Origin of the sequence: Paenibacillus sp. J31TS4, from assembly GCF_018403265.1 — a bacterium.
GTDB lineage: Bacteria > Bacillota > Bacilli > Paenibacillales > NBRC-103111 > J31TS4.
The window spans coordinates 114,084-171,754 of record NZ_BOSI01000001.1; the positions used below are offsets into that span (position 1 = coordinate 114,084).

Consider the following 57,671-nt stretch of genomic DNA (forward strand, 5'->3'; position numbering starts at 1 on the left):
ACCCGCTCGTCCATCTCCTCCGCAACGCTCTCGACCACGGTGTCGAGACGCCCGACAAGCGAGCCGCCGCCGGGAAGCCGGAGACCGGTACGATCCAGCTGCGCGCCTATCATAGCGGCAATCATGTCTTCATCGAGATCGAGGATGACGGCAACGGCATTCACCGGGAAAAGGTGCTGAAGACCGCCTTGAACAAAGGCATCATTACCAAAGAGCAGGCCGACAAAATGTCGGACGCCGAAGCGGCGATGCTGCTGTTCGCCAGCGGCTTCAGCACGGCGGAGCAAATTTCGGACATTTCGGGACGCGGCGTCGGGCTGGATGTCGTCAAGACGAAGATCGAATCGCTCGGCGGTCATGTCACTGTTCAGACCAAACAGGGTGTCGGGACCATCTTTTCCGTGCAGCTTCCGCTCACAATGAGCATCATTGCGGCCATGCTGATCTCAGTAGGCGGTGAGAAATATGCCATTCCGCTGTCGTCCATCGTGGAGACGGCGATCGTGAAGCCCGAGGCGATCCGGACGGTGCACGGCAATGCGATGCTTGATTACCGGGGAAGTGTCATTCCGGTCCTGTCGCTTCGCGAGGTACTGGAGATTCCCGGTGAAGCGCCGAAGTCCAAGAACGGCATCGAGCTGCTGGTCATCCGCAAAGGGGACAAGCTGGCGGCCGTGCTGGTGGACGGGTTCATCGGACAGCAGGAGATCGTCCTCAAATCGCTCGGCGCTTACTTGACCAATTTGTTTGCCATCTCGGGCGCGACGATTTTGGGAGACGGGCAAGTGGCTTTGATCCTGGATACGAACGCCTTGTTTAAATAATGGATAACTGCGAGGAGGCATATTGCCATGGGTGAGGAATTGAAGGTCATTGTGTTTGCGCTTGGCACGGAAGAATACGGCATTCAGGTGGAGCAGGTTCGCACCATCGAACGGATGCTGCCGATGACGCGGGTTCCCAAAACCCCCGCCTTCATTAAAGGAGTCGTCAATCTGCGCGGAGTCGTGACGCCGGTTATCGACCTGCGCAGCCGGTTCGGGCTTCCGGAGTCCGAATACACCGATGCAACCCGGATTGTTGTCGTGAAGGTGAACGACATGGAAGTCGGCTTTATCGTTGATTCCGCCAACGACGTCACGAGCGTGAACGAGGATAACATTACCGATCCACCTGAGATTGTCGGTGGAATCAAGGCCAAGTATCTGCGCGGCATCGCACGGATAAGCGAGGAGAAGCTGCTCGTTCTGCTCAACTTGGAAGAGGTGCTGAACAAGAAGGAGATTATCCAGCTTGAGCAATTCGAGGGGTAAGCGGCATGAGTGAAGTCAAACAATTCGAACCCTTTCAGATGGATGTTCTGAAGGAAGTGGGGAATATAGGCGCCGGTCATGCCGCGACTGCACTGTCCAAACTCCTCGACAAGCCGATCGATATGCGGGTGCCGACCGTCCGGATCGTCTCCTTCGAGGAAATCTCGGACTGTCTCGGCGGCGCCGAAGAGATCGTTGTGGCTGTGTTTTTGCGGGCAGAGGGAGAGGCGCCGGGCAACTTGTTCCTGTTCTTCACGATAGACTCGGCCAGGCGGCTGCTTCGCCAGATGGCGGGACTTACCGCAGGAGGAGAGGAAGGCTTCACCGAGATGGAACTGTCGGCTTTGCAGGAGATCGGCAACATTCTTGCCGGTTCCTATCTAACCTCTCTGTCCGAGCTGACGCGCATGACATTGACTCCGTCCGTGCCTTCGCTGGCCATCGATATGGCAGGAGCCATTCTCGGATACGGCGTCATGGAATACGGAGCTAGCGGGGATCATGCGCTCCTGATCGACACTTCGTTCCTGAACGGAACGGAGGAGACGGCCGGCCGGTTTTTCTACATTCCGGATCCGACCTCCTTCGAAGCGATCTTTGAGGCGCTGGGAGTGCCGACTCCATGACGGTCTCTCCCCTCGTCAAAGTCGGAATGGCGGATTTGAACACGGCCGTGGGAGAAGGAGCCATCCGCACGACCGGGCTCGGCTCATGCGTCGGCGTGACGCTCTACGACCCAGTGATCAAGGTGGCCGGAATGGCGCACGTGATGCTCCCCTCCTCTTCCATCGCAAGAGAGGGGGCGCTGAATCTGGCCAAATTCGCCGATACGGCGCTTCCCGAGCTGCTGGCACGCATGGATTGTCTAGGAGCGCAGAGGACGAGGCTGGTGGCCAAGATGGCGGGAGGCGCCCAGATGTTCCAATTCGGCAAGCAAACCGAAACGATGCGGATTGGTCCTCGGAATATCGAGGCGTGCCGGGGCATTCTTGGCACTTACGGCATCCCGATCGTCGCAGAAGATACGGGAGGCAATTATGGACGTACGATTGAACTGGATTGCGCGACCGGCAAGCTGTCGGTTCGCAGTGCCCAGAACGGAAGCAGGGATCTCTAGATGATCGGAACGTGGCGGTGGAATGCCGCGATCGGCGGATTGGGCTTTCTCCTCACATTCGCTGCATCGGTCGGCAACAATGTATTCCTGACGACGCTGACGCACAGTCTTTATAGCTTTGCCGTCCTGTTCGCGGCCGCTTATTTGTTCCGGTGGGCGCTGGGCAGCTTCGTGCCCTCTCTGGGCAAGCAGGCTTCGCCCCAGGGCGGCGTGGAGTCGGCCGCTCCCAGCCACTTGGGACGGTCAATCGATCTACAGACGCCGGACGAATCGGCCCCTCATTCGGGAGCCGATACCCAATCGCTGGACGAGGCGGATGCTTCCTTCGTCGGTTCTCCACAAGACGGCGGACCACCACCCGGACAGCGCGAGCAGTTTGCCCCCTTGACCCCTCCAAGACTGCTCACCAAGCAGAAACTGGAGCCGGATGAGCTCGCAAAAGCGGTGCGCCATCTGTCAGAAGAGTAAGGATGGTGAAGGTAGAATATGGCTATTCCGAAAACCTCTCATTTAACCAATATGGAAATTTGGCGCCAGTGGAAGGAAGACGGGGTCTTCACAGCGAAGCAGCAGTTAATGGAGTGTTATCTGCCGCTTGTGGAGTTCGTCGCGAGCCGGCTGTCGATCGGCTTGCCGAAGAACGTATCCCGGGACGACCTGATGAGCTTCGGTATCATCGGTTTGATTGATGCCATCGACAAGTTTGACCATATGCGGGGGCTCCAGTTCGAGACGTATGCCTCCTGGCGCATCCGCGGCTCCATGATCGACGGCCTCCGGCAGAACGACTGGGTTCCCCGTTCGATTCGAGAGAAGGCAAAGAAGATCGAGGATGCCTATCAGAAGCTGGAGCAGGAGCATCTGCGCTCGGTTTCCGACTCGGAGATCAGCCAATATCTGAACGTGTCCGAGAAGGAGTTCCAGCATATGCTTCAGGAGGTGGCGGTCACGACCGTCTGCTCGATCGACGATCCGCTGAAGGACGAGGAAGCCGACACCCGTCTGTCGTTGCTGGTCGACGAATCGTCCCGGAATCCTGACTATAAGGTCAACGAGTTCTTCCTGAAGGAAATGCTGGCCAAAGCTATCGACCGGCTGACTGAAAAGGAGCGGACGGTGGTCTCGCTGTTCTATTTCGAGGAGCTGTCTCTCAGCGAAATCGCCGAAGTGATGTCGCTGTCGCCCTCGCGCATTTCCCAGCTGCATTCCAAGGCGATCCTTCGGCTGAGAGGGGCGCTTGACCGCTGGAAGCCTCAGCTTTTGGAGGACTAGACGGAGGGGGGAGCTCATGAATCCACAGGTATTGCCGTTAGACTATTATGTACAACTCCAAAAGTCGGAGGACGAGCTAGAGGCGCGCCTGACGTTTTCGCATGTTGAGGAAACGTTCGTCTGCTCGGCAGAGCAGCTGGAAGGCTACGTACGGCAGCAGGGCATCGTGCACGGTCTGGATACCGTTGTCCTCCAGCGGATCGCCTCGTCACCGGTCGACTACCGGGACCGGACGATCGTCGTTGCGGCCGGGACACCGCCTCGTCACGGGGCTGACGGGCGTGTCGTCTTTGCCGGCCTTGCGGAAGAGCAGCAGAAACGGCCGCTCGAGCTTGAGGACGGGACCGTGGATTACAAGGAAATCACCAGGCTGACCAACGTTCGAAAAGGGGAGCTTCTCGCTCGACTGCTTCCTCCGGAGCCTGCCGTTCCAGGAATGACCGTGACCGGCAAACCAATTCCCGGCAAGCCGGGCCGCGAGGCGAGATTCAGCATTGGCAAGAATGTCGTCACGGATGCGGAAGGCCAGCAGCTGTACGCTGTTCTTGACGGCATGCTGGTGCTGTCCGAGCGGGGCAAAGTGAACGTGTTCCCTATATTTGAAGTGAACGGAGACGTCGACTATCACGTCGGCAACATTTCCTTCAACGGCTCGGTCGTCATCCGCGGGAACGTGCTGCCGGGTTTTCGCATCAAGGCAGACGGCGACATTCGCATAACGGGAGGCGTCGAAGCGGCCGATCTCGAGGCGGGAGGGGGCATTCTCATTGCCGCCGGCATACTCGGCCAGAACAAGGGGATGGTCAAGGCCGGCAAAACCGTCAAGTGCTCCTTTATCCAGGATGCCAGAGTGGACGCAGGTGAGGACGTTATCGTCTCCCAGAGCATCATGCATTCGGTCATTCACGCGGGGCGCTCCGTTCTGTGCAGCGGGGCCAAGGGACTGATCGTGGGCGGGACTGTTCAGGCCGGCGGTCAAGTGGAGGCGCGTACGATCGGCAACCTGATGAACACGCAGACTGTCATTGAGGTCGGCGTCCTGCCCGAGCTGCGCAACGAGCTCAGCCAGCTGCGGGTGCAGGCCAGGGAATTGGCCGAGCATCTGGACAAGACGGAGAAGGCGCTGGCGATACTGGATCAGCTCGCTTCGGCCGGACAGCTGAGCGGTGATAAGCTGGCGATGCGAATCAAGCTGTCGAGCACGCGCAAGCAGACAAACGACGAGCTAGGCGAGCTGCGCGAGCGGGTACTCGAAATCGAGCTCGCCCTCGAGGACAATGAGCAGGCCCATGTCAAAGCCGTCTATGTCGTCTATCCCGGCACGAAGCTGACGATCGGGCGCTGCGTGAAATTCGTGAAGGATCCGATGAATCGAGTTGTGTTCCGGCTGGATAGCGGAGACATCGCCTGTCAGCCGCTTTAATAAGGGAAGGCAGCCGCCGTCCGGAGGGAGAGACAGACCATGAGCTGGAAAGCGATCGATCTGCAAATGGCGGTTCACCGCAACAGCGACGCCGGACTCCAGCAGTCACAGCTGCAGCAAAAGCCGGTGGAGGACCAGGCGGCGCTGGCCGAGCAGAACGGCAAGCAGGCCGCGCAGGATACCCATAAGACCGGCAAAACACCGGAGGCGGGCGAAGCGGGCATACGGGAGCGGGGCCAACGGGGCGGCGATTCACAGAAGGGGCAGAAAAAGAAAAAAGGGATGGCCGACCGGGAGGACGAGCGGGACGCTCCGCACCCGTATAAAGGAAGGTTTATTGATTTGCAGCTGTAGCAGCAAGAGAGGATTCTAGGAGAACGGCAGGTGAACCCGGGTGGGTGACAACGCATGGATCGCAATAGCAATAGCGGGTCTCCTGATCATTGGGCTGGTCCGCCTAGCGCCGCGAAAAAACGGACAGGGCGGACCCGCTTTGACGGCCAAGGAGCTCGAGGAGGCGATGGCACAGTTCGCCTACCAGACGGAGGAAGACAACAAGCAGCTGATGGCGGCCGTTGAGAAGATGCAGCAGGCGCACGTCGAGCAGCTCAAGGAATGGAAGGGACGCGTTGAGGAGCTGGAGAAGGAGACCTTCTCTCTCCGGGAACAAGTCGGCCTGCTGCGCGATTGGGCTCTATCGAGCGGAAAATCGGGTCACGCCGGAGTGCCGTCCGGTTCAGCCGTCTCGGTCTCCGCACAGTCGGAGGGCAATCCGGGAGGCGGCTCCCACGCGGGATCGGCTGCCGTGAGATATGGGCAGGGGGAACAGGCCCATAAGCTTCAGGAGGCCATCCGACAAGCGGGAAGCCTGGATGCCGGCGGGGAGACCGGAAGCAGCCTGCAGATCCGCAGCCGCTATCCCGATCTGTTCCAGCTATATGACGGAGGCAAATCGGTGGAACAGATCGCAAGGAAGACCGGGATGAACAAGGGAGAGATCGCCTTGATTCTGCAGCTGGCGAAGCGGGAGGAGCAAGAGGATGTCTGAGCGGCGCAAAGCCTACTGGACGGGCATCGGCCTCGGCATCATGCTCGGCGCCGTGCTGCTGCAGGCCGTCTATGCGGCATCCGGCAATAGCTCTCCGGCGGACGAGCAGCGGCTCCGGCAGCAGGCGGAGGCGGCCGGGTACCGGCTCGCCCCGCTCGACGAGACGCGGGGTGCCGGCGCTTCGCCGCCGCAGCAGAGCCCGTCGCCGTCCGCTGGCGCCGGAACGCCGCCGGCCTCCTCGGTGCCGCCCGTCGGGCCTTCGGCGCAGCCGCCTGCGACGCCGTCGGCACCGGCCGCGTCCGTGCCAGCGGCCGCAGCGCCGGCGTCCCCTGCGGCAACCGCCCCGGCTCCGCCTGCCGCGCCGCAGGCTTCCGCGCCTCCGGCTGCCAGCCAGGCCCCGGCGGGGCAGCCGCCCGCTGCACCGTCTGCTCCGCCCGCCGCCACGGCGCCTTCCCCCGTCCAGGTGACGATCGCGCCCGGCTCGACCGGCTGGCAGGTGGTGGACGCTTTCGTGCAGGCGGGCCTCGTCTCCGACCGCCAGGCGTTCGAAGACTTGCTGCTCGGCCGCCGGCTGCAGACCAAGATCCGGTCGGGCACCTATTCCTTCGTGCCGGGAGAGACCGCCGAAGCGATGATCGACCGCATTACGGCCATTTCCAAATAAGGACGGACCGAACGACACGGTCCGCCAGTCGGACAGACGCCCTCGCGGCGTCTTTTTTTGCTTCTTAGCCAGGCTGCAGACGGGCTCCGGCACGATGGAAAGCTCGTCCCCTTTCTTTTCCATGGAGGTTGTTGCATCGCCTTTTTGATTGTGGTATAGTAACCAATGGTGTTAAAACACACGCCGGTTAATTTCGACAAGGGTGCTTTCCCGTAGGGAGAGCCTTGCCGGAAGATGATGCGGGCGGAGGATAACAAAAAAACCATTTATGAGGAGGTGTGTGAAGATGGCAGTAATCTCCATGAAACAGCTTCTGGAAGCTGGGGTACACTTCGGTCACCAAACCCGTCGCTGGAACCCGAAAATGGATCGTTACATCTTCACCGAAAGAAACGGCATTTACATTATCGACCTGCAAAAGACGGTCAAGAAAGTAGAAGAGGCTTACAACTTTGTTAAGTCCGTCGCTGCAGAAGGCGGCACTTTCCTGTTCGTGGGCACCAAGAAACAAGCCCAGGACTCCGTCGCTGAAGAAGCTACTCGCGCTGGCATGTTCTACATCAACCAGCGTTGGCTCGGCGGTACGCTGACCAACTTCCAAACGATCCAAAAGCGGATCGATCGTCTCCACCTGCTGGAGAAGTGGGAAGAGGACGGCACGTTCGAAGTTCTTCCTAAGAAAGAAGTTATCATCCTTCGAAAAGAAAAAGACCGCCTCGAGAAATTCCTGGGCGGCATCAAGAACATGAAGGGTCTGCCGAGCGCACTGTTCATTATCGACCCGCGCAAAGAGCGCATCGCGGTTGCCGAAGCACGCAAGCTTGGTATCCCGATCGTCGGCATCGTAGACACGAACTGCGATCCGGACGAAATCGACTATGTAATCCCTGGCAACGACGACGCAATCCGCGCTGTTAAGCTTCTCACTTCCAAGATGGCTGACGCCATCATCGAAGCGAACCAAGGCGAGCAGACGACTGCTTAATCATCGTTTCCTAAACAAGTGAATGAACAAAAGGGTGGGTTGTTGGTGTAAGAACCGATCCCCGCCCTTTTTTTGAAAGCAAACGAAGTCGACTTATGGCGACTATACAGATATTATGAGGAGGAAACTATCAATGGCAGTTACAGCCGCACAAGTGAAAGAACTTCGCGAAGCGACAGGCGCTGGTATGCTGGATTGCAAAAAAGCGCTCGAAGAAGCAGGCGGTGACCTGACGAAAGCAGCAGAGTTGCTCCGCGAAAAAGGACTTGCAGCCGCAGCGAAAAAAGCGGGCCGCATCGCAACCGAAGGTGCCGTTCAATCCTACATTCACGCAGGTGGCCGCGTAGGCGTCCTCGTCGAAGTCAACTGCGAAACCGACTTCGTGGCGAAGACGGACGACTTCAAAGAGTTCGTGCGCGACATCGCGATGCAAATCGCAGCCGTCAACCCGAAATTCGTTAGAAGAGAAGAAGTTTCTACCGAAGAGCTCGAGAAGGAGAAAGAAATCCTCCGTGCCCAGGCTCTTAACGAAGGCAAGCCGGCTAACATCGTCGACAAAATGGTCGAAGGCCGCATCTCGAAGTACTACGAAGAGTACTGCCTGATGGAGCAATCGTTCATCAAAGATCCGGACAAGACGATCTCCCAGCTGCTGAACGAGAAGATCAGCAAGATCGGCGAGAACATCTCGATCCGCCGCTTCGTCCGCTACGAGCTCGGCGAAGGTCTCGAGAAGAAGCAAGAAAACTTTGCCGACGAGGTTATGGCACAAGTAAAAGGCGAATAGTCCCAATGAAAGAGGAACACCTTCCGTGTTCCTTCTTTTATAAGAGGAACAGGCGCTTTGGCTGACCGTTGTATAGATTTTCGAAATTGGAGGTATCGAATTTGAAGCAGCCTGTATTTAAACGAATCGTCTTAAAGCTGAGTGGGGAAGCACTCGCCGGCCAGCAAGGCTTTGGCATCGATTCTGCAACCATTACCTCCATTGCCGAACAGGTGAAAAGTGTCTATGAGCTGAATGTGGAAATTGCAATCGTGGTCGGCGGGGGCAACATCTGGCGCGGCATTGCCGGCAGCTCGAAGGGTATCGACCGGGCGACCGCAGACTACATGGGGATGCTGGCGACCGTGATGAACTCCCTCGCGCTTCAGGATGCGCTGGAGAACGTCGGCGTGCCGACGAGAGTACAAACCTCGATCGAGATGCAGCAGGTGGCAGAGCCGTATATCCGCCGCAGAGCGATCCGGCATCTGGAGAAGGGACGCGTCGTTATCTTTGCGGCGGGCACCGGGAACCCTTACTTCTCGACCGACACGACCGCGGCTCTGAGGGCGGCCGAGATCGAGGCGGAAGTGATTCTGATGGCCAAGAACAAGGTTGACGGCGTTTACAGCGCCGACCCGTTCGTCGATAAGGAAGCGGTCAAATTCGAAACGCTGACTTACCTCGAGGTCATCAGCCAGAACCTGGGCGTGATGGATACGACCGCATCTTCTCTCTGCATGGACAACAACATTCCGCTCATCGTATTTTCCATTACCGAGCAGGACAACATCAAACGGGTTGTGCTCGGGGATAAAATCGGAACGACTGTTAAAGGGAGTGTATCCTAATGCCGCAAGCTATTCTGAAGGACGCGGAAGATCGTATGGGAAAAGCGCTTGACGCGCTGAAAAGGGAGCTTGCCACCTTGCGTGCAGGCAGAGCGACACCCTCTCTGCTGGATCGGGTAATGGTGGAGTATTACGGAGCGATGACGCCGGTCACTCAGCTGGCGAACATCAATACGCCTGACCCTCGCACGCTCTATATCCAGCCGTGGGACAAAACGTCCATCGGGGCGATCGAAAAGGCGATCATGAAGTCGGATCTCGGCCTGACACCGTCGAACGACGGAAGCGCCATCCGCATCGTCATTCCGGCGTTGACCGCGGAGCGCCGCTCCGAGCTCGTCAAGCTGACCAAGAAATACGGCGAAGAAGCGAAGGTAGCGGTTCGCAACATCCGCCGCGACGCGAACGAGGACATCAAGAAGCTCGAGAAGAGCGAGATCACCGAGGACGAGTCGCGTCGTTATCAAGACGACATCCAGAAGCTGACGGACAAATACACGACGGAAGTCGACAAAATTTTGGCCGCAAAAGAGAAGGAAATCACCGAAGTGTAAGCCATAACGGAACCCCTTTTTCGGAAGGGGATTTTCGGTTTTTTCAGGACACGTTTGCAATCTGCTTGGAGGATAGGACAATATGTCTCAGTTCAAGACCTGGTTTGGCAAGAAAAAAGAAGCGGGAATCCCCGAACAGCTCGATGAAACGAACATTCCGAAGCACGTCGCCATTATAATGGACGGCAACGGACGGTGGGCACGCCGGCGGGGGCTTCCCCGTGCGGCCGGCCACCATGCCGGCATGAAGGCGATCAAGCGGGTTACCGTAGCCGCCGACAACATCGGGGTGGAAGTGCTGTCCCTGTATTCGTTCTCGACGGAGAACTGGAAGAGGCCGCGCGACGAAGTCGATTATCTGATGAAGCTTCCCCAGGAGTTTCTGGCGCTGGAGCTGGATGAGCTGATTGAGAAGAACGTGCGCGTCCGGATGACCGGCTGGAAAGAGGGCGTGCCTGCCCATACGCTCGGCGCCGTGGAAGAGGCCGTCGAGAAGACGAAGAACAACACGGGACTCATCTTGAACTTCGCCTTCAATTACGGCAGCCGGATGGAGATGATGGAAGCCGTCCGCGGAATCGTGAAGGCGGTTCAGTCCGGAGAGCTAACGCTGGAGCAGGTCGACGAGGCGTCTCTCGAGAGCAGACTGCAGACGGCCGGCCTTCCTGACCCGGATCTTCTGATCCGGACGAGCGGAGAACGCCGTATCAGCAATTTCATGCTGTGGCAGCTCGCTTACACGGAGCTGATCTTCTCCGATCTGTATTGGCCCGATTTTTCAGATGAGCACTTATACGAAGCTATTCTTGAGTACCAAAGCCGCAACCGCAGATTCGGCGGATTGTAGGCACGCTGCTGGAGGTAGTCCATGAAGACTCGACTTATCACCGGGATCGTTGCCGGTGCCGTATTTCTCGCTTTTCTTTATTTCGGACAATACTGGTTCTCCGCCTTGGTGCTTCTTCTCTCGGTGGTCGGGTATGACGAGTACGCAAGAATGAACAAACTGAGAAGCAAGGGCATCCTCTATCTCTTCGGACTGGTGCTTCTCGTGCTTCTGGTCCTGCCGGGGATCGCGTGGGGGCCGAACAATTTTGAAGCCTACACCTGGTTGCTCTTGTTTCTACTGCTGTTCCTGACCGTGGCCACGCAGAACAAGACGACGATCGACGACATCTCCACCATGTTCACGGGCGTGCTCTATATGGGCTTCGGCTTTCATTACATGATCGCTTCACGCATGCTGGACAACGGGCTGTTCTGGACACTCTTGACCTTCGTTTGCATCTGGGCATCCGACTCCGGCGCATACTTCGCGGGCAGACTGTTCGGTAAGCGACTCCTCTGGCCCAAGATCAGTCCCAAAAAGACTTTGGAGGGACTAGCAGGCGGTATCCTACTGTCAATAGCGGCCGCACTCGTCTTTGCTTCCCTAGAGCCTGAGCTGCTCACTTACGGGTACGCCGTCATGCTGGGAGCGACAATTGCCGTCATCGGCACGATTGGGGACCTTATTCAATCCGCATACAAGCGGGTAAAGGGGATTAAAGATACCGGAACGATTCTGCCGGGACACGGCGGGGTTCTGGACCGGGTGGATAGCTGGCTGATCGTCTTTCCCTTTGTCCATCTGATGTCGTTAATCCCGCAATAAACCGGAAGAGAGGGATGCTTCGATGAGAAAAAAAATCGCCGTTCTGGGCTCGACCGGCTCCATTGGGACCCAGTCCCTTAACGTGATCTCCCACGATATGGACCGCTATACGGTAGAGGCCCTTGCAGCCGGCTCCAATCTCGAGCTGTTCATCGAACAAATCCGCCAGTTTCAGCCCCGAAAGGTCTCGGTCGCAACCAAAGAGCTGGCGGAAGAACTGGCCTTACATATTCCGAGCTACACCGAAATCTATTACGGCGAAAAAGGAATGATCGAGGTGGCGGCCGCAACGGACGCCGATTTGCTCATCAACGCCGTCATGGGCAGCCAGGGACTCCGTCCCACAATGGCAGCCATTGAGGCGGGCAAAAGCATCGCTCTCGCAAACAAAGAGACGCTGGTCAGCGCTGGCCACCTCGTCACACAGGCGGCCGCCAAGCACGGAGTCAAGCTGCTGCCGGTCGACAGCGAGCACTCGGCCATCTTCCAGTGTTTGAATGGCGAGCCGAAGGAAGCGGTCTCCCGGATTATCCTGACGGCATCCGGCGGGTCGTTCCGTGATCGGACGAGAGAGCAGTTGGCGGACGTAACAGTGGAGGAAGCGCTGAAGCATCCGAACTGGTCGATGGGCGCCAAGATTACGATCGATTCGGCGACCATGGTCAACAAGGGTCTGGAAGTGATCGAGGCGCACTGGCTCTTCCGCCTCCCGTATGACCGGATCGAGGTGCTGCTGCATCCCGAGAGCGTTATCCACTCGATGGTGGAGTTCGCCGACAACAGCGTCATTGCGCAGCTCGGCAACCCTGACATGCGGGTGCCGATCCAGTACGCGCTTACGTATCCGGAGCGCCGCAAAACGCCGACGACCCCGCTCAATCTGGCGGAACTCGGCCGGCTCCATTTCCGCGAAATGGACTACGAGCGATTCCCTTGTCTTCGCCTCGCTTTCGAGTGCGGCAGTACCGGCGGTACGATGACGACCGTTTACAATGCGGCCAATGAAGTCGCGGTGGACCGGTTTCTTCGGGGAGACATCAAGTTCCTTCAAATCGAAGAGACGATCGAGCGGGTTTTGGAAAAGCACCAGCTCAGCCTCGTGCCGGATCTGGATGAAATTCAGCAAGCCGACGCGTGGGCGCGGCAAACGGCGTCGTCGATTGACTTCTCTTAGCGTCCGGCAGGACGGCATGCGGCTGGAAAGCCCGGGCTTGCCCGGGCTTTCCCTGTGTCCGGAGGGCTGCACACAGACGGGACCTCGCTTGTATTGCGAGGAAAAAACATGGTAATCTTAGAACAGAAACAAGAAGGCCCAAGAAGCGGAAGGCTTCCGTCCTTCTAAGGAGGAACGAAGATTGTCTTATTTACAGACCGGTGTGCAGATCGTTCTTATGTTTTTCGTTCTGGTTACCCTTCATGAATGGGGACATTTTTACTTCGCGAAGCGGGCGGGGATTTTGGTCCGGGAATTCGCAATCGGCTTCGGGCCGAAGCTGTTCTCGTTCAAAAAAGGAGAAACCCGCTATACGCTGCGTCTGCTGCCGATCGGAGGATTCGTCCGGATGGCCGGAGAGGATCCGGAAGTCGTAGGAGTGACGCCGGGGCAAACCGTTGCGGTTCATCTTAGGGACGGCAAGGTGACCCACGTCTTTCTGGATAAGCTGGATATGCGGTCGGATGTTCTGCAGGGTGAGCTGGCGAAGATCGACCTGGAACGCGAGCTGAAGCTCAGTCTGAAGCTAGATGGGGAAACGGAGGAGTTTCCGGTTGACCGGGAAGCGGTGATAGTGGCGCGCGGCAAGGAAACCCAGATCGCGCCATGGGACCGCCAGTTCGGCAGCAAGACGGTCGGCAAACGGGCGATGGCGATTTTCGCCGGGCCGATGATGAACTTCCTGCTGGCGTTCGTATTGTTCTTTGTGTTCATGTTCCTGAACGGCGTCCCGACAAGCGTCAAGCTCGGCGGCGTGGAGCCAGGCTCCCCTGCGGAGCAAGCGGGACTCGCGACAGGAGATATTATTCTGCAGGTGAACGGGCAGACCATCGGCACCGACCGCGAGAAGCTGACAAGCCTGATCAAGCAGTCGGCCGACCAGCCCATGACCTGGATCGTTAGCCGCGGCGGCGAGCAGGTCCAGAAGCAGGTGACGCCGAAAGTGAAGGGAGAGGCGCCTGTCGTCGGGATCAGCCTCACTTGGCAGACTAGATCGGTTCAACTCGGCGAGGCGGTCACCGGTGCCTGGGACAACATGGCAATGGCGACCAAGCAGATTCTGCTCGGCTTCAAGATGCTGGTCTTCGGCCAGTTTACGATGGATGACCTCGGCGGCCCCGTCCGGATCGTAGAGGTATCGAACCAATATGCGCAGGCGGGTGCAGGACCGATGGTATTCTGGACCGCACTTCTCAGCTTGTATCTCGGCATCTTCAACCTTCTGCCGATTCCGGCGCTGGACGGCAGCCGCCTTGTTTTCCTCGGTCTGGAGGCGGTGCGCGGCAAGCCGGTCGACCCGAACCGGGAGAGCTTGGTTCACTTCATCGGCTTCGCCATGATGATGCTGCTGATGATCGCCGTTACTTACAACGATATATTGAGATTGTTCAAGATCAAGGGATAAGAGGAACCACCGTTTCCCGGGGAAACCAATTTGGAGGTCACAATGTCGAACGAGAAGCAATTTGTCAAAGAAATTACGCCGCAGAGCGAAGATTTTTCGAGATGGTATCTGGATGTAATCAAGAAAGCCGATCTGATGAGCTATTCGCCAGTCCGCGGCTGCATCGTGTTCAAGCCGGACAGCTATGAAATTTGGGAGCTGTGCCAGCGGGAGCTGGATGCCCGGTTCAAGGAAACCGGCCACCGCAACGCCTACTTCCCGCTTTTCATTCCGGAGAGCTTCTTCCAAAAAGAGAAAGAGCACGTTGAAGGATTCAATCCCGAGCTGCCTTGGGTAACCGAGGCGGGAGGCGAGAAGCTGGAGGAGCGCCTCGCCATCCGGCCGACCTCCGAGACGATGATCGGCCATATGTACGCCGAGTGGATCAATTCCTACCGCGACCTGCCGCTCTTGATCAACCAGTGGGCGAACGTGGTCCGCTGGGAAAAGCGGACGCAGCCGTTTCTGCGGACGAGCGAGTTCCTTTGGCAGGAAGGCCATACCGCTCACGAGGACGAGGAGGATGCGCGCCGCGAGACGATGCAGATGCTGGAGATCTACCGCGACTTCGTTGAGAACTTCCTGGCCATTCCGGTCATCATGGGCAAGAAGACGCCTTCGGAGAAGTTCGCGGGTGCGGTCGACACCTATTCGATCGAGGCGATGATGAAGGACGGCAAGGCGGTGCAAGCCGGAACGTCCCATTACCTCGGTACGAATTTCGCGGTTGCGTTCGATATCAAATTCCTTGATCGCGAGAATACGCATCAATTCTGCCACACGACGTCCTGGGGCGTCAGCACGCGGCTCATCGGAGCGATGATCATGGTGCACGGCGACGACCGCGGCCTGATGCTGCCGCCTAAGGTAGCCCCGACGCAGGTCGTCCTTATTCCGATCGGACCGGCCAAAACGAGAGAACAGGTGACGGCCCGAACGAACGAGCTGTACGCCGAGCTTAAGAAGGCCGGCATCCGTGCCAAGGTCGACGACCGCGACCAGAGCCCGGGCTGGAAATTCAACGAGTACGAAATGAGAGGGATCCCGGTCCGCCTTGAACTCGGTCCGCGCGATATGGAGAACAACCAGGTCGTGCTCGTCTCCCGGGTAACCGGAGAGAAGCGGATGGTAAGCCAGGACCATCTCGTAGATGAGGTGGCCAAGCTGCTCGAAGAGACGCATCAAGAGATGTTCAACCGGGCGAAGGCGTTCCTCGATGAGCATATGGCGGTCGTCGATACGCTGGACGAGATGAAGGCGTTCTTCGAAACCAACCGCGGGTTCCTGACGACCGGCTGGTGCGGATCGGAAGCGTGCGAGGCAGCCGTCAAGGAAGAAACCGGCGCGACAAGCCGGAATATTCCGTTCTCGCCGATCGCGGAGAAGGAAACGTGTCTCGTCTGCGGGGAAAAAGCCAAACATACGGTTGTCTTCGGACGGGCTTATTAAGTACAATAGAAGAGCAAACGGAAGGCTTGCCTTCCCTTTGCTCTTTCTTTTTTTTGCCTAAGTTAACCGAAATGGGAGTCTACAGCAAGACAGCGCGTTAGGGGAGAGGATCGATCATGAGCGCTCAAGAGGAGAAGAGATTGCGGTTCGAGCTGCTGATGAAGCAGGCGGGTCTGCCTCCGGAATTCGTGAACGGGCATTTTGCCGAAGGCTATATCGAACGTGTGGAAGTCAGCCGAAAAAATTCCGAATGGACGTTTTATATACATAAGCAATCCCTGGTTGCTTGCGATGTCTATAAAGAATTCTGCACAAAAATACATGAGGCGTTCCGTCATATATCGCGGATCCGGTTCGTCTTTGAATACCGGGATCCCGAAACACACGGACGGGCAGCGCAGGAATACTGGCCTCATCTGACGGAATGGATCCAGGACAAGGTTTTTGCCGTGAACGGCTGGCTGACCAAAGCGAGGCTGGAGGTCCAGGAACGCAAGCTGGGCCTCGTGCTGCTGGACCAGATCGGGCTCGATCTGGCCAAGAAAAAAGGGGTGGACCGCTGGGTCCGCCAATATTATCTGGAGCATTTTTCGCTTGATTATCAAGTGGTGCTAAGCTGCAGCGACAGCGGCCAAGCCGAGGAAGAGTATCTCAAATTCGCTCAGCTGATCGAAGAAGAGGAGCGGATGGTCACCCAGGAGATGATGATGGCCGTTCCGCAAGAGACCGTAGTGGCCAAACCGGAAGAAGGCCGGCAGGTGCTGATGATCGGCTTCGAGATCAAGGATGCGGCAGTTCCGATCCAGTCGATCAAGGAAGAAGAGAAGAAGGTAACGCTGCAGGGCACCGTCTTCGGACTCGAGACGAAGGAGCTGAAGAGCGGCAGCACGCTCATTACGTTCAACCTGACGGATTTCACCGACTCGATCGCGGTCAAGGCGTTCGCCAAGACCAAGGAGGACGTCAAGCTGTACAGCCTGCTGGAGAACGGCAAGTGGATCAAGGCGAGCGGCAAGATCGAATTCGACCGGTTCATGAACCCGCCCGAGCTCATGTTCATGCCGCGTGACATCAATGAGATCGTTCCGCCGGAGGACCGCAAGGATACCGCGGAGGATAAGAGGGTCGAATTCCATCTGCACACGACGATGAGCACGATGGATGCGATCACGCCGGTCGACCAATACATCAAGACGGCGGCCAAATGGGGCCACAAGGCGATCGCCATCACCGACCATAGCGGGGTGCAGGCGTTCCCGGACGCCGGCAAGGCGGCCAAGAAGCACGGGATCAAGGTCATCTACGGCCTGGAGGCGAACGTCGTCAACGACAACGTGCCGATCGTCCTGAATCCCGAGCCGCGCCTGCTGAAGGATACTACGTACGTCGTTTTCGATATAGAGACGACGGGCTTGTCCGTCACCGACAACAAGATCATCGAGCTTGCGGGCATCAAGATGAAGGACAACCAGGTGATCGACAAGTTCTCCTACTTCGTTAACCCGCACGAAACGATTCCGTACAACATTACGCAGCTGACCAATATTACCGACGAGATGGTGCGTGACGCGCCGGAGCTTGAGGAGGTGCTGCCCAAGTTCGTCGAGTTCTGCGAGGACTGCGTGCTAGTTGCGCACAACGCACGCTTCGATATCGGGTTCATTCAGCATTATTGTCAGCAGCTCGGCCTCGAGACGATGAATAATCCGGTGCTCGATACGCTGGAGATGGCGCGACTCTTGTTCCCGACGATGAAGAATCACCGGCTGAACACTCTGGCGGACAAGTTTAAGGTCAGCTTGGAGAACCACCACCGCGCGATCGACGACTCGGAGGCGCTCGGAGGCGTTCTGTTCGCAATGATCAAGGAAGCGGCAGAGCGGGGACTGGAGACGCTGGACGGCTTGAACCAGTTCGTGGGCAAGGATCTCAGCAACACGAGACCGTTCCACTGCTGCATCTATGCGCTGAATCAGACCGGCAAGAAGAATTTGTACAAGCTGGTGTCGCTGTCCCATACGGAACATTACAACCGGGTGGCCTGTATTCCGAGGAGCAAGCTGATCGAGCTGCGGGAAGGGCTGCTCGTCATCTCCGGCTGCGAGAAAGGCGAGCTGTTCGAGACCGTGCTCAACAAGACGATGGAAGAAGCCGAGGAAGTAGCGAAGTTTTACGATATCCTTGAGATTCAACCGATCGACTTTTATATGCACCTGCTAGAGAAAGGACTCGTCGGCAGCAGGGAGCAGCTGGAGAACGCCGTTCGCAAAATCTGTTCGCTCGGCGAGAAGCTGAACAAGCCGGTTATCGCGACAGGCAACGTCCATTACCTGCATCCGCGGGACAAGATCAGCCGCGACATTACCATCCTCGGCATTACCGGCTTCAGTCCGCTCAAGGATATCCGCAAGCCGGACGCCCATTTCCGCACGACCCAGGAAATGCTGAGGGAATTCGCGTTTCTCGGTCCCGAGAAGGCTAAGGAAGTCGTCGTCACGAATACGGCGGCGCTGGCCGACCAGTTCGAGGAGATTGAGCTGTTCCCAAGGAAGGGCGGACCGACGGACAACGGTCTGTTCTCGCCGATCCTCGAAGGAGCGGATGAGGAGATTCGTAACACCTGCTATGCGACGGCCAAGTCGATGTACGGCGATCCGCTGCCCGAACTCGTTGTGAACCGGCTCGAGAAGGAGCTGAAGCCGATTATTCACTACGGCTTCTCGGCGAACTATCTGATCTCCGAGCGGCTCGTCAAAAAATCGAACGCTGACGGCTACCTCGTTGGCTCCCGGGGATCGGTCGGCTCGTCCTTCGTCGCCACCGCGCTCGGAATTTCGGAGGTCAATCCGCTGCCACCGCACTATCTGTGCCGCAGCTGCCAGTACAGCGAATTCTTCACCGACGGTCGGATCCCGAGCGGCTTTGACCTGCCTGACAAGGATTGCCCGAGATGCGGAGCCAAGCTTAAGGGCGAAGGCCAGGACATTCCGTTCGAAACGTTTCTAGGTTTCAAAGGTGACAAGGTCCCCGATATTGACTTGAACTTCTCGGGCGAATACCAGCCGGAGGCGCATAACTTCACCAAGATTATGTTCGGGGAGAAGAGCGTGTTCCGCGCCGGTACGATCGGCACGGTGGCGGACAAGACGGCGTTCGGCTTCGTGAAGAAATATGAGGAGCAAAAGGGCGGGCAATGGCGCACGGCCGAGATTAAGCGGCTTGCCGCCGGCTGCACCGGCGTGAAGCGGAGCACCGGCCAGCATCCGGGTGGCATCGTCGTCGTGCCGGATTACATCGAGGTCGAGGACATCACCCCGGTACAGTTTCCGGCGGACGACACGAGCGCGGAATGGATGACGACCCACTTCGATTACCACGCCTTCGACGAGAACCTGCTCAAGCTCGATATTCTCGGACACGATGATCCGACCATGATGAGAATGCTGCAGGACTTAACAGGTGTGGACCCGACGACGATCCCGATGAACGATCCCAAGGTGATGAGCCTATTCCATTCTACGGAGTCACTCGGAGTGTCGCCGGAGCAGATCCGAACGCCGGTTGCCACCTACGGGGTGCCCGAGATGGGGACCAAGTTCGTGCGCCAGATGCTGCAGGAGACCTCGCCGTCGACCTTCGCGGATTTGCTGCAGATCTCGGGTCTGTCCCACGGAACCGGAGTCTGGCTGGGCAATGCGCAGGAGCTCATCCGCAAGGGAACGTGCAACATCAAAACCGTAATCGGCTGCCGGGACGACATCATGCTGTATCTGATCTACAAGGCGGGCATGGATGCGGGCCTGGCGTTCAAGATTACCGAGAGCGTGCGGAAGGGGCGCGGTCTGACGGAGGAATGGAAGGAAGAAATGCGCAAGCACAAGGTGCCGGCGTGGTACATCGATTCGTGCGAGAAGATCGAGTACATGTTCCCGAAGGCGCACGCCGCCGCGTATGTCATTTCCGCCGTCCGGACGGCCTACTTCAAGCTGTATCATCCGATCGAATTCTACGCCACTTACTTCTCGGTCCGCGCTGAAGACTTCGACGTTGAGCTGTTCTGTCAAGGCTACGACGCCATCCTCCGCAAGCTGATCGAGATCGAGGAGAAGGGCTTCCAGGCGCTCCCGAAGGAGAAGGCAATGGTATCCATTCTCGAGATGGGTCTCGAGATGACCGCGCGCGGCTTCACCTTCCGGCCGGTCGATTTGTATCAGTCCGACGCAACGAAATTCCGCGTCAAGGAGAATTCCCTGATTCCTCCGTTCTCGGCCGTGCCGGGAATCGGGGATTCGGCCGCCAAAAGCATCGCGGCGTCCAAGGAAGAAGGAGAATACCTCTCGATGGAGGACTTCCAAAACCGGGCCAAAGTATCCAAAACGATCGTGGAAATTCTGAACGGAATGGGCTGCTTCCGCGGCCTGCCCGAGACGAATCAGCTCTCCTTGTTTTAATTCGGCGGGCTATCTATTGTTAGGGAATAGTTGTTATGGTATAATGTTTTTTGGCAATAATGATGATATCTTTTCGTTTACGGAGAGTGGGGCAACCCACTCTTTACATTTTGATATAGACCTGAATGCCCTGACGCATGAGCTGCGGGGGCGGACAGGGCAAGCCAAAAGGGGGCAACGAGTCTTTGAGTTCGCATATCAAATCGACAGTCGAACAGATGGTTCAGCCGTATATCGAGGAACATGGGCTGGAGCTAGTGGATATTGAGTATGTGAAAGAGGGCAGCAACTGGTTTTTGCGGGTGTTCGTGGACAAGGACGGCGGCATCGATATCGATGACTGCGGACGGCTGAGCGAATATTTGAGCACTAAGCTGGATGAGACCGATCCGATCCCGACCGCCTATTTTCTAGAGGTATCATCACCCGGAGCGGAGCGCCCCCTTAAGAAACCTGCCGATTTTCTCAAAGCGGTCGGCGACAACGTCTATGTCACCACGTACGAAGCAATCGACGGGCTCAAGGAGTTCGAAGGGACCCTGCTGTCGTATGACGAGCAGCAGCTGGTTGTGGACACGGGGAAACGCCAGTACACGATTCCGGCCGGAAAGGTAGCTAGCGCCCGGCTCGCAATCGTTTTCTGAGATAGAGCTCCCGCACGAAGACGGGAAGGCCGGACGCGAGTCCGGTTTATTTTGAAAGGGGGACCGCAGGCGAAATGAACACCGATTTTATCGAGGCCCTGCATGAAATTGAAACAACAAAAGGGATCAGCAAGGACATCTTGATCGAGGCGATCGAGGCGGCCTTGATTTCCAGCTACAAGCGCAACTTCAACACGGCGCAAAACGTGCGTGTGGACATCAACCGGCATACCGGCTTGATTAAGGTTTATGCCCGGAAGACCGTTACCGAGGAAGTGCTGGATCCGCGGCTTGACATCTCTCTTGATGCCGCCCGTGACATCAACCCGAACTACCAGCTGGAGGACATCGTTGAAATCGAAGTAACACCCAAAGACTTCGGCCGGATCGCGGCCCAGACCGCGAAGCAGGTGGTGACCCAGCGGATCCGCGAAGCCGAGCGGGGACTCATTTATAATGCGTTTATCGAGAAGGAAGAAGACATTGTAACCGGCATCGTGCAGCGGCAGGATACTCGCAACGTCTATGTCGACCTCGGGAAGGTAGAGGCGGTTCTGCCGCTGACCGAACTGATGCCGAATGACAAGTTCAAGCACAACGACCGCGTCAAGGCATACATCACCAAGGTCGAGAATACGACCAAGGGACCGCAAATCTTCCTGTCCCGGACGCATCCCGGCCTTCTGAAGCGGCTGTTTGAGCTGGAAGTGCCGGAGATTTTCCAGGGCGTCGTGGAAATTCGCTCCGTGGCGCGCGAAGCGGGCTTCCGCTCGAAGATCGCCGTCTATTCCCGCAACTCGGAAGTGGATGCAGTCGGCTCCTGCGTTGGCCCCAAGGGCACACGCGTGCAGACGATCGTGAACGAGCTGCGCGGCGAGAAGATCGATATCGTCCGCTGGTCCGAGAGCGTCGAGGAATACGTAGCGAACGCGCTCAGCCCGTCCAAAGTGCTGGAGGTCAACGTGTTCGAAGCTGAAAAGATGGCGCGCGTCATCGTGCCGGACTATCAGCTGTCACTGGCGATCGGCATAAAGGGCCAGAACGCCCGCCTTGCCGCCAAGCTGACCGGATGGAAGATCGACATCAAGAGCGAAGCGCAGGCCGAACAGGAATACGGCCGCGAGAAGACGTATACGGAAGAACTGCCGCAGGACTCCGTCAGCTTTGACTGATCGGAGGAGCAGTGGCGGATAAGCGGGTGATGACGATGAAACCGAGAAAAATACCGCAGCGCAAATGCGTAGCCTGCCAACAAATGATGGGGAAGAAGGAACTGATCCGCGTCGTCAAGACGCCGGATGACCAGATCCTCATCGACCTGACGGGCAAAAAATCCGGAAGAGGCGCTTATTTGTGCGGCAAGCAGTCGTGCTTCAAGCTTGCGAAGAAAAGCAAGGCTCTTGACCGGGCACTCAAGCATGGCGTCAGCGCCGAGATTTATGACCAGCTGGAGCGGGATTTCGTCAAGGTGGAGGACGAATTCCTGGCCGCCAAGGAAGCGATGGACGACGATGAATAAATTTTTCAGTAATCTCGGACTCGCGCTGCGGGCAGGCAAGCTGGTCACCGGAGACGATACCGTGCTCGATGCGATTCGGTCGGGCAAAGCGAAGCTTGCCATCATGGCCACGGACGCTTCGGATAACACAACCAAAAAATTCAGGGACAAGTGCACATCCTATCATGTCCCTTTGATGCAATACGGTACACGCGAAGAGCTGGGAGCGAGCGTCGGTAAAGCGGAACGGGTCATTATGGCAGTGACCGACGATGGGTTCGCCAAGCTCCTTCGTAAGTGCCAGGCAAACCTTGCGGAGGTGGAGAAATTTGAATAAACAAGACAACAAGGACAAACTTAGAGTCTACGAATACGCCAAAAAATTGAATATGAGCAGCAAGGAAATTATCACGATTTTGAAGCGGCTCAACATTTCGGTTAACAACCATATGAGCGTCATGGAAAACGATGCGGTCAACGCCGTCGAGAAATTCTTCCGCGACGTCAAGGCTAATGCTGCAGCCAAGCGCAGTGACGGCGGAGCTTCCTCCCCGGCTGCCGGAGCTCGTCCGCAGGGACAGCCGCAAGCGTCCGGGGAAGACGCGCAGCGGTCCCAGCCGACTACTCACAGCGGTGAGCAAGGCCGTGGCGACAGTAGTCAGGGGCAAGGCCAAAGCGGCAACCGCGGTCAAGGCCAAGGACAGGGCGGCAACCGCAGTCAAGGCCAAGGGCAAGGCGGTAACCGCAGCCAAGGCCAAGGGCAAGGCGGCAACCGCAGCCAAGGCCAAGGGCAAGGCGGCAACCGCTTTGGTCAGGGGCAGGGCCAAGGCGGCAACCGCGGTCCGGGCCAAGGCAGCAACCGCGGTCCGGGCCAAGGGCAAGGCGGCAACCGCGGTCCAGGCCAAGGACAAGGCGGCAACCGTGGCGGTCAAGGCCAGGGCCAAGGCGGCAACCGCGGTCCAGGCCAAGGGCAAGGCGGCAACCGTGGCGGTCAAGGCCAGGGCCAAGGCGGCAACCGTGGTCCAGGTCAAGGGCAAGGCGGCAATCGTGGCGGTCAAGGCCAGGGCCAAGGCGGCAACCGTGGCGGTCAAGGCCAGGGCTTCCGCGTGGGCGAAGGCCGCGTCCTGAAGAATTCGTCGGTGCCGGGCGTGGAAGAAATGGACGTCAAGGCGAACGAGGCAGGCGGCAAGAAGGTAAGGCCGCAGCCGCAGCAGCGCCGATTCGATGACAATCGGGGCGGCGGCCGTCCGGGCGGCGGGTTTAACAACCGCAACCAGCGCGGGAAAGGCAGAAACCAGAACAACCAGCAGCAGGTTCGCAAGGATAAGGTCGATAACACGCCTAAGAAAATCATTGTTCGCGGAACGATGACCGTCGGCGATCTTGCGAAGCTCCTTCATAAAGACGTATCGGAAGTTATCAAGAAGCTCCTCTTCCTCGGCGTCATGGCGACGATCAACCAGGAACTCGATCTGGATACCATCCAGCTGATCGCCAACGAATACAAGGTGGAAGTGGAGCTCAAAATCCCGGTCGACGAGGAAAATTTCGAGCTGATCGAGGAGAAGGACGAAGAGGGCGATCTCGAGGAGCGTCCGCCGGTCGTCACCATTATGGGCCACGTCGACCACGGCAAAACGACGCTGCTTGACGCGATCCGTACGACGAACGTAACCGCCGGCGAAGCGGGCGGGATTACGCAGCATATCGGCGCTTATCAAGTCGAGGTGCAGGGTAAGAAGATTACATTCCTCGATACGCCGGGCCACGAAGCGTTCACCACGATGCGTGCACGGGGTGCCCAGGTGACAGACATCACCATCCTTGTCGTAGCGGCGGACGACGGCGTCATGCCGCAGACCGTAGAAGCGATCAACCACGCCAAGGCGGCCAACGTGCCGATCATCGTCGCGGTGAACAAGATCGACAAGCCGGAAGCGAATCCGGATGCTATCAAGCAGGAGCTGACCAAGTACGAGCTCGTTCCCGAGGAGTGGGGCGGCGACACGATCTTCGTCAACGTATCTGCGAAGCAGAAGATGAACCTTGATCAGCTGCTCGAGATGGTTCTCCTCGTAGCGGAAGTACAAGAGCTTAAAGCGAATCCGAACAAGCGCGCGAGAGGGACGGTTATCGAAGCCGAGCTCGACAAGGGCCGCGGTCCGGTCGCTCGCGTCCTGATCCAGCACGGTACGCTGCATGTCGGTGACAGCTTCATCGCCGGCGTCCAATTCGGCCGCGTCCGCGCCATGGTGAACGATAAGGGCAAGCGTCTCAAGGAAGCGGGTCCTTCCACGCCGGTCGAGATTACCGGTCTGACGGAAGTGCCGCAAGCGGGCGATCCGTTCCTCGCCTACGAGGACGAGCGCAAAGCGAGAGAGATCGCGGAGAAGCGCGCTATCACCCTTCGCCAATCCGAGATGGGCGCCAACTCGCGCGTCACGCTGGACGATCTCTACAAGCATATCCAGGAAGGCGAAGTAAAGGATCTTTTCGTCATCATCAAGGCCGACGTGCAAGGCTCCGCCGAAGCGCTGCGCGGCTCGCTCGAGAAGATCGACATCGAAGGCGCTCGCGTGAAGATCATTCACACCGGCGTCGGCGCGATTACCGAGTCCGACATCATTTTGGCTTCCGCCTCGAACGCCATCATCATCGGTTTCAACGTGCGTCCGGAGCCGGCTGCTATGATGACGGCCGAGCAGGAGAAGGTGGACATCCGCCTGCACCGCGTCATCTATGCCGTCATCGAGGAGATCGAGCAAGCCATGAAGGGCATGCTGGACCCGATCTACAAGGAGAGCGTCATCGGCCATGCGGAAGTCCGCGACGTCTTCAAAGTATCCAAAGTCGGCTCGATTGCAGGCTGTATGGTTACTTCGGGCAAAATAACGCGGAATGCCGAAGTTCGTCTCATCCGGGACGGCATCGTCATTCACGAAGGCAAGATCGACTCGCTCAAGCGGTTCAAGGACGATGCCAAGGAAGTGGCGCAGGGCTACGAGTGCGGGATTACGATCGAGCGGTTTAACGACGTCAAGGTGGGAGATACCATCGAGGCCTTCGTAATGGAAACCGTCGAGAGGTGATAAGGAATGGCAAAGATTCGAACAGGCAGAGTGGGCGAGCAGATCAAGAAGGAACTGAGCCAGATTCTGCAAAACGATTTTAAAGATCCGCGCATCGGGTTTTTGACGATTACCGGCGTGGACGTGACGAACGACCTGTCTCAGGCGAAGATTTATTTAAGCGTCTTGGGGACGGAGGAGCAAAAAGCGGAATCGATGAAAGTACTGACCCGGGCAACCGGGTTCTTCCGCTCGGAGCTCGGCAAAAGAATCCGGCTGCGTGTCGTGCCGGAGCTGCTTTTCAAATTCGATACGTCGATCGAATACGGCAACCGGATTGAGAAGCTGCTGGGCAATATCAAGGACGATGAGAAAGAGGACGTTTAAGCGTGCAGCGGACGGAGGACTATACCCGCCAGCTGGAAGCCGCTAAGACGTTCATTCTGGAGCACGACCAGTTCCTGGTCGTCTCCCATCTCAGTCCCGACGGCGATGCCATCGGTTCCACCTCCGCCATGGGGCGGATGCTGAAGCAGCTGGGCAAACAATTCGTCCTATGCAATGAAGATCCGGTGCCGCGGAAGTTCGAGACGCTATGGGGAGCGGACGCCATCCGGCAAGCGGGCGTGGAGGCTCCGGAATCCCGCTTTTCCACCGTCATCACGGTGGACTGTGCCGATTATTCGCGCACGGGGCGTTCGGCTGAATGGATTGCCGAAGGCGCCGACCTGCTTAATATCGATCATCATCCGACGAATGACGGGTTCGGCACCTGTACGCTTTTGAAGCCCCAAGCGGCTTCTACCACGGAGATTCTATACGACCTGGCGGTCTCGCTGGGCGTCGCATGGACGGAGCCGCTCGCAACGTCGATCTATACCGGTCTCCTTACCGATACCGGCGGCTTCCGTTACTCCAGCACGACGCCGGCCGTCATGCGGATTGCAGCCGAAATGCTGGAGCACGGCGCTCAAGGAAGCGTGCTGGCTGAGCGTATGCTGGAAACGGTCACCCGTTCCCATATCGGGCTGCTCGGCAAGGCTATCGATTCGCTCTCATTTTCCTCCGACGGTCGGATCGCCTGGATGGGCGTTCATCTTCAGGATCTTGAGGAAGCGGGGGCGTCAGACGAAGACCTCGACGGCATCGTCAACTATCCGCGCAATATCGCGGGCGTAGTGATCGGCATCTTCGTTAAGGAGAAGGAGCCGGGCGTCTTCAAAGCCAGTCTCCGTTCCAGCGGCGCCGACGTTTCGGCTATCGCCCAGCGGTTCGGCGGCGGCGGCCATATTAGGGCGGCCGGCTGCACACTGCGGGGGAGCTACGAAGACGTTGTGGCCCAATTGGTAACGGAAGCGGGGAAGGCAATCTCATGACAGAGGGTGTACTGCCGATATGGAAACCGGTCGATTATACTTCCCATGATGTGGTCGCCAAGGCGCGGAGGATCCTTCGGATCAAGCGGATCGGCCACACCGGCACGCTCGATCCGAAGGTGACCGGCGTCCTGCCGCTTTGCATTGGACGAGCGACAAGACTCGTCGAGTACATCCAGGATCTGCCGAAGGAGTACGAGGCGGTTCTTACGCTTGGCCTGTCCACCGATACCGAGGATCTCACCGGTGAGGTGCTGGAACGGCTGGATCGGGTGACGGTATCGGCAGAAGAGATTACGCGCGTGCTGGCCTCGTTCGTCGGCACGATTGATCAGGTGCCGCCGATGTATTCGGCGGTGAAGGTCGACGGCAAGCGGCTGTATGAGCTGGCGCGGGAAGGCGCCACTGTCGAGCGCAAGTCACGTCAGGTAGACATTTACCGGATCGATGCGCTTGCGATGGACCTGGACCGGCCGCATCCGGAGATTCGGTTTCGCGTTTCCTGTTCCAAAGGAACCTATATCCGCACGCTGTGCGTCGATATCGGACGGGCGCTGGGCGTCCCGGCCGTCATGTCCGAGCTCGTCCGCACCGCGACCGGCTCCTTGACCCGCGCGAATTGCGTGACGTTCGAGGAACTGGAGCAGGAAGCGGCGGACGGAACATGGCAACGGCGGCTGCTTGCGCCGGACGATGCGGTGCCGCATCTGGCGGCCGTGACGCTGGCCGCTCCGGAGCAGGCGGTTCACGCGCTGCAGGGCCGCAAGCTGCTTTGGGCGCCGGACACGCTGCCCGAGGGAGCGGGAGACCTGATCCGGCTCTATTCGCCGGAACGGGCATTCCTCGGTATTTTCCGGGCAGATCGGGAGCGCGGGCTGCTGCTCCCGGAAAAAGTATTCCAATAAAAGCGGGGCGGCCCGTTAGTCGGAGAATAGCAGGTGATCACGGAATGCAAGTGTTTACAATCAACTATCCAGAGAAGCTGCCACTCGCGGGCATGCCGGAGCGTCAAGTGCTGGCGATCGGGGATTTCGACGGCCTTCATCTCGGCCACCGGGAGGTCATTGCCAAGGCAGTGTCCGCCGGCAAGCAAAGCGGACTGCCCGTCGCGGTTATGACGTTCCATCCGCATCCGCGGGCGCTGCTCGGCCGCTCCCAATACGAGCAGATGCTGACGCCGCCTGAAGCCAAGCTTGCCTTGATGAAGGAGCTCGGGGTGGACTACGTCTACGTATTCGTGTTTCATCGGACGTTCTCCGAGCTTGCGCCGGACCAGTTCGTGGAACGGATCTTGATGCCGCTCGGCATCGAGAAGGTCGTCGTCGGCTTCGACTTCTCGTTCGGCTATCAGGGCAAGGGCACGCCTGGCCTGCTGCGGGAGCTAGGGCAGCCGAGAATGGCGGTGGAGGTCGTGCAGGCATTTCACCAGGACGGCCGCAAGGTGAGCAGCACGCTTATCCGCGAAGCACTCGAGGAGGGACGCGTCGAGGAAGCGGCCGTTCTGCTCGGACGTCCGTACCAGGTGCGCGGGCATGTCGTGGAAGGACGCAGGCTGGGCCGAACGATCGGCTTCCCTACGGCCAATCTAGAGCTTGCAGAGCCTTACTTGCTGCCTCGCCTGGGCGTCTATGCGGTACGCGTCCGGGAGACGGGACGGGAGCGTTCGTTCGCGGGTGCCGCGAATCTCGGCGTCAAGCCGACCATTGAGGGCGAAGGTCATCGCGTGTCGCTCGAGGTGCACCTGCTGGATTACGAAGGCGATTTGTACGGGGAGAATCTCCAGGTCGAGTTCCTTCATTACATCCGGCCCGAGCAAAAATTCGCCTCCCTGCCCGATTTGGTCTCCCAGATCGGCAAGGATGTAGAGGAGATTCGGCGGAGATTGCAGCCCGTTTGACGTTTCGCTTGTGAAGGACGAGGAAGAGGGGGAAGACGGCTCACCGGCTAGACACAGTCCTGCAGGGAGCTTCCCGATGGGGACGGACGACAGGCTGGCCGCTTCAGGCGGCTGTGCTGCTTGAAACGGATTCCGTTTGCTTCCGCCCGCCTTCTGTGCTATACTTTGTTTTGGTTGCCCGATGGCATACATGCCCAGTGCGGCAGCCGAACCTCAGCGTGGATCTTCGTATCACCGACGAGTTCTGGGCTGACGGCGATTTTTTAGATAATTAGGAGGTGAACCCACAATGGCATTGACACAAGAGCGCAAGACACAGATCATTCAAGAGCACAAGGTTCATGAAACGGATACTGGATCTCCCGAGGTTCAGGTAGCTATCCTTACGGAGAACATTGTCAACCTGACTCAACATCTGCGGACGCACAAGAAGGATCATCATTCCCGCCGCGGTCTGTTGAAGATGGTCGGACAGCGCCGTAAGCTGCTCGCATATCTGAAGAACAATGACGTGAAACGCTACAGCGCGTTGATCGAGAAGCTTGGTCTCCGCAGATAAGCGAAGCGGAACTTATGGAAAGCAACCTTTGTTTCATCGTGCAGGCCGACTGCATAGACGGGCAATGGTTGCTTTTCTTATATCCCCGTTTCCTCTCCGTACGGGAGGGAACGGGCAATTCCGCCTTTTTTCTTATGAATGCAGAGACGGAAGGATAAGCTAATTCTTATACAGTAATAGAGATAATCTCTACATAGCAGGAGGTCAAGCATGGAGAAGAAAGTGTATATGGAGCTGGGCGGCAGGCCCCTCATCCTGGAAACAGGACGACTGGCGAAGCAAGCGAACGGTGCCGTCATGGCTCGTTACGGCGACACGGCCGTCTTGTGTACGGTAACGGCGTCTTCGGAGCCGAAGGATCTCGACTTCTTTCCGCTCACCGTCAACTACGAGGAGCGCCTTTACTCCGTCGGCAAGATTCCCGGCGGGTATCCGAAGCGCGAGGGACGTCCGACGCAAAAAGCGATTCTGGCAAGCCGTCTGACCGACCGGCCGATCCGTCCGCTGTTCCCCGAAGGGTTCCGCAACGACGTGCAGATCGTCAATCTGGTCATGAGCGTCGAGCAGGATAACGTGCCGGACATCGTTGCGATGATCGGAACCTCTGCGGCGCTCAGCATCTCGGATGTACCGTTCAATGGACCGATCGGCGGCGTGATCGTCGGCCGCGTGGACGGAGAATTCGTCATTAACCCGACCGTGGAGCAGTCCAAAGTGTCCGATCTCTATTTGGTCGTTGCCGGAACTAAGGATTCAATCATGATGGTCGAGGCCGAGGCGCAGGAAATCCCGGAAGAGGTTATGCTTGAGGCCATCATGTTCGGGCACGAGGAGATCAAGAAGATCGTAGCGAAGATCGAAGAGCTGACGGCTGAGGTCGGCAAGCCGAAGATGGAAGTGAAGCTGCACCAGACCGATGCGGCTGTCAACGAAGCCGTCCGTGCCTATGCGAAGGACCGTCTCGTGGAAGCGGTACGGATCGAGGAGAAGCATGCACGCCAGGATGCGATCGACGCCATTAATGCGGAAGCTATCGAGCATTTCAGCGGGCTGTACACCGAGACGCCGGAGCTGCTGGCCGACGCTAAGGAAGTGCTGCACGATATCGTCAAGGAAGAAGTGCGCCGCCTGATCACCCACGACAAGGTGCGTCCGGACGGCCGCAAGCTGACCGAAATCCGGCCGATCGAATGCGATGTCGACCTGCTGCCGAGAGCGCACGGTTCGGCTCTGTTCACGCGTGGACAAACGCAGGTGCTCAGCGCTTGTACGCTCGGCGCGATGGGAGACGTCCAGATGCTGGACGGCCTTGATCTTCAGGAAACGAAACGGTTCATGCACCATTACAATTTCCCGCCGTTCAGCGTAGGCGAAGCCCGTCCGCTGCGTCCTCCGGGCCGCCGCGAAATCGGACACGGCGCGCTTGGCGAACGGGCACTCGAGATGGTATTGCCTTCGGAATCGGAATTCCCGTATGCGATCCGCGTCGTATCGGAAGTCCTCGAATCGAACGGCTCCTCCTCGCAGGCGAGCATTTGCGCCGGCACGATGGCGCTCATGGCGGCAGGCGTACCGATCAAAGCTCCGGTGTCGGGCATTGCGATGGGCCTCATCAAGGACGGCGAGCATTTCACCATCCTGACCGACATTCAGGGCATGGAAGACCATCTCGGCGACATGGATTTCAAAGTAGCTGGCACCGCCAAAGGCGTCACTGCGATCCAAATGGACATTAAGATCGACGGCATCGACCGCGCGATTCTGTCGGAATCGCTGAGCCAGGCACGGGAAGGCCGCATGTTCATCATGGACAAGATGCTGGCACGCATCGGCGAGGTCCGCAAGGAGCTGTCGCCTTATGCGCCTAAGATCACCGTGATGCACATCCATCCGGACAAGATCCGCGACGTTATCGGCGCAGGGGGCAAGATCATCAACAAGATCATCGACGAGACGGGCGTCAAAATCGACATCGAGCAGGACGGCACGATCTTCATCGCGTCGAGCAATGCAGAGATGAACGAGAAGGCCAAGTCGATCATCGAAGGCATCGTGAGAGAAGTCGTGGTCGGAGAAACCTACTTGGGAACGGTCAAACGGATCGAGAAGTTCGGCGCGTTCGTCGAAGTACTCCCAGGCAAGGAAGGCCTCGTTCACATCTCGCAGCTGTCGACGGAGCGGGTGGCCAAAGTAGAGGATGTCGTCAAGCTTGGCGATCAGATTACGGTCAAAGTAACCGAAATCGATCCGCAAGGGCGCGTCAACCTGTCCCGCAAAGCCACTTTGTCCCAATAAGTTGTCCCGGTTAAACCAATCGGATAAAATAAAGAGTCAGAGGGATCTGTCTCTTTTTTATTTGCCCGGATTTTCTTCTACTTAACGGTTTCCCGACATAGACTTGGGACAACGGAGGGAGCCTGCCCACCCGGCATGCTCCCCCAAAAGCTGTTGCCAAGAAGCAGGGGGACCGTACATGAACAAGAAGGGGATACTGCCGGCCGTATTCGTCATGGCGGGAACGCTGGCCGTCTGCCAGCTTCCGGCTGTGCGGGCTTATATGCAGGAGGTCAAGCAGACGCCGCCGGGCGTGTCTGCGGCGCTTCAGCAGGCAGACGCCGTGCCCGCCATGGCGGGATTCGGGGGATCATCTTCCGGAAGCGGCGCTTCTGTCGTCCGCAAGGAAATGGCGAAGCAGAAACGGGTGGACCGCCAGCAGCTGCTGGCCACAATCCAGGAAGAGGCCAAGACGCTGTACCGCGCGCCGATCGACGCCAAAGTCGATCGGGTGTGGAAGGCGATTCCCGGCTACAACGGCAGGGAAGTGGACGTGGAAAAGACGCTGCAGCTGGCGGAGCAGGCGCCGGCCGGTCAGCCGGTGCGCTATCTGTTTCGCGAAATTCCGCCTAAGGTTCATCTGAGCGATCTGGGCGCACATCCGGTTTACAAGGGGAATCCCGAGAAGCCGATGGCCGCGCTAATGATCAATGTCGCCTGGGGAGACGAGTATCTGCCCCGCATGCTGGACATTCTCAAGAAGGAGAACGTCCATGCGACGTTTTTCTTCGACGGCTCCTGGCTGTCCAAGCATGTGGAGACCGCCAAGGAAATTCAGGCGCAAGGGCATGAGCTGTCCAATCACGCCTATTCGCACAAAAATATGAGCACCTTGAGCCGCCAACAGGCGATCGAGGAAATCAGCAAGACGGAGAAGCTGCTGACCGAGCAGCTGGGCGTGTCCAATACACTGTTCGCCCCGCCCTCCGGCGATTTCGATCAGGAGACGGTGAAGATCGCCAGGGAGCTTAAGCTGCAGACCGTTCTATGGACGATTGATACAGTAGATTGGCGCAACCCGGCGCCCGAGCAAATTCTTGCCAAGCTGTCGCGGACGATGGAACCGGGTGCTCTCATATTGATGCATCCGACCAAATCGTCCTCGGCGGCGCTGGAGGGCATCATCCGGATCATCAAGCAGAAGGGGCTTGCGCTCGGGACGGTCAGCGAGCTGCTCTCGCCGGAGCGCGTGCCGGAGACCGAGACCAAGCTTCCCTGATGCGCGGCTTGACCTTGATAGGAGGAACGCGAGTGAAGAAGACAACATTATCGAACGGCTTGAGAGTCGTCATGGAACAAATCCCGACTTGCCGGTCGGTATCGTTCGGCATTTGGGTGAAGACAGGCTCGCGGAACGAGGAGAAGAACCAGAACGGCGTCTCGCACTTTATCGAGCATATGCTGTTCAAGGGAACGGACCGCTATTCGGCCAAGGAAATCGCCGAGGTTTTCGACGGCATCGGCGGCAACGTGAACGCTTTTACCACCAAGGAGTATACCTGCTACTACGCCAAGGTTCTCGACGAGCACGTACCGATAGCGGTAGACGTCCTGTCCGACATGTTCTTTCATTCCCGCATGGATTTGGAGGAGCTGGAAAAGGAACGCAACGTCATTCTTGAGGAAATCTCGATGTACGAGGATACGCCGGACGACCTGGTGCACGATCTGCTGGCCCGGGCCGCCTATGGCAACCATCCGCTCGGCATGACGATTCTCGGAACCGAGGAGATTCTGAACCAGCAGACGCCGGATACGCTCAAAGCCTATATGCGGCAGCATTATTCGATCGCCAATACGGTCGTCAGCGTCGCGGGCAACATCAATGAAGGCATTCTGGACCTGCTGGAGAAGCATTTTGGCGCTTTCTCGGTCCGAGGTCAAGAGCATAGCTACGAGCCGCCGGCTTTTCTCGCCGATTCGATCTATCACGAGAAGAAGACCGAGCAGAACCATATCTGCCTTGCACTGCCCGGCTGCTCCGTTAAGGACGACCGGTTCTATGCGATGGTGCTGCTGAACAATGCGCTCGGCGGGGGCATGAGCTCCAGGCTGTTCCAGGAGATCCGGGAGAAGCGGGGGTTAGCCTACTCCGTCTACTCGTATCACTCCGCGCATTTGGACAGCGGAATGTTCACGCTCTATACCGGCACGGCACCCAAGCAAACGGAGGAAGTGCTCAAGGTGTCGATGGCGATCATCGAAGACATGATCGTGCACGGCATGACCGAAGCGGAGCTCAGAAAGGGCAAGGAGCAGCTAAAAGGCAGCCTCATTCTGAGCCTGGAGAGCACGAGCAGCCGGATGAACCGGCTCGGCAAGAATGAGCTGCTGCTCGGCCGCCATCTGTCCATGGACGATCTGATCGCCAAAATCGAAGCGGTCGATATGGAGCTGATCCGTGCCGTCACGGCCGATTTGTTCTCCCATCCGTTTGCACTCGCAATGGTTGGGCAGTCGGATCAGGCCATCAAAGGATTCAGGAGGGATCAGCTTGTCTCACACCGTCCAAATTAAACGGCTGGCGAACAGCGGCGATCTTCCGCTTCCTCAGAGAATGTCGCTTGAAGCGAGCGGGTATGATCTGCACGCTGCGGTAGAGGAGCCTGTCGTCCTGCAGCCGGGACGTCGGGCGCTGATCCCTACCGGTTTTGCGCTTGCGATGCCCGCCGGTCTGGAGGCCCAAATCCGCCCCCGCAGCGGACTAGCCTTCAAGCACGGCATCACCTGCCTTAATACGCCCGGCACAATCGACGCCGATTACAGAGGCGAGGTCAAGGTGCTTCTCATCAATTTGGGTGAGGAACCGTTCGCGATTCAGCGCGGCGAGCGGATTGCCCAGATGGTGTTTCAGACCGTTCCGGACGTCCGCCTGACCGAAACGGCCGAGCTGGCCGAGACCGTCCGAGGTGCCGGCGGCTTCGGCCATACCGGCCGATAAGCTTGCGCCGCTTTCAAGGACGATTTCCAACGAAAGGCATGGGAAGCTGCTATCGGTTTTTCCCGCCTGCTTGCAGCCCGCCGCTCTAAGTAACGATAGAAAACCAACCGAAACCGGTTGGTTTTTTTGTTGTCTCGGTATAGTGGCAGGGAGAAGGGGAGCGCTCTCTTGAGGGTTCAAGCCTAAGGGAGCCGGGATATCTGCCTTGCCGGCAGCCGCCTCTCCCGCGCGTGTCACCCCGAATTAAGCCCACGCATATGATGGCGTAACGATAACGGCATTAGGGAAAAGGGTGCAAACAATCCAATGCTTACCGGCATTCATGTCTCTCTCATCGGCGGAGACGCCCGCCAGCTTGAAGTCATTGAACAGCTGATCGAAATGGACGCAAGCGTGCAACTGATCGGATTTGACAACCTGCAAACGATCCCCAACGGCGTGACGAGGACGAAACTGACGCCGGAGGCGCTGGAGCATGCCGATGCCCTCCTGCTGCCGGCCGTCGGTACGGATGACAAGGGCCACGTCGTGTCGATTTTTACGTCCGAGGAATTGGTGCTTACCGAAGAACATATCGCGTCGCTTCCCAAGCATGGCAAAGTATACACCGGCATGGCGAAGCCGTATCTGACCGAGCTTTGCAGCCGTCACGGTATCGGGCTTGTCGAGTTGTTCGACCGGGACGACGTGGCGATCTACAACTCGATTCCTACTGCTGAAGGCGCGCTGATGATGGCCATCCAGAATACAGACTTCACCATACACGGCTCGAACAGTATCGTCTTGGGCATGGGACGCACCGGGCTCACGATGGCCCGCGCGCTGCAAGGGCTCGGCTCCACGGTCAAGGTCGGCGTGAGAAGGCCCGAGCATTACGCGCGCGCCTGGGAGATGGGCTTCAAGCCGTTTTACGTGAAGGATCTGGCAGACTTCGTAAGCGATGTCGACCTGCTCTTCAACACGATACCGGTGCTTGTGGTCACGGCGCAAATCATCGCCAAAATTCCGCACCGCTCGCTGATTATCGACCTGGCCTCCAAGCCGGGCGGCACGGATTTCCGTTTCGCCGAGAAGAGGGGCATCAAGGCGCTGCTGGCTCCGGGGCTGCCCGGAATCGTCGCGCCGAAAACCGCCGGAAGAATTATCGCCCAAACGCTCAGTCATCTGCTCATGGAAGATGCCGGCAAAAGGAGGAACGATGCATGAAATGGCAGGGAAAAACAGTCGGATTCGCGCTGACAGGCTCGCACTGCACGTTTGCGGAAGTGATGCCGCAGATCGAACGCTTCGTAAAGGAGGGAGCCCGTGTCATCCCGATCGCTTCCCATACTCTGATGACGACGGACACGCGGTTCGGCACCTCCGAGCAGTGGCAAAAACAGTTGAAAGATATAACTGGTAATGATATTATTTCTACAATCGTAGATGCGGAGCCGCTTGGGCCCTCGAAGCTGCTCGACGTGCTCGTGATTGCCCCTTGTACGGGCAACACAACCAGCAAGCTTGCCAACGCGATAACGGAAAGTCCCGTTCTGATGGCGGCCAAGGCACAGATGCGCAACCAGCGTCCGCTTGTCATTGCCATTTCCACGAACGACGGGCTTGGACTCAATGCGGCTAACATAGCCAAACTCCTCATTACGAAGAACATTTATTTTGTTCCGTTCGGACAGGATGCTCCCAGCTCGAAAGCCAACTCGCTAGTCGCACGCATGGATCTCATTCCCGAAACGTGCGAAGAAGCGTTGTCCGGCAGGCAGCTGCAGCCCATGCTGATTGAACGGTTTCATTATTCTTAAGAGCAATTCCATGCATGTCCAGAGAGAAAAGGATAAGGGAGAGTTCAATCATGTCGAACCAGAAACTGTTTAACGTAGCTGTGGTTGGAATTACAGGAGCGGTAGGCGAGCAAATCATCCGCCTGCTGGATGAGAGGAACTTTCCCATTCAATCCTTGAAGCTGCTTGCTTCCAAGCGTTCCGCAGGCAAGACGGTTTCCTTCAAGGGCCAGGAGATCGTAATTGAAGAGGCCACCCCGTCCAGCTTTGAAGGGGTAGACATAGCATTCTTCAGCGCGGGTGGCGACATCAGCAAGGAGCTCGTGCCGCACGCCATCAAGGCGGGTGCCGTGTGCATCGACAATACGAGCGCGTACCGGATGGATCCGGAGACGCCGCTTGTCGTGCCCGAAGTGAATGTGGACATGATTAAGGAAAACAAAGGCGTCATCGCCAACCCCAACTGCTCGACAATCCAAATGGTGGCGACCCTCAAGCCGCTGTACGACCGGTTCGGCATCAGCCGGATCATCGTGTCGACCTACCAGGCGGTATCGGGAGCGGGAAGCCGGGCGATCGACGAGATGCTCCGCCAGTCCCGCGCGGTTCTGGACGGCGAAGAAGTCACTCCCGACATCCTGCCGGTAGGCTCGCTGCCGCGGAAGCATCAAATCGCCTTTAACGCGATCCCGCAGATCGACAAGTTTCTCGAGAACGGGTTCACGAACGAAGAGATGAAGATGATCAACGAGACCAAGAAGATTATGGGAGACGATTCGATCGAAGTGACGGCAACCTGCGTACGGATTCCGGTTACGTACGGACACTCCGAATCCGTCTATGTCGAACTCAAAGATGATTTCGACATGGAAGAGATTCGCAGCCTGCTTGCCAATGCGCCGGGCATCGTGCTTCAGGACAATCCGGAAGAGCAGGACTACCCGCTCGCTACGGATGCAGCCGGCAAGATCGAGACGTTCGTCGGCCGCGTGCGCCGCGACCTGAACAATCCGCGGGCACTGAACATGTGGATCGTCTCCGACAACCTGCTCAAGGGCGCTGCCTGGAATGCGGTTCAGATCGGAGAATATTTGACGAGCGGCCAGAAGTAAGCACATAAGCGAACCGGGCTGTCAAAGACAAGTTAATAGTTGGGGGTGAATGTGTGTCCATCATCGTACAGAAGTTCGGCGGGACGTCCCTATCGACCGCGGAAGCTCGACATCATGTTCTCAAACACATATCTCTTGCCCTTTCCCAACACTATCAGCTCGTTGTCGTAGTCTCCGCCATGGGGCGGAGAGGGGAACCATACGCTACGGATACGCTGCTCGGCTGGTTGGAAGAGAACGGGAACAGCGTCCCGCCGAGAGAGAAGGATATGCTCTTGTGCTGCGGAGAAATTATCTCGGCAGTCACGCTATGCAGTCTGCTTCAGGCGGAAGGCATACAGGCTACGGTCTTGAATGGAGCGCAGGCTGGCATTCAAACGGACGATCGGCATGGTGATGCGCGAATCGTCTCCATCGATCCGAAGCGGGTACACGAGGAATTGAATCGAGGCAAGGTCGTCATCGTAACGGGCTTTCAGGGACAGACACCGACAGGCGACCCGACGACACTCGGACGGGGCGGGAGCGATACGTCGGCTACGGCGCTCGGCGTCGCTCTTAAAGCCGAACGGGTCGATATCTTCACCGATGTAACGGGAATTCTGACGGCGGATCCGCGGCTCGTCGAAGAGGCGAAGCTGCTGAGGTCCGTCTCGTTTGCGGAAATCTGCAACATGGCCCATCATGGAGCCAAGGTGATCCATCCCCGAGCCGTCGAAGTGGCCATGCATGCGAACATGCCGATCCGCGTCCGCTCCACCTTCTCCGAGGACGAAGGCACGCTCGTAACGAGCATGGAGCGGATTCGCCGGCAGGTCATGGACCGGTCCGTCACCGGAATAGCCCATATGCCGCATGTTACCCAAATTCAAGTTCAATACCGGGAAGGCAAATACGATCATCATCTGCAAATTTTTAAAGCTATGGCTCATCATCAAATCAGCGTCGACTTCATTAACGTGAACCCGTCGGGCGTTGTTTATACAGTCTTCGATCACGTGGCCGATCTGGCGGTCGATCTGATCCGGGAGCTCGGCCATGAACCCCGCATCACGATGGATTGCGCCAAGGTAGCTATAATTGGCGGAGGGATGAACGGCGTCCCCGGCGTGATGGCGCAGATCGTCGAGGCATTGACGGAGGCGGATGTCTCCATACTGCAAAGCGCCGACTCGAATACGACCATCTGGGTGCTTGTGCCGGGAGTCGATATGGCCAAGGCGGTACGAGCGCTTCACCATAAGTTTCAACTGCACGCTTAGCTTGACTTAACGAGTTGTAGGAGGAATGAAAGTGGATTTCGGGAAACTGGTAACGGCAATGGTAACTCCTTTCAATGAACAATTGCAGATCGACTGGCCTCAGGTGGAGAAGCTGATCGATTATTTGATCGAGGAGCAGAAGAGCGACAGCCTGGTGATTTGTGGAACGACAGGCGAATCCCCGACGCTGACCGATGAAGAGAAAGTCAAGCTGTTCGAGGCGGCAGTCAAACAGGCAAGCGGACGGTGCAAAATCATTGCGGGAACCGGGAGCTACGACACGGCTCATACGATCCACTTGACCCAATTGGCGGAGCGAGCCGGCGTGGACGGCGTCCTGCTCGTCTCTCCTTATTACAACAAGCCTTCGCAAGAAGGGCTGTACCGGCACTTCAAAGCGGTGGCCGATTCGACTTCGCTTCCCATCATGCTGTACAACATACCGGGAAGAACGGCGGTCAATATTGAGCTGCCGACGATGCTTCGGCTGGCGGAGATCCCGAACATCGTTGCCTCCAAGGAAGCCCATGCCGATCTGGACCACGTCACCAAGCTGATTACGGGGGCACCGGAAGGCTTCCGTATCTATTCCGGCGACGATTCCTACACGCTTCCGTTCCTTGCAATCGGTGCTTATGGCATCGTCTCCGTGGCGGCCCATGTCGTCGGCAAGGAAATGAAGGATTTGATCGGCCTGTACGATGCCGGCCGAACAAAGGAAGCAGCGGCGCTCCATGCAGAGCTTCATCCGATCTTCAAGGGAATGTTCGAATGCCCGCACAAGGTGCCGAACCCGGCTCCTGTGAAGCACGCGCTGAACCTGCGGGGGATGCAGGTAGGAGGACTACGCCTGCCGCTCATTCCAGTCACCGAAGAAGAGGGCGCCTTTATCGCGGCTCTGTTTTAACCGATTTTTGCCGATTGCAAACCGATGTCCTAGGGCATCGGTTTTATTTTTTTGGGGACACTACCCATAAACTTGTAATTGCTGTTTTCCATCATGTATAATGATGGCAAGTGACTAGTGCGGTTTCTTTTTGATTTGGAACATAAGAATCGTCGTCAATCTAATAAGGAGGTATTCTCTTGTCAAAAAAGAATATGGATAAATTGCTGGTCTTCGCTCTGGGCGGCGTGGGCGAGATCGGAAAAAATATGTACGTGGTGCAGTATGCCAACGATATCGTTGTGGTGGATTCGGGTCTCAAGTTTCCGGAGGAAGACATGCTCGGTATCGACATCGTCATTCCGGATGTTTCCTACCTGATCGAGAATAAGGACAAGGTCAGAGGAATTCTGTTGACGCACGGACACGAGGACCATATCGGAGGACTGCCTTACGTATTGAAGCAGTTGAACGTACCGGTCTACGGAACCAAGCTGACGCTGGGCTTGGTGGAAGCGAAGCTGAAGGAAGCGAATCTCCTCGGAGAAACGAAGCGGATTCTGATCAACGCCGACTCCGAGCTTCAGCTGGGAACGATCAAAGCAACGTTCTTCAAGACGAATCACAGCATTCCCGACTCGGTCGGCATTTGTCTCGAAACGCCGGAGGGCATCGTTGTTCATACGGGCGACTTCAAGTTCGATCAGACGCCTGTCAACGATCAATATGCCGATCTGCACCGGATGGCCGAGATTGGCGCGAAAGGCGTAACGCTTCTCCTGTCGGATAGCACCAACGCCGAGCGTCCGGGCTATACCGGTTCGGAGATGAATGTAGGCGCCGAGCTGGAGGAAGTGTTCCGGAAGGCAAAGCAGAGAGTAGTCGTGGCGACGTTTGCCTCGAACATTCACCGGATCCAGGGCGTTATCAACGCTGCGGAAGCAACCCGCCGGAAGGTAACTGTCATTGGCCGGAGTATGGTGAACGTGGTGACCATCGCTTCCGAGCTGGGCTATCTGAACATTCCCGATGGCATGATCATCGAGCCGGAGGAAGTCAACCGGATGGCGGCCGACCGCGTCGTTATTCTGTGCACCGGCAGCCAGGGCGAACCGATGTCCGCTCTGACGCGGATGGCGAGATCGACTCACCGCAAGGTGGACATTCTGCCTGGTGACACCGTTATCATCGCAGCGACTCCGATCCCGGGCAACGAGAAGTATGTCGGCCGTACGGTTGACGAGCTGTATCGTTTGGGCGCACACGTCATCTACGGACCAGGATCGGTTTCGGGCGTACACGTATCGGGACACGGCAGCCAGGAAGAATTGAAGCTGATGCTCAACCTGATGAAGCCCAAGTACTTCATGCCGATTCACGGTGAGTATCGGATGCTTCGCCTGCATGGCCATCTGGCCGAATCAGTCGGCGTTAGCAAGGAAGACATTTTCATTACGGATATCGGGGAGACCGTTGAGATTCAGAACGGCATTGCCCGCAAAGGGGCCAAGGTTCAGTCCGGCAACGTCCTGATCGACGGACTCGGGGTAGGCGATGTCGGAAACATCGTGTTGAGAGACCGGAAGCTGCTTTCGCAGGACGGCATCCTTGTGGTGGTTGTTACCTTGAGCAAGCAGGACGGCAACATCATGTCGGGTCCCGACATCATCTCCCGCGGCTTCGTCTATGTGCGGGAGTCGGAAGGGCTGCTTGATGAAGCAAACCGGATCGTCACCAACACACTAAACAAACTCATGAACGAGAACGTCAATGAGTGGGCCTCATTAAAAACGCATGTAAAAGACGCACTTGGACGATTCCTCTATGAACAAACAAGAAGAAGACCGATGATCCTTCCGATTATCATGGAAGTGTAACGGACCCAGCATATAGTCACTTACAAACCAGAAGACCTCTCGGCAACCGGCCGGGGGGTCTTTTTGGCATGCCGCCGTCCGGTTGCAACCGCAGGCGAAGAATGGGATACCCAGCCGAGATCCATACTAGAGACAGCTTCAACCAGAATTGTGAGGAGGATGCAGCATGACGTACGACCCGAATCAGCCTTTTAGCCCCCAGCAGCCGGATGTTCCCTATCGCACAACCCCGGCTCTGCCGGCGAACCGGCCCATGTCTTACCGCCAGGAAGCCCAGCCCCAGGAGGAACCTAAGAAGGCGACCCCGCTCGAAACGATCCAGCAGCTCGGTCAGATCGCAACGGCGCCGGTGCCGGAGAGCAATGTATTCTGCCTCTCGATTATCGGCCAGATCGAAGGCCATATGATTCTGCCTCCTCAGAACAAAACGACGAAGTACGAGCATCTCATACCCCAGCTGGTGGCGGCGGAGCAGAACCCGAAGATCGAAGGGGTATTGATCATCCTGAACACCGTAGGAGGAGACGTGGAGGCGGGACTGGCGATCGCCGAGATGATCGCGACGATAACGAAGCCTACCGTAACGCTCGTGCTCGGCGGAGGTCACAGCATCGGAGTACCGATCGCGGTGTCCGCCAATTATTCCATCATTGCCGAAACGGCGACGATGACGATTCACCCGATCCGTCTGAACGGGCTCATTATCGGGGTTCCACAGACGTTCGAGTATATGGACAAGATGCAAGAGCGTATCATTCAGTTCATCACGCGGCATTCGAACATTGAGGAGCAGAAGGTCAAGGAGCTCATGTTCAAAACCGGGGAGTTGACGCGCGATATCGGGACGACCGTGGTCGGCCAGGACGCCGTGCGCTTCGGGCTGATCGATCAGATCGGAGGGGTAGGCGACGCGATTCAGAAGCTGAACGAAATGATGGCCGCCCGCAAGCAGCAGATGAATCAGGAAGTGACGATCCAATGATGATCCATTCGACGATTCCGCTCGATCTCGTCCTTCAGGGCATGGAGGACACAGTCTATTCTTATGAAGACATTCGTTACGGCGGTGTCCAGATGCAGGTGGAGCGAATGGGACCCGATCAGGCCAGAATCGTCCGTCTGTACAGCGGCCGGCTGGAGGACTACCTCAATCCGGCGCTGCAGCCTGGGAAGATCCTGTCTTTTCGTGCCGAGGAATGACGGACATACGTTCTGTTGTCACCCTAAGCAATATGCTATAATGATGGGCGTGGGGGTGGCTGGTTTTGGCAAAAGGCAAAAAGAAATCCAAAGGATTGAAGATCTCCGTTAAATACGAGCTGTACGGAATCGCCATCCTGATCCTGTCCATTATCGCCTTGTCGCGGGAAGGCTCCGTTGCCCGGGCATTGACGTATTTGTTCCGTTTTCTCGTAGGGGTGCTGGATTTCGTCATCCCTCTGATCTTTATCTATGTCGCCTTGTTCGTTATGATCAACCGGGCGTGGCCGAGGCGGTGGACGCCGCGAAAAACAAGTCTGATGCTTATTTTTGCGGCGTTCATCATCCTCAATCACATGTCCATGTTCAAGCTCGTGGATCCCGGCCAGACCATCTCGCCGGGGTTCATTATTGCGGAGACTTGGCACCGGATGCTGGATGGGCTGTCGCCGGGGGAAGAAGCAAGCGGGATTCTGAACAAGCAGGTCGGAGGGGGCATGATCGGAGCGTTCCTTTATGCCGGTTTGTATTTTTTGTTCGGAGTGCTAGGATCCAAGCTCATTGTCTATGCGCTGCTGGCGGCAGGCTTCATTCTCTTCACCGGGTTCTCGTTCGTTGACGGTGGACGGAAGCTGGATGAACGGCTGAAGAGCTGGAAGGAAGCTTGGAAGAAGAAGCTGCACGGCGCAGGGGGCAAGAAGCTCGTACATAAGGACGTCCCGTCCGGTAAGAAACTGCGCAGGCCGGCTGCCTCCGAGCTGGTTGACCCGGAGTTTGCGGAGGACGATGGGCCAGTGGTCGGCGTGCCGGCGGCAGCCGGTACGGAGGACAAGAAGAAATCGGTTCTCGTTCAGCTGCTTTCCTCGAAGAAGGACAAGCCGGAGAAGCAGGTCAATCCAGCCGAGCACCTGCTAGAGAAAGAAGAAACGGAGGAAGCCATTCCGTTCATTCGGGACTTCATGGACCATTCGGAAGCGGCAGCGGCACCCACAATAGAGCCTGCCAAGCCAAAGAAGCAGGAGGCGGCGGAAGAGGATGGCGAAGAGCTGACCTTCCAGCACCATGCTGAGCGTCCGGACAAGCCTTACCGGCTTCCGGATTTGGGCCTTCTCAGCAAGCCGGTTGGCGTTGGCAAAGGCAGTGATCTGAACGATTACAAGGCAAACGCCCGGAAGTTGGAGACGACGCTTGAAAGCTTCGGCGTACGTGCCAAGGTGCTCGAAGTGGTAAGGGGACCGGCCGTCACCCGTTATGAGATCCAGCCGGACGTAGGAGTCAAGGTCAGCCGGATCGTGAGCCTGACTGACGACATCGCGCTAGCCTTGGCGGCCAAGGATATCCGGATGGAAGCCCCCATCCCGGGCAAGTCCGCGATCGGCATCGAGGTGCCCAACACGGAGGTGTCGACCGTTACGTTGCGCGAGGTGATGGAGAGCACTGCGTTCCACGATGCCAACGCGAAGCTGTCGGTCGCGCTCGGAAGAGACATTGCGGGGCAGCCGATCGTCGCCAATCTGGCGAAGATGCCCCACTTGCTTGTTGCGGGCGCCACCGGCTCCGGCAAATCCGTCTGCATCAACGGAATCATCTCCAGCATCCTGTTCAAGGCCAAGCCGGATGAAGTCAAGTTCCTGATGGTCGATCCCAAAATGGTGGAGCTGAACGTCTACAACGGCATCCCTCATCTGCTGGCGCCGGTCGTGACCGATCCCCGCAGGGCATCCCTCGCCCTGAAGAAGATCGTAGTGGAGATGGAGAAGCGCTACGAGCTGTTCTCCAAGAGCGGCACCCGGAATATCGAGGGCTACAACGCCATGCTGGCCGGCCAGCCGGATGGCGGAGAGCCGCTTCCCTTGATCGTCGTCATCGTGGATGAGCTGGCCGATCTGATGATGGTCGCCGCCGGAGACGTGGAGGATTCCATCTGCCGGCTCGCCCAGATGGCGCGCGCGGCAGGTATCCACCTGATCATTGCCACCCAGCGGCCGTCCGTTGATGTCATCACAGGCGTTATTAAGGCAAACATCCCTTCCCGCATCGCCTTTGGCGTCTCGTCCCAGGTCGATTCGCGGACGATCCTCGATATGGTGGGAGCCGAGAAGCTGCTCGGCCGCGGCGACATGCTGTTCATGCCGGTAGGGGCGTCCAAGCCTCTGCGCGTGCAAGGGGCGTTCCTGTCCGACCAGGAGGTAGAGGCGGTCGTTTCCTTCTGCAGCGAGCAGGAGAAGGCCCAGTACCGGGAAGAGCTGGTTCCGGAGGTCGACGAGCAGGCGGAGGCGGCTGAAGTGTTCGAGGATGAGCTGTACGACCAGGCGGTGCAAATCATCGTCGAGGCTAAGCAGGCCTCGGTTTCTCTGCTGCAGCGCCGCATGCGGATCGGGTATACGCGTGCTGCCCGTCTCATCGACACGATGGAGGCGAAGGGCGTCGTCGGTCCTTACGAGGGCAGCAAGCCCAGGGAAGTATTGGTCTCGCCGGAGCAGTTTCACCAGACCAAAGTCGGCATGTAACAAACGCATACAGAGAATCATTCCACAAAGCAAGCCGCCGGGCGATCTTCCGGCGGCTTGCGGCGTTTCTCTGGCTCCATTCTCGCAGATTGTACTGCCCCTATAGCTGCAAGGCATTGCGTCAAACGGAAGCGTTTGGCAGCCGAAGCCGCGTGGCCTCCCTTGCATAGAAGAACATTCCGAATCAAATAATAATCCCCAACCACGAGAAACTTCTCAATGGAAAGGGGAACAACCTGATGAACAAGCGGTTGCTTTTGATTACCGTTACTCTCATCGCGGTGCTAATCGCCGGGCTGGAGCTGAAGCCCCATCCCAAGAGCGAGCCCGTCTTCAGCAAAACGGATGTCGCCTATGGATCGACGGGCGGAGATGTTTACGAGCTTCAAGGCCGACTGAAATTCCTCGGCTTTTACACCGGCGAGATTGACGGAGACTTCGGCTACCGGACGCTCAAGTCGGTCAAGTGGTTCCAGAGCGAGTTCGGATTAAAGATCGACGGCATTGTAGGGGGCAAGACCAAACTCAAGCTGTGGGAGGCCACCAAAGCCTGGAAGCCGTCCGCTCCAAAAGCTCCTGTAAACGCGGCCCCCTCTCCAACCGGCAATATGACTGCCGCATCCCGCGGAGGCCTGTCCGAGGAGGATATCAAGCTAATGGCCAATGCCGTTTACGGCGAATCCCGCGGAGAGCCGTATGTCGGACAGATTGCGGTTGCCGCGGTCATTCTCAACCGGCTTCGATCGCCGAGTTTTCCGAATACCATCTCGGGCGTTATCTTCCAGCCGGGCGCCTTCACGGCGGTCGCCGACGGCCAAATCTGGCTGACGCCGAACGAAAGAGCACGCAAAGCGGTGCTGGACGCTATCAACGGTATGGACCCGACAGGCGGCTGCCTGTATTACTTCAACCCGGAGACAGCGACCTCCAAATGGATCTGGACCCGGCCGCAGGTGAAAACGATCGGCAAGCATATCTTCTGTAAGTAACCGCGCGGCAAGAAGAAGCAACCGTCAAGCCCCCTGCAGGAGCAGTTCCCGGCTTCGGTTGCTTCTTCGCTTTTCCAGGGAATATAATGGAATCGGTTTAAGGTTCCCAGCAAGCGACCCAACATCCATCAACAAAGAAAGGGGCATGCGCGGTATGAGACCAGCAAGCTTTCACCGCTCGAACGTGAACGGAATCCGGCTGCATGTTCTGCCGACGGACCGCTTCAAGACCTACGCCATCAGTGTCTATTTGGGCACCCCGCTCAAAGAAGGGAACGTGACGCCTACGGCGCTCGTGCCCTTCGTGCTCCGCCGCGGAACGGAATCGCTCCCCGAGACCAAGCAGGTCCGGGCGCGGCTCGACGACCTGTACGGAGCCGGCTTCGGGTTCGATATCTACAAGCGCGGGAACTACCAGCTCGTGCAATTCCGTACGGATACGATCGACGACCGGTTTGCGGAAGGATCCGCTTCTATGCTGAAGCAGGCTCTCGCTTTTCTGGGCGAGGTGCTGCAGCGGCCGGCGCAGGAGAACGGCCGGCTCGTCCCGCATTATGTGGAAGCCGAGAAGCAGACTCTGCGCCGCCGGATCGAGGCGGTTGGCAACGACAAAATGCGTTATGCCGCGGAGCGTTGTCTGGAAGTCATGTTTGAAGACGATCCCTACCGGCTGCATCCGCTGGGCAGGGCTGAGGAGATCGAGGGCATATCTCCCGAGTCGCTGTTCGAGCATTACCGGGAATGGCTCCGTACGTCTCCGCTCGATCTCTACATAGTCGGCAACACGACGGTGGAGGAAGCGGAATCGCTCGTCCGGGAAGCATTCGGCTTAGCTGGCGGCGAGCGGGCCGGCTATGTCCCCTCGCCCGTCTCGCCTATCGCAAGGCCTGTCAAAAAAGCGGTGGACCGGCTCGAGGTCAACCAGGGCAAGCTGAACATGGGACTGCGGACCGGTATCACGTACGGAGACGAGCGGTATCCCGCCGCTCTGCTGTACAACGGCGTCCTCGGCGGCTACGCCCACTCCAAGCTGTTCCTGAACGTGCGGGAGAAGGAGAGTCTGGCCTATTACGCCTCGTCCAGCCTGGACGGACACAAAGGGATATTGACGATTCAATCGGGCATCGAATTCGCCAATTACGACAAAGCGGTTTCCATCATTCTCGCGCAGCTGGAAGCGATGAAGAGGGGCGATATCGATTCGCTTGAGCTTCAGCAGACGAAGGCGATGATCGCCAATCAGCTTCGAGAAATTGAGGATTCGGCCTTTGAGATGATCGGCTTTGATTTCAATAATGTGCTGTCCGGCCGCGAACGGACTGTGGCATCGCTGATTGCGGCGGTCGAAGAGACCGGGACGGACGCGATTCGGGCTGTGGCGGAACAGGTCGAGCTGGATACGATTTATTTCTTGACGAACGGGGAAGGAGGGGAAACCGATGCAAGTGCGGGAGTATAAGCAGCTGAAGGAAACGCTGTACACCGAAACGCTGGAGAACGGGCTGAAGGTCTATCTCCTGCCGAAGCCGGGCTTTCAGAAAACCTATGCGACCTTCTCAACCCGGTACGGCTCGGTGGATAACCGATTCCGGGTGGGCGACGGGCAAATCCAGGACGTTCCAGACGGAATCGCCCACTTTCTCGAGCACAAAATGTTCGAAGAGCCGACCGGCGACATTTTCGCAACCTTTGCCGAGCAGGGAGCCAGCGCCAATGCGTTCACAAGCTTCGACCGGACGCTGTACCTGTTCTCGGCGACCGACCGAATCGAGGAGAACGTCACCACACTGCTAGACTTCGTGCAGAACCCTTATTTCACGGACGAGAATGTCGAGAAGGAGAAAGGAATCATCGGGCAGGAGATCAAGATGTACGACGACCATCCCGATTTCCGCGTCTATTACGGGCTGCTCGAGGCGATGTTCCACCGCCATCCCATCCGGATCGACATCGCCGGAACGATCGAATCTATCGCGCAGATTACGAAAGAAACGCTTTACACGTGCTACCGTACCTTTTACCACCCCAGCAACATGGGGCTGTTCATAGCGGGCGGGATCGATCCTGACAACTTGCTTGCCCTTATCCGCCGCAACCAGGCGGGCAAAACGTTTGAACCCCAGGGGCCGATTGAGCGGTTCTATCCGGAGGAGCCGGACAGCGTATGCGAACCGGTCAAGCGGTTCCGCCTTCCGGTATCGGAGCCTAAGTGCCTGTTCGGTTTCAAGGAAGGTACGGGACCGATCGACGCTGCCCAGCTGCTTCGCCAAGAGGTGCTGACCGAGGTCATGCTGGATGCGCTGTTCGGTCCGAGCTCGGATCTATACCAGACGCTGTACGAGGAAGAGCTGATCTCCGACAGCTTCGGCTTCGATTATAATGCATCGCAGGAATGCCGCTTTTCCGTTCTGGGCGGGGACACCCCCGACCCGGACCGTCTGCTCGTCCGGTTCCGCGAGCTGCTCGAGCCGGTGATCGCAAGCGGACTGGCGGCTGAGGACTTCGAGCGGAGCCGCAAAAAGAAGATCGGCGGCTTCCTGCGGATGCTCAATTCGACGGAGGCGGTGGCCAACACGTACACGACATATGCCTTTCGGGGTATCGATCTGTTCGACTGCCTGTCCCTCTATGGGGAGCTGACGCTCGAGGAAGCGAACCGTCGGCTGCGCGACCATTTCCGCTGGGACCGGCTGGCTGTCTCCATCGTCAGCGCGCAGGAATCATGACGGGCAAACCGTTTCCCGAGCAGACCGTGCTCGTGACGGGAGCGAGCCGCGGAATCGGAGCCGCGGTGGCCGAACGGTTCGCCCAAGCCGGCCTTCGGGTGGTCGTCCATTACAGGGAAGGTCACGAAGCGGCCAACGAGGTGGCCAGACGCTGCGCGGCGCATGGAGCGCAGGTTCTGACCGCGCAGGCGGACGTCGCCAGCAGGGAACAGCTGCTTGCCATGAAGGAGCGTCTCGACCGGTACGGCTTTCCGCCGGATATCGTGGTGAACAGCGCGGGAATCGCCCATTACGGAATGGTCGCCGATTTGTCCGAAGCCGATTGGGACCGGGTCATGGCGGTGAATGCCAAGGGCACCTTTTTGGTGGCGCAGACATTCATGGAGGCCATGGTCCGGAACAAGTATGGCCGGATTATCAATATATCTTCGGTCTGGGGTAATGCCGGCGCTTCTTGCGAAGCCGTCTATTCTGCCAGCAAGGGGGCCGTTCATGCCTTCACCAAGGCGCTGGCCAAGGAGCTTGCGCCTTCGGGGATTACAGTGAACGCGGTGGCGCCCGGGGCGGTAGCAACCGAGATGATGGCGGGCTTCGACGAGCAGGAGCGGAGGGCAATCGCAGAAGAAATCCCGGCAGGGCGGTTCGCCGAGCCGTCCGAGGTGGCGTCGCTTGTTTATTTTTTGGCACTTCCCGAATCCGGCTATCTGACGGGTCAGATCATCAGCCCGAACGGAGGATGGCTGACGTGATTGACTGGTTTTTCCGGTTTCTCTCCGGGCAGGAGGGCGCATACCCCGTGCGGGGATTGCAAACCCTACTTATGTAGGCCGATACCTTTAAAGGAGGAACCGTGAATGGACACGACTGTGCTTAAATCGTTTGACAAATGGAAGGAATTCCTCGCCGAGCGCGTCGGCAAAGCCGAGCAATCGGGCATGAGTGAAGAGACGATCTCCAAGCTCGCCTACGAGATCGGCGGTTTTCTGGCCGACAAGATCGATCCGAAGAACAATGAAGAGCGCGTTCTGAAGGAGCTGTGGGACGTTGGCAACGAGGACGAGCGCAAGACGATCGCCCGCCTCATGATCCGTTGGGTCGGACAATCCAAATAGCAAGGAAAATGCCTCCTTCACGGGAGGTTTTTCTTTTGCGACCATGCTATACTAGAGGGGAATGTTTTTTGTCCAAAAGAGTGGAAGCCTCCTGACGAATTATGTAGAATAATGGGGAGGAAGGGCGGAACTTAACGAGAGGGATGAGGGGAAGGGTTTGGAGATGAAGCAGTGGTACATGGAGTACAAAATACATAAAAACAGACCCGGGCTCCTTGGTGATATTGCCTCCATGATGGGGATGCTGGATATCAACATCATTACGATTAACGGGGTGGAGGACCGCACGCGCGGCATGCTCCTGCAGACGCCCGACGACGAAAAAATCGAGATCATGGGCAAGCTGCTCAAGAAGGTCGACAATATTACGATCAACGCGCTGCGTCCGCCGAAGCTGGTCGATATTCTTGCCGTACGTCACGGACGCTATATCGAGCGGGATTCGGACGACCGCAAAACGTTTCGGTTCACGAGAGACGAGCTCGGCCTGCTGGTTGATTTTCTCGGAGAAGTGTTTAAGAGAGAAGGGAACCAGGTCATCGGTCTGCGCGGGATGCCGCGCGTCGGCAAGACGGAATCGATCATTGCGGGCAGCGTCTGCTCGAACAAGCGTTGGGCATTCGTTTCGTCGACCCTTCTACGCCAGACGGTTCGCAGCCAGCTGTCCGAGGATGAGATGAACCCGAATAACGTTTTCATTATCGACGGCATCGTCTCGACACTGCGCTCGAACGAGAAGCACCATATGCTTCTGCAGGAGATCATGGCAATGAACAGCACCAAGGTCATTGAGCACCCCGATATCTTTGTGCGGGAATCGCGCTATGACTACAACGATTTCGACATCATCGTCGAACTGCGCAACACGCCGGACGAAGAAATCTCTTATGAGAAGTTTACGACCGCGCTGGACGATTTTTAATCAATTGCGAACGAGCAAGGGAGGTGAACTTGTGTGCACGAGCTTGGCCAACTGCTGAAAAAAGAGCGGATCGCTAAGGGAATTTCGCTGGACGACCTGCAGGATTCCACTAAGATCCGCAAACGATATCTGGAAGCGATTGAGGAAGGCAACTTCAAGGTGCTTCCCGGCAATTTTTACGTTAGAGCCTTCATTAAAAGCTATGCCGAGGCGGTAGGCCTCGATCCGAATGAGCTGCTGCGGATGTACCGCAACGTACTGCCGGCTCCCGAGCCGGAGCCCGCGGTCGAGCCGGTGAGACGAAGCCGGGCATCGACCAAGAGCTCGGAAGGAATGGGCAAGTGGGCGACGGGCATCATGCTCTGGTCGTTCCTTATTCTGATTCTTGTTCTAATTTATTATTTCGTGAGTACATATAACGATCCGAAGGATCCGACGGATACGTCGGCCGGGAGCGGGGAACGCATCACCGCGAAGTCCAGCTCGGACATCGGCGGCAGCGGGACGCCGGCTCCGGGTGGAGACGGCAAGCAGGGAAGCGGCCAGGCCGCAACGCCCACTCCGACTCCAACGCCGACCCCTACGCCGACTCCGACACCCTCGAGCATGGTGCAGCTGGTCCGCACGGACGAGAAGGGAACCGATTATTACACGGTTAACGGTACGGACAAGATTACGGTCGAGATGACCGTAGTCGGAGAGAAGTGCTGGATCGAGGTCGATTCTCCCCGCAACAAGCTGGTGGAGCAGGGCAACCTGACCAAGGGGACGACCAAGTCGTGGGAGCTGACCGGCTCCGCGTATGTCGTCCTCGGCGCAGCAAGCGCCATCGAGCTCAAAGTGAACGGGACGCCGGTTCCGGTCGGCGACGCCCTGAACGTCAAACGGTTCCAGTTCGATTCGGCGACAGCCGAAGGAGGCACCTCCTCCGGGACTTCTGCGGGCCAGACAACTACGCCTCCTGCCTCTACGGGCCGTTAAGGCACTAGACCCGGGATTGAAACCCGCTTCCGCTGGCAATGCTGATACTAGTCCATAAAGGAATAGAGGGATCACGTTGGTCAGCTGGATACTCATCGGCCTCGGTGCGGCGGTCAGCCTGCTCGGCTGGAGCCTGATGCCGGTCAACTGGGGGTACGGGTTGTTCGGATTTGGATTGGCGCATGTTTTGCTTGGCTGCCTCGACATGCTGCGCTCGCCCGAACGGCAGCAGGCCCAGGCGGACAATCAAACGAACAAGCAGGACAGCTAGAGTTAGCAGGGAGGCATCCGTCGCGATGCTTCCCTATGTGTGTGGCAAGCTATACTAGTTAGGAAGTGTTTCATATAGAAAAGAGAGAAAGGATGTGCCTTATCGATGGCAGCAGACAATTCCTTTGACATTACTTCGAAGGTCGATATGAACGAGCTGACGAACGCAATTCACCAAGCCGAGAAGGAGATCGAAAACCGGTTCGACTTCAAGGGCAGCAAGAGCAGCATCAAGCTGGAAAAAGACAGCATCGTTCTGGTCTCGGACGATGACTTCAAGCTTCAGAACGTGCTCGACATTCTGCTGGCAAAGATGTCCAAGCGCGGCATCTCGCTCAAAAATCTGGAATACGGCAAGGTGGAGCCGGCTGCCCAGAGTACCGTCAAGCAGACGTTCTCTCTGAAGCAGGGCATCGATCAGGAGAACGCCAAAAAAATCAATACGTTGATCAAGAACACCAAGCTCAAGGTACAAAGCCAGATCCAGGGCGATCAGATGCGCGTCTCGGGCAAGAACCGCGACGATCTACAGAAGATTATCCAGATGCTCAAGCAGGCAGACCTGCCGCTGGAGCTTCAGTTCGTGAACTTCCGTTAATGGACCGCCACCCTTGCCCAACGGCTTTTTTGGCCGTACGGACAAGGGTTTTGCATTTTTGACACCCGATTCTTACATATATTATACTTGGGAAAAGAAATGAACGTTTGAACATTACTGGAGGAGCTTATTCCATGACGGAGAAAGTGAAAGTAGTCACGCTCGGCTGTGAGAAAAACTTGGTCGATTCCGAGATAATGTCCGGCCTGATCGATGCGAGAGGCTATCAACTGGTACAAGACAAGGAAGAAGCAACGGTCATTATTGTCAATACATGCGGCTTTATCGACGCGGCGAAGGAAGAATCGGTGAATACGATTCTGGATATGGCCGATCTGAAGAAGACGGCGCAGCTTAAGGCGCTGATCGTATCCGGCTGTCTGACGCAGCGCTATAAGGAACTGTTGATGGAGGAAATGCCCGAGATCGACGGCATAGTCGGAACGGGTGACTTTGACAAGATCACCGATATCGTCGACAAGGCGCTTGCCGGCAAGAGACCGGTATTGGTAGGCAACCCGGTCTTCAATTATGAGCAGGCGCTGCCCCGCCGGCTCGAGACACCCCGCTATACCGCTTACGTCAAGATTGCGGAGGGCTGCGACAACGCCTGTACGTTCTGCAGCATTCCGATGATGCGCGGCAAATTCCGCAGCCGGAGCATGGAGTCCATTCTGGACGAATGCGCACGTCTCGCGGAGCAGGGCGTCAAGGAGATCAGTCTGATTGCGCAGGACTCGACCAACTACGGCACGGACCTGTACGACGGCTTCATGCTGCCGACGCTCATGAACAAAGTGAGCGAGGTGCCGGGCATCGAATGGGTGCGGCTGCACTACGCCTACCCCGGCTTCTTCACGGACGAGCTGATCGAGACGATAGCAAGCAACCCCAAGATTTGCAAATATATCGACATGCCTCTGCAGCACAGCGAGGATTCCATCCTGAAACGGATGAGAAGACCCGGCCGGCAGCGCGATACGCGCGAGCTCGTCCGCAAAATCCGTGCCCGCATTCCGGACGTGGCGCTCCGTACCTCGATCATCGTCGGGTTCCCTGGAGAAACGGAGGAAGACTTCGAGAACCTTGTCGCGTTCGTCAAGGAATTAGAATTCGACCGGCTCGGGGTCTTCACGTACTCCATGGAGGAGGATACACCAGCCTCCCGTCTGCCGGACCAGCTGCCAGAGGAGGTCAAGGAATACCGGGCCAACACGCTCATGGAGGTTCAGCGCCAAATCTCGAACAAGCTGAACGGCAAGCGGATCGGCCAAGAGCTGCAAGTGCTGATCGAACGGTACGACGGCCGCAACGACGTCTACATCGGCCGGTCGCAGTATGATGCGCCGGAGATTGACGGCGAGGTGTTCGTGAGCAAATGCAATGTCGGAATCGGAGAGATCGCAAACGTCAAGATTTCACATTCGCTCGAGTACGATCTGTCCGGGGAGGCCATTGCATGAATCTGGCCAACAAAATTACGCTAGCCCGCATCTTTCTCGTGCCGATCATCGTCTTTTTTCTGCTGATCCAGCTCAAATTTCCGCATATCCGGATCGAGTCGTTCAGCATTACCTACAACCAGATCATCGCCGTGCTGATCTTCATCATAGCCGCCAGCACGGACAGTTTGGACGGCTATATCGCCAGGAAGAGGAAGCTCGTGACCAATCTCGGCAAGCTGCTCGATCCGCTCGCCGACAAGCTGCTCGTCTCGGCCGTGCTCGTCTCGCTCGTCGAAATGGGCAAGCTGCACGCCTGGATCGCCATCGTCATCATCAGCCGCGAATTCGCGGTAACGGGGCTGCGCCAGATTGCAGCACTGCAGGGCCAGGCGCTGGCGGCGGACAAGTGGGGCAAGTGGAAGACGGCGATCCAAATTACCGCCATTATCGCCCTTCTGCTCAACAACTTCCCGTTCACGTTCATCAACATCCCGTTCGACGAGATTGCCAGCTGGCTCGCGGCGCTCATCACGGTCTATTCGGGCATTAACTATTTCGTGAAGAATAAGCACGTGCTCGACGTATCGAACGCTTGAATGCAGCATATTCGGAAGAATGAGGAGGCACTCCGGTGAAAGCGGAAATCATCGCGGTAGGGACCGAGCTGCTGCTTGGCCAGATTGTCAACACGAACGCCCAGTTTCTCGCAGGGCAATGCGCGGCGATGGGCGTGCATGTCTATTTTCAGACGGTCGTGGGCGACAATGCCGAGCGGCTGACGCAATCGCTTGAGATCGCCCGGGGGCGGGCCGACGTCGTCATCTGTACGGGCGGTCTTGGACCGACACAGGATGATATGACGAAGGATGTGCTGGCTGCCTATACGGGAAGGGGGCTCGTCATGCACGAGCCTTCGCTTGCCTACATGACGTCGCTCTTCCAGTCGCGGGGAACGCCAATGGTAGAGAGCAACAAACGGCAGGCGCTCATGCTCGAAGGAAGCGATCCGCTGCCGAACGATACCGGGCTTGCCGTCGGGGTAGCGCTGACGCACGAGGGAACGCATTATCTGCTGCTCCCAGGTCCCCCTAAAGAGATGAAGCCGATGTTCGAGCGATACGGCAGTCAGTGGCTGGCGTCCCAAATGGGCAGCGGCGGCCGGCTCTATTCGCGGATGCTCAAGTTCGCTGGCATCGGCGAATCCGCGCTCGAGGCCAAGCTGCTCGATCTGATCGAGGGGCAGAACGATCCGACGATCGCTCCGTACGCCAAGGAAGGCGAGGTGACGATCCGCCTCACGACCCAGGCGAACGACAAGCAGGAAGCGGACGGCAAGCTCGATCCGACTCAGCAGGAAATCGCCTCGAGACTCGGGGAGTATCTTTATGCGGACGAGGAGATTCCGATCGAGCAGACCATCTACCGGCTGCTGAAGGAGCGGGGAGAGACTCTTGCATTCGCGGAGAGCTGTACGGGCGGCCTGCTGAGCGATCTGCTCACGAACGTGCCGGACAGCTCGAGCGTGCTGGCCGGAGGAATCGTCTCGTATACGAATGCCGTGAAGCACGCCATGCTGGGCGTGCCGATGGAGCTGCTGGAGGGCGAGGACGCTCCGGGGGCGGTCAGCGAGGAGACGGCCCGTGCGATGGCGGAGGGGGTCCTCTCGCGGCTCGGCACCGATTATGGTGTGTCCGTCACAGGCGTGGCCGGTCCCTCGCCCTCGGAGGGCAAGCCGGTCGGCCTCGTCTACCTTGGACTCGCCCAGCGCGGCCGGGAGACTGTCGTTATCAAGACGCAGCAGTGGGGCAACCGCGAATCCGTCAAGTGGAAGTCTGCCAAGGCTGCACTGTACCATCTCTGGCGGCGGCTGGCGGAACAGGCCAACTAGACGGCTGTTGCCATTCTCTCGCCGTTGAGGTACAATTAACTTATCGAATAAGCGGAAGCACCGCGACAAGAGAGTTCTCTTTTGTCGCGGTTTTTTGTTGCCGCTCTCTGCCGCCAGGAACAAAAAAAACGAATGTATGTTCGAAAAAATGCTTGGCAGCGTGTCCAAAAAAGGGTATCATAGAACTATAATCATAGAAGGAAGTGATTGGATTGTCAGATCGGCGTGCAGCGTTAGAAATGGCATTGCGTAATATAGAGAAACAATTCGGGAAAGGCTCCATCATGAAGCTTGGCGAATCCACTCATATGCAAGTGGAGACCGTCTCCAGCGGATCGCTGGCGCTCGATATCGCTCTTGGCATCGGGGGCTTTCCGAGAGGCCGCATCATCGAGGTATACGGCCCGGAATCGTCCGGTAAGACGACCGTCGCGCTCCATGCCATTGCCGAAGTACAGAAGACCGGCGGGCAAGCGGCGTTTATCGATGCCGAGCACGCCTTGGATCCAACCTACGCGAAGAAACTGGGCATTAACATAGACGAACTCCTGCTCTCTCAGCCAGATACCGGAGAGCAGGCGCTAGAGATCGCCGAAGCGCTCGTTCGCAGCGGCGCCGTCGACATCATCGTTATCGACTCGGTTGCGGCACTCGTTCCGAAGGCCGAGATCGAGGGGGAAATGGGCGATTCCCACGTCGGTCTGCAGGCGCGTCTCATGTCGCAGGCGCTGCGGAAGCTTTCCGGGGCGATCAACAAATCGAAGGTTATCGCCATCTTCATCAACCAGCTTCGGGAGAAGGTTGGCGTCATGTTCGGCAATCCGGAGGTTACGCCCGGCGGACGTGCGCTTAAGTTCTACTCGACAGTCCGGCTGGACGTTCGCCGCGTCGAGACGCTGAAGCAAGGCAACGACATGATCGGTAACCGGACCCGGATCAAGGTCGTCAAGAACAAGGTCGCCCCGCCGTTCAAGCAGGCGGACATCGACATCATGTACGGGGAAGGGATCTCCAAGGAAGGCAGCATCATCGATATCGGGACGGAGATGGATATCGTAGACAAGAGCGGGGCTTGGTATTCGTTCGAGAACGAGCGTCTCGGTCAGGGACGCGAGAACGCCAAGCAATTCCTTAAGGATAACCCGCAAATCTCCGAGACAATCGAGAAGAAGATTCGGCAATCGTGCGATCTGACGCCGAGAATTTCCGAAACGGACGATCCTGAGGATGAAGAAGATAAGGAGTTCCTCCTTTCTCTGGAACAATAAGCGGAATGCCAAGGAAGCACCTTGTCTCAAGGTGCTTCCTTTTCGTATGAAGAGCTGGAATGCTTTGGCAGCCGGATAGCACATCGGGTCAGCACATGCATAACGAAGAGCGGAAAGGAGTGGCGAGCAGATGGAACAAGAGCCAACCCCCCAGATCGTCACGCTGGTCGAGCAGCAGAAACGGAACAAGCACCGGTTTAACATCCATTTGAACGGCACGTACGCCTTCTCGGTGCACGAGGACCTGCTCCTGAAGCACCGGCTGTTCAAGGGGGCGGAAGTCGAGGAGGAAGGGCTGCAGGCTATTCTCGTAGAGGATGAGAAGC

General features: G+C 57.6%; 57 protein-coding genes (2 of these 57 cut by a window edge). All 57 read left to right on the forward strand.

What is annotated here, in order from left to right:
- Window positions 1-824, forward strand: partial view of a chemotaxis protein CheA gene (locus KJS47_RS00565; protein WP_213521858.1) — the 3' portion only. 1,222 nt of this gene lie to the left of the window's left edge; only the last 824 of its 2,046 coding nucleotides appear in the window; its start codon lies beyond the left edge, outside the window; the stop codon is at window positions 822-824.
- 27 nt (window positions 825-851) lie between these two features.
- Window positions 852-1,313, forward strand: coding sequence for a chemotaxis protein CheW (locus KJS47_RS00570; protein WP_213521859.1), 462 nt, complete (start codon window positions 852-854; stop codon window positions 1,311-1,313).
- A gap of 5 nt (window positions 1,314-1,318) precedes the next feature.
- Entirely contained in the window at window positions 1,319-1,939 is a 621-nt protein-coding gene (locus KJS47_RS00575; protein ID WP_213521860.1) for a chemotaxis protein CheC, read from the forward strand.
- On the forward strand, window positions 1,936-2,430 hold the full coding sequence (locus KJS47_RS00580; RefSeq protein ID WP_213521862.1) for a chemotaxis protein CheD: 495 nt from the start codon (window positions 1,936-1,938) through the stop codon (window positions 2,428-2,430). Before KJS47_RS00575 ends, KJS47_RS00580 begins: the two co-directional genes overlap by 4 nt.
- Complete coding sequence (locus KJS47_RS00585; protein WP_213521864.1) at window positions 2,431-2,898, forward strand: hypothetical protein; 468 nt, start codon at window positions 2,431-2,433, stop codon at window positions 2,896-2,898.
- 18 nt (window positions 2,899-2,916) lie between these two features.
- A complete protein-coding gene (locus KJS47_RS00590) occupies window positions 2,917-3,702 on the forward strand; it encodes a FliA/WhiG family RNA polymerase sigma factor (protein WP_213521866.1) in 786 nt (261 codons plus the stop codon).
- A 16-nt stretch (window positions 3,703-3,718) separates the two neighbouring features.
- Complete coding sequence (locus tag KJS47_RS00595; RefSeq protein WP_213521868.1) at window positions 3,719-5,125, forward strand: FapA family protein; 1,407 nt, start codon at window positions 3,719-3,721, stop codon at window positions 5,123-5,125.
- A gap of 39 nt (window positions 5,126-5,164) precedes the next feature.
- A complete protein-coding gene (locus KJS47_RS00600) occupies window positions 5,165-5,479 on the forward strand; it encodes a hypothetical protein (RefSeq protein ID WP_213521870.1) in 315 nt (104 codons plus the stop codon).
- Between the two features lie 40 nt (window positions 5,480-5,519).
- A complete protein-coding gene (locus KJS47_RS00605) occupies window positions 5,520-6,173 on the forward strand; it encodes a hypothetical protein (protein ID WP_213521872.1) in 654 nt (217 codons plus the stop codon).
- Window positions 6,166-6,837, forward strand: coding sequence for a hypothetical protein (locus tag KJS47_RS00610; protein WP_213521874.1), 672 nt, complete (start codon window positions 6,166-6,168; stop codon window positions 6,835-6,837). Before KJS47_RS00605 ends, KJS47_RS00610 begins: the two co-directional genes overlap by 8 nt.
- A 286-nt stretch (window positions 6,838-7,123) precedes the next feature.
- Window positions 7,124-7,822: a 30S ribosomal protein S2 gene (rpsB, locus tag KJS47_RS00615; RefSeq protein ID WP_213521876.1), complete on the forward strand. Its 699-nt coding sequence runs from the start codon at window positions 7,124-7,126 to the stop codon at window positions 7,820-7,822.
- Between the two features lie 133 nt (window positions 7,823-7,955).
- Window positions 7,956-8,609: a translation elongation factor Ts gene (gene tsf, locus KJS47_RS00620; RefSeq protein ID WP_213521878.1), complete on the forward strand. Its 654-nt coding sequence runs from the start codon at window positions 7,956-7,958 to the stop codon at window positions 8,607-8,609.
- A 101-nt stretch (window positions 8,610-8,710) separates the two neighbouring features.
- Complete coding sequence (gene pyrH, locus KJS47_RS00625) at window positions 8,711-9,439, forward strand: UMP kinase (protein ID WP_213521880.1); 729 nt, start codon at window positions 8,711-8,713, stop codon at window positions 9,437-9,439.
- The gene (gene frr, locus KJS47_RS00630) at window positions 9,439-9,993 is read left to right on the forward strand and encodes a ribosome recycling factor (protein ID WP_213521882.1); all 555 of its coding nucleotides are present in this window, start codon (window positions 9,439-9,441) and stop codon (window positions 9,991-9,993) included. The genes pyrH and frr overlap by 1 nt, the downstream gene beginning before the upstream one ends.
- Window positions 9,994-10,075: 82 nt before the next feature.
- Window positions 10,076-10,840 (forward strand): undecaprenyl pyrophosphate synthase, encoded by a 765-nt coding sequence (locus KJS47_RS00635; RefSeq protein WP_213521884.1) that lies wholly within the window; start codon window positions 10,076-10,078, stop codon window positions 10,838-10,840.
- A 21-nt stretch (window positions 10,841-10,861) separates the two neighbouring features.
- On the forward strand, window positions 10,862-11,647 hold the full coding sequence (locus tag KJS47_RS00640; protein ID WP_213521886.1) for a phosphatidate cytidylyltransferase: 786 nt from the start codon (window positions 10,862-10,864) through the stop codon (window positions 11,645-11,647).
- Window positions 11,648-11,669: 22 nt separating this feature from the next.
- Window positions 11,670-12,821 (forward strand): 1-deoxy-D-xylulose-5-phosphate reductoisomerase, encoded by a 1,152-nt coding sequence (locus tag KJS47_RS00645; protein ID WP_213521888.1) that lies wholly within the window; start codon window positions 11,670-11,672, stop codon window positions 12,819-12,821.
- A 181-nt stretch (window positions 12,822-13,002) separates the two neighbouring features.
- On the forward strand, window positions 13,003-14,265 hold the full coding sequence (gene rseP, locus KJS47_RS00650) for an RIP metalloprotease RseP (RefSeq protein WP_213521889.1): 1,263 nt from the start codon (window positions 13,003-13,005) through the stop codon (window positions 14,263-14,265).
- 42 nt (window positions 14,266-14,307) lie between these two features.
- On the forward strand, window positions 14,308-15,753 hold the full coding sequence (proS, locus tag KJS47_RS00655; protein ID WP_213521890.1) for a proline--tRNA ligase: 1,446 nt from the start codon (window positions 14,308-14,310) through the stop codon (window positions 15,751-15,753).
- A 116-nt stretch (window positions 15,754-15,869) separates the two neighbouring features.
- Complete coding sequence (locus KJS47_RS00660; RefSeq protein ID WP_213521891.1) at window positions 15,870-20,204, forward strand: PolC-type DNA polymerase III; 4,335 nt, start codon at window positions 15,870-15,872, stop codon at window positions 20,202-20,204.
- 137 nt (window positions 20,205-20,341) lie between these two features.
- Window positions 20,342-20,848 carry a ribosome maturation factor RimP gene (gene rimP, locus KJS47_RS00665; RefSeq protein ID WP_213521892.1) on the forward strand — a complete coding sequence of 169 codons (507 nt, stop codon included), beginning with the start codon at window positions 20,342-20,344 and terminating at the stop codon, window positions 20,846-20,848.
- A gap of 74 nt (window positions 20,849-20,922) precedes the next feature.
- Complete coding sequence (nusA, locus tag KJS47_RS00670) at window positions 20,923-22,020, forward strand: transcription termination factor NusA (RefSeq protein ID WP_213521893.1); 1,098 nt, start codon at window positions 20,923-20,925, stop codon at window positions 22,018-22,020.
- Between the two features lie 35 nt (window positions 22,021-22,055).
- Window positions 22,056-22,367, forward strand: a complete 312-nt coding sequence (gene rnpM, locus KJS47_RS00675) for an RNase P modulator RnpM (RefSeq protein ID WP_213521895.1) — start codon at window positions 22,056-22,058, stop codon at window positions 22,365-22,367.
- A complete protein-coding gene (locus tag KJS47_RS00680) occupies window positions 22,360-22,683 on the forward strand; it encodes a L7Ae/L30e/S12e/Gadd45 family ribosomal protein (RefSeq protein WP_213521897.1) in 324 nt (107 codons plus the stop codon). The genes rnpM and KJS47_RS00680 overlap by 8 nt, the downstream gene beginning before the upstream one ends.
- On the forward strand, window positions 22,676-25,435 hold the full coding sequence (gene infB, locus KJS47_RS00685) for a translation initiation factor IF-2 (protein ID WP_249716012.1): 2,760 nt from the start codon (window positions 22,676-22,678) through the stop codon (window positions 25,433-25,435). The genes KJS47_RS00680 and infB overlap by 8 nt, the downstream gene beginning before the upstream one ends.
- A gap of 6 nt (window positions 25,436-25,441) precedes the next feature.
- Window positions 25,442-25,801 carry a 30S ribosome-binding factor RbfA gene (rbfA, locus tag KJS47_RS00690; RefSeq protein ID WP_213521900.1) on the forward strand — a complete coding sequence of 120 codons (360 nt, stop codon included), beginning with the start codon at window positions 25,442-25,444 and terminating at the stop codon, window positions 25,799-25,801.
- Between the two features lie 2 nt (window positions 25,802-25,803).
- Window positions 25,804-26,790: a DHH family phosphoesterase gene (locus KJS47_RS00695; RefSeq protein ID WP_213521902.1), complete on the forward strand. Its 987-nt coding sequence runs from the start codon at window positions 25,804-25,806 to the stop codon at window positions 26,788-26,790.
- Complete coding sequence (gene truB, locus KJS47_RS00700; protein ID WP_213521904.1) at window positions 26,787-27,695, forward strand: tRNA pseudouridine(55) synthase TruB; 909 nt, start codon at window positions 26,787-26,789, stop codon at window positions 27,693-27,695. The genes KJS47_RS00695 and truB overlap by 4 nt, the downstream gene beginning before the upstream one ends.
- 44 nt (window positions 27,696-27,739) lie before the next feature.
- Window positions 27,740-28,687, forward strand: coding sequence for a bifunctional riboflavin kinase/FAD synthetase (locus KJS47_RS00705; protein ID WP_213521906.1), 948 nt, complete (start codon window positions 27,740-27,742; stop codon window positions 28,685-28,687).
- 289 nt (window positions 28,688-28,976) lie between these two features.
- Complete coding sequence (rpsO, locus tag KJS47_RS00710) at window positions 28,977-29,246, forward strand: 30S ribosomal protein S15 (RefSeq protein WP_213521908.1); 270 nt, start codon at window positions 28,977-28,979, stop codon at window positions 29,244-29,246.
- A gap of 210 nt (window positions 29,247-29,456) precedes the next feature.
- Window positions 29,457-31,541, forward strand: coding sequence for a polyribonucleotide nucleotidyltransferase (pnp, locus tag KJS47_RS00715; protein WP_213521910.1), 2,085 nt, complete (start codon window positions 29,457-29,459; stop codon window positions 31,539-31,541).
- A 178-nt stretch (window positions 31,542-31,719) separates the two neighbouring features.
- On the forward strand, window positions 31,720-32,799 hold the full coding sequence (locus tag KJS47_RS00720) for a polysaccharide deacetylase family protein (protein ID WP_249716014.1): 1,080 nt from the start codon (window positions 31,720-31,722) through the stop codon (window positions 32,797-32,799).
- 32 nt (window positions 32,800-32,831) lie between these two features.
- Window positions 32,832-34,097 (forward strand): M16 family metallopeptidase, encoded by a 1,266-nt coding sequence (locus KJS47_RS00725; protein WP_213521912.1) that lies wholly within the window; start codon window positions 32,832-32,834, stop codon window positions 34,095-34,097.
- Window positions 34,075-34,521 (forward strand): dUTP diphosphatase, encoded by a 447-nt coding sequence (dut, locus tag KJS47_RS00730; RefSeq protein WP_213521914.1) that lies wholly within the window; start codon window positions 34,075-34,077, stop codon window positions 34,519-34,521. The genes KJS47_RS00725 and dut overlap by 23 nt, the downstream gene beginning before the upstream one ends.
- A 306-nt stretch (window positions 34,522-34,827) precedes the next feature.
- Window positions 34,828-35,727 carry a dipicolinate synthase subunit DpsA gene (gene dpsA / locus KJS47_RS00735; RefSeq protein ID WP_213521916.1) on the forward strand — a complete coding sequence of 300 codons (900 nt, stop codon included), beginning with the start codon at window positions 34,828-34,830 and terminating at the stop codon, window positions 35,725-35,727.
- The gene (locus KJS47_RS00740; protein ID WP_213521918.1) at window positions 35,724-36,320 is read left to right on the forward strand and encodes a dipicolinate synthase subunit B; all 597 of its coding nucleotides are present in this window, start codon (window positions 35,724-35,726) and stop codon (window positions 36,318-36,320) included. The genes dpsA and KJS47_RS00740 overlap by 4 nt, the downstream gene beginning before the upstream one ends.
- 50 nt (window positions 36,321-36,370) lie before the next feature.
- Window positions 36,371-37,411, forward strand: coding sequence for an aspartate-semialdehyde dehydrogenase (locus tag KJS47_RS00745; RefSeq protein WP_213521920.1), 1,041 nt, complete (start codon window positions 36,371-36,373; stop codon window positions 37,409-37,411).
- 53 nt (window positions 37,412-37,464) lie between these two features.
- Window positions 37,465-38,673 carry an aspartate kinase gene (dapG, locus tag KJS47_RS00750; protein ID WP_213521922.1) on the forward strand — a complete coding sequence of 403 codons (1,209 nt, stop codon included), beginning with the start codon at window positions 37,465-37,467 and terminating at the stop codon, window positions 38,671-38,673.
- 25 nt (window positions 38,674-38,698) lie between these two features.
- Window positions 38,699-39,580 (forward strand): 4-hydroxy-tetrahydrodipicolinate synthase, encoded by an 882-nt coding sequence (dapA, locus tag KJS47_RS00755; protein WP_213521924.1) that lies wholly within the window; start codon window positions 38,699-38,701, stop codon window positions 39,578-39,580.
- Between the two features lie 179 nt (window positions 39,581-39,759).
- Window positions 39,760-41,436 (forward strand): ribonuclease J, encoded by a 1,677-nt coding sequence (locus KJS47_RS00760; protein WP_213521926.1) that lies wholly within the window; start codon window positions 39,760-39,762, stop codon window positions 41,434-41,436.
- 166 nt (window positions 41,437-41,602) lie between these two features.
- On the forward strand, window positions 41,603-42,418 hold the full coding sequence (locus KJS47_RS00765; protein ID WP_374706945.1) for a ClpP family protease: 816 nt from the start codon (window positions 41,603-41,605) through the stop codon (window positions 42,416-42,418).
- Entirely contained in the window at window positions 42,415-42,636 is a 222-nt protein-coding gene (locus KJS47_RS00770; protein ID WP_249716016.1) for a YlzJ-like family protein, read from the forward strand. The genes KJS47_RS00765 and KJS47_RS00770 overlap by 4 nt, the downstream gene beginning before the upstream one ends.
- 65 nt (window positions 42,637-42,701) lie before the next feature.
- Window positions 42,702-45,146 (forward strand): FtsK/SpoIIIE family DNA translocase, encoded by a 2,445-nt coding sequence (locus KJS47_RS00775; protein ID WP_213521928.1) that lies wholly within the window; start codon window positions 42,702-42,704, stop codon window positions 45,144-45,146.
- Window positions 45,147-45,385: 239 nt separating this feature from the next.
- Window positions 45,386-46,135 carry a spore cortex-lytic enzyme gene (sleB, locus tag KJS47_RS00780; protein ID WP_213521930.1) on the forward strand — a complete coding sequence of 250 codons (750 nt, stop codon included), beginning with the start codon at window positions 45,386-45,388 and terminating at the stop codon, window positions 46,133-46,135.
- A gap of 154 nt (window positions 46,136-46,289) precedes the next feature.
- Entirely contained in the window at window positions 46,290-47,594 is a 1,305-nt protein-coding gene (gene yfmF / locus KJS47_RS00785) for an EF-P 5-aminopentanol modification-associated protein YfmF (protein WP_213521932.1), read from the forward strand.
- Window positions 47,575-48,861 carry an EF-P 5-aminopentanol modification-associated protein YfmH gene (yfmH, locus tag KJS47_RS00790; RefSeq protein ID WP_213521934.1) on the forward strand — a complete coding sequence of 429 codons (1,287 nt, stop codon included), beginning with the start codon at window positions 47,575-47,577 and terminating at the stop codon, window positions 48,859-48,861. Before yfmF ends, yfmH begins: the two co-directional genes overlap by 20 nt.
- Window positions 48,858-49,610 (forward strand): elongation factor P 5-aminopentanone reductase, encoded by a 753-nt coding sequence (ymfI, locus tag KJS47_RS00795; RefSeq protein ID WP_213521936.1) that lies wholly within the window; start codon window positions 48,858-48,860, stop codon window positions 49,608-49,610. The genes yfmH and ymfI overlap by 4 nt, the downstream gene beginning before the upstream one ends.
- A 105-nt stretch (window positions 49,611-49,715) precedes the next feature.
- On the forward strand, window positions 49,716-49,973 hold the full coding sequence (locus KJS47_RS00800) for a DUF3243 domain-containing protein (RefSeq protein WP_213521938.1): 258 nt from the start codon (window positions 49,716-49,718) through the stop codon (window positions 49,971-49,973).
- Window positions 49,974-50,130: 157 nt separating this feature from the next.
- The gene (locus KJS47_RS00805; protein WP_213521940.1) at window positions 50,131-50,895 is read left to right on the forward strand and encodes a DUF3388 domain-containing protein; all 765 of its coding nucleotides are present in this window, start codon (window positions 50,131-50,133) and stop codon (window positions 50,893-50,895) included.
- A 33-nt stretch (window positions 50,896-50,928) separates the two neighbouring features.
- Window positions 50,929-51,876 carry a helix-turn-helix domain-containing protein gene (locus KJS47_RS00810; protein ID WP_213521942.1) on the forward strand — a complete coding sequence of 316 codons (948 nt, stop codon included), beginning with the start codon at window positions 50,929-50,931 and terminating at the stop codon, window positions 51,874-51,876.
- A gap of 76 nt (window positions 51,877-51,952) precedes the next feature.
- Entirely contained in the window at window positions 51,953-52,147 is a 195-nt protein-coding gene (locus KJS47_RS00815) for a hypothetical protein (protein WP_213521944.1), read from the forward strand.
- 105 nt (window positions 52,148-52,252) lie between these two features.
- Complete coding sequence (locus KJS47_RS00820) at window positions 52,253-52,744, forward strand: YajQ family cyclic di-GMP-binding protein (protein ID WP_213521946.1); 492 nt, start codon at window positions 52,253-52,255, stop codon at window positions 52,742-52,744.
- Window positions 52,745-52,878: 134 nt separating this feature from the next.
- Window positions 52,879-54,207, forward strand: coding sequence for a 30S ribosomal protein S12 methylthiotransferase RimO (rimO, locus tag KJS47_RS00825; protein ID WP_213521948.1), 1,329 nt, complete (start codon window positions 52,879-52,881; stop codon window positions 54,205-54,207).
- Entirely contained in the window at window positions 54,204-54,785 is a 582-nt protein-coding gene (pgsA, locus tag KJS47_RS00830; protein ID WP_213521950.1) for a CDP-diacylglycerol--glycerol-3-phosphate 3-phosphatidyltransferase, read from the forward strand. Before rimO ends, pgsA begins: the two co-directional genes overlap by 4 nt.
- A gap of 35 nt (window positions 54,786-54,820) precedes the next feature.
- The gene (locus KJS47_RS00835; RefSeq protein ID WP_213521953.1) at window positions 54,821-56,077 is read left to right on the forward strand and encodes a competence/damage-inducible protein A; all 1,257 of its coding nucleotides are present in this window, start codon (window positions 54,821-54,823) and stop codon (window positions 56,075-56,077) included.
- Between the two features lie 212 nt (window positions 56,078-56,289).
- On the forward strand, window positions 56,290-57,345 hold the full coding sequence (gene recA / locus KJS47_RS00840) for a recombinase RecA (protein ID WP_213521955.1): 1,056 nt from the start codon (window positions 56,290-56,292) through the stop codon (window positions 57,343-57,345).
- A 130-nt stretch (window positions 57,346-57,475) separates the two neighbouring features.
- A protein-coding gene (locus tag KJS47_RS00845) for a RecX family transcriptional regulator (protein ID WP_213521957.1) crosses the window boundary here: on the forward strand, window positions 57,476-57,671 show its 5' portion. The gene runs 470 nt beyond the window's last position; only the first 196 of its 666 coding nucleotides appear in the window; it begins with the start codon at window positions 57,476-57,478; the stop codon falls past the right edge of the window.

Bases quoted from the DNA above. Each gene is read 5' to 3' on its own strand.
- KJS47_RS00570 (WP_213521859.1), top strand. From the start codon at position 852: ATGGGTGAGGAATTGAAGGTCATTGTGTTTGCGCTTGGCACGGAAGAA.
- KJS47_RS00575 (WP_213521860.1), top strand. From the start codon at position 1,319: ATGAGTGAAGTCAAACAATTCGAACCCTTTCAGATGGATGTTCTGAAG.
- KJS47_RS00580 (WP_213521862.1), top strand. From the start codon at position 1,936: ATGACGGTCTCTCCCCTCGTCAAAGTCGGAATGGCGGATTTGAACACG.
- KJS47_RS00585 (WP_213521864.1), top strand. From the start codon at position 2,431: ATGATCGGAACGTGGCGGTGGAATGCCGCGATCGGCGGATTGGGCTTT.
- KJS47_RS00590 (WP_213521866.1), top strand. From the start codon at position 2,917: ATGGCTATTCCGAAAACCTCTCATTTAACCAATATGGAAATTTGGCGC.
- KJS47_RS00595 (WP_213521868.1), top strand. From the start codon at position 3,719: ATGAATCCACAGGTATTGCCGTTAGACTATTATGTACAACTCCAAAAG.
- KJS47_RS00600 (WP_213521870.1), top strand. From the start codon at position 5,165: ATGAGCTGGAAAGCGATCGATCTGCAAATGGCGGTTCACCGCAACAGC.
- KJS47_RS00610 (WP_213521874.1), top strand. From the start codon at position 6,166: ATGTCTGAGCGGCGCAAAGCCTACTGGACGGGCATCGGCCTCGGCATC.
- rpsB (WP_213521876.1), top strand. From the start codon at position 7,124: ATGGCAGTAATCTCCATGAAACAGCTTCTGGAAGCTGGGGTACACTTC.
- tsf (WP_213521878.1), top strand. From the start codon at position 7,956: ATGGCAGTTACAGCCGCACAAGTGAAAGAACTTCGCGAAGCGACAGGC.
- frr (WP_213521882.1), top strand. From the start codon at position 9,439: ATGCCGCAAGCTATTCTGAAGGACGCGGAAGATCGTATGGGAAAAGCG.
- KJS47_RS00635 (WP_213521884.1), top strand. From the start codon at position 10,076: ATGTCTCAGTTCAAGACCTGGTTTGGCAAGAAAAAAGAAGCGGGAATC.
- KJS47_RS00640 (WP_213521886.1), top strand. From the start codon at position 10,862: ATGAAGACTCGACTTATCACCGGGATCGTTGCCGGTGCCGTATTTCTC.
- KJS47_RS00645 (WP_213521888.1), top strand. From the start codon at position 11,670: ATGAGAAAAAAAATCGCCGTTCTGGGCTCGACCGGCTCCATTGGGACC.
- proS (WP_213521890.1), top strand. From the start codon at position 14,308: ATGTCGAACGAGAAGCAATTTGTCAAAGAAATTACGCCGCAGAGCGAA.
- KJS47_RS00660 (WP_213521891.1), top strand. From the start codon at position 15,870: ATGAGCGCTCAAGAGGAGAAGAGATTGCGGTTCGAGCTGCTGATGAAG.
- rimP (WP_213521892.1), top strand. From the start codon at position 20,342: ATGAGCTGCGGGGGCGGACAGGGCAAGCCAAAAGGGGGCAACGAGTCT.
- nusA (WP_213521893.1), top strand. From the start codon at position 20,923: ATGAACACCGATTTTATCGAGGCCCTGCATGAAATTGAAACAACAAAA.
- rnpM (WP_213521895.1), top strand. From the start codon at position 22,056: ATGAAACCGAGAAAAATACCGCAGCGCAAATGCGTAGCCTGCCAACAA.
- KJS47_RS00680 (WP_213521897.1), top strand. From the start codon at position 22,360: ATGAATAAATTTTTCAGTAATCTCGGACTCGCGCTGCGGGCAGGCAAG.
- rbfA (WP_213521900.1), top strand. From the start codon at position 25,442: ATGGCAAAGATTCGAACAGGCAGAGTGGGCGAGCAGATCAAGAAGGAA.
- truB (WP_213521904.1), top strand. From the start codon at position 26,787: ATGACAGAGGGTGTACTGCCGATATGGAAACCGGTCGATTATACTTCC.
- KJS47_RS00705 (WP_213521906.1), top strand. From the start codon at position 27,740: ATGCAAGTGTTTACAATCAACTATCCAGAGAAGCTGCCACTCGCGGGC.
- rpsO (WP_213521908.1), top strand. From the start codon at position 28,977: ATGGCATTGACACAAGAGCGCAAGACACAGATCATTCAAGAGCACAAG.
- pnp (WP_213521910.1), top strand. From the start codon at position 29,457: ATGGAGAAGAAAGTGTATATGGAGCTGGGCGGCAGGCCCCTCATCCTG.
- KJS47_RS00720 (WP_249716014.1), top strand. From the start codon at position 31,720: ATGAACAAGAAGGGGATACTGCCGGCCGTATTCGTCATGGCGGGAACG.
- dpsA (WP_213521916.1), top strand. From the start codon at position 34,828: ATGCTTACCGGCATTCATGTCTCTCTCATCGGCGGAGACGCCCGCCAG.
- KJS47_RS00740 (WP_213521918.1), top strand. From the start codon at position 35,724: ATGAAATGGCAGGGAAAAACAGTCGGATTCGCGCTGACAGGCTCGCAC.
- KJS47_RS00745 (WP_213521920.1), top strand. From the start codon at position 36,371: ATGTCGAACCAGAAACTGTTTAACGTAGCTGTGGTTGGAATTACAGGA.
- dapA (WP_213521924.1), top strand. From the start codon at position 38,699: ATGAAAGTGGATTTCGGGAAACTGGTAACGGCAATGGTAACTCCTTTC.
- KJS47_RS00765 (WP_374706945.1), top strand. From the start codon at position 41,603: ATGACGTACGACCCGAATCAGCCTTTTAGCCCCCAGCAGCCGGATGTT.
- KJS47_RS00770 (WP_249716016.1), top strand. From the start codon at position 42,415: ATGATGATCCATTCGACGATTCCGCTCGATCTCGTCCTTCAGGGCATG.
- sleB (WP_213521930.1), top strand. From the start codon at position 45,386: ATGAACAAGCGGTTGCTTTTGATTACCGTTACTCTCATCGCGGTGCTA.
- yfmF (WP_213521932.1), top strand. From the start codon at position 46,290: ATGAGACCAGCAAGCTTTCACCGCTCGAACGTGAACGGAATCCGGCTG.
- yfmH (WP_213521934.1), top strand. From the start codon at position 47,575: ATGCAAGTGCGGGAGTATAAGCAGCTGAAGGAAACGCTGTACACCGAA.
- ymfI (WP_213521936.1), top strand. From the start codon at position 48,858: ATGACGGGCAAACCGTTTCCCGAGCAGACCGTGCTCGTGACGGGAGCG.
- KJS47_RS00800 (WP_213521938.1), top strand. From the start codon at position 49,716: ATGGACACGACTGTGCTTAAATCGTTTGACAAATGGAAGGAATTCCTC.
- KJS47_RS00820 (WP_213521946.1), top strand. From the start codon at position 52,253: ATGGCAGCAGACAATTCCTTTGACATTACTTCGAAGGTCGATATGAAC.
- rimO (WP_213521948.1), top strand. From the start codon at position 52,879: ATGACGGAGAAAGTGAAAGTAGTCACGCTCGGCTGTGAGAAAAACTTG.
- pgsA (WP_213521950.1), top strand. From the start codon at position 54,204: ATGAATCTGGCCAACAAAATTACGCTAGCCCGCATCTTTCTCGTGCCG.